The sequence below is a fragment of the Nocardia sp. NPDC127526 genome, from assembly GCF_042672265.1.
Classification (GTDB): domain Bacteria; phylum Actinomycetota; class Actinomycetes; order Mycobacteriales; family Mycobacteriaceae; genus Nocardia.
In genome coordinates this window covers 1-54,612 of sequence record NZ_JBHXVO010000032.1, presented here as the reverse complement: position 1 = coordinate 54,612, position 54,612 = coordinate 1, and the positions used below count along the sequence as shown (strand labels likewise).

The window sequence follows — 54,612 nt, the reverse complement described above, 5'->3', positions numbered from 1 at the left end:
TTGGTGCGGGGCGGGGCGCAGGATCGGCGGGTTGAGCGTGGTCGCGGGCCCGCGCCGGTACAGCTCGGCGGGGCGGCCGCCGCGGGTGGTGGTGACCTGCTCCCCGGTGGGCACCACCAGGCCGGGGGTGCCGCTGATCTTGCGGTGGAAATTGCGCTGGTCCAGCGGGGCGCCCCACACGATCTCGTAGACCCGCCGCAGCTCGGCCAGGGTGAACTGCGGGCCGACGAACGCGGCGGCCAGGGCGGTGGTTTCCAGCCGCGCCCGCGCGCGCTCCACGCCATCGGCCACGATGCGCGCGTGGTCGAACGCCAACTGCTCGTGGCCGTCCAGGATTCCGGCGACCGGTACCCACCGCGCGGCGCGCGCGTCATCGCCGGCCACCAGCTCCGCAGGATCGGGCACGAACGCCACGTAGGCGATGGTGACGTAGCGGCCGCGCGGGTCGCGGCCGGGGTCACCGTAGGCGCCCAGCTCCTCGAGGTGGGCCAGGTCCACGCTCAGCCCGGTCTCCTCTTCCAGCTCGCGGGCGGCGGCCGCGCGCAGGGTCTCGTTTTCCAGGTGGCCGCCGGGCAGCGCCCAGGCGCCCTGGAACGGCGCCTTGCCGCGCTCGATGACCAGCACCTGAAGCGCCTCATCACGCACGGTCAGCGCCACCAGATCCACGGTGACGAACACGGGCTCACGATCGGTGTTCTTACTCGACATATCAAGTCTCCCAAGCAAATTAGGTTTGTGTCGCAATGACATTTACCAGAATAGGCGGGAGGGGTGGTTTGTGTCAATCGGGTGTAAACCGGTGTCCGCGATGGGCTTCGGATGCCGGGAAGGGGCGACATGCGCCAGCCTCCCGGCATCCTCATCGTTTGCGCTGGTCAGTCGCGGTCCAATGGTGGGCGGGGATATGGACCACCAGTGGCTGCGCGGCCGGGGGTATCGGGCTGTCGCACAGCGCGGCGGCCAGCCATCGCGCCGCACGCTCCCGTTGCACGTCGTCCAGGGGTTTCAGGGCCAGATAGGCCGTGCGCATCGCCTCCAGCTCGGCGAAACCGTCTGCGGTATCGGGGTTCTCGTGCGTGGTGCCGATCATTGTGTCCTCCCTTGTAAGCAGCCTCGGTCGGGCTGTAGCCAGGCTCGCATCGCGGTGTCGCGCTTATGTCGCACGCGGAAGTTGTTGATCATCAACGGAATTCGTCATTGCGCGGTCTGTTTTATTGGTCATACACTCGCGTGTATCACTGATGAAACAACCCGTTCAGGGGGAGTTGTGACCTACGAATTCACCGCCACCGGCGGCACCTACACGATCGAATGGCCCCTCAGCGGCGGCATGCCCGCCTGGGAAATGGCCGACTGGACCGACACCCTGGTGCGGTTCATGGTGATGCTGCGCGAGGACGACCCGCGCCTGCTCACCGACTCCAACGTCCTGTACGACGCCATGAACGCCGCCTACAAGCTGGGCCAGGCCGGCGAAGCCCTCCGAGACGCGCTGATCCGTACCGCGCGGCGCAGCGTGGACGGCAAGCCGGTGATGACCTTCGATGAGATCGGCAAGGCGCTGGGAGTCCAGCGCAGCACCGTCAAGGCCCGCCACGACCGCCTGGAGGCCGGAGAGCAGGCCCGCTACGCGCACTGGCTGGCCGGCACCCTCCCCGATTACGGCAACCTCGAGCCCGGCTACGAATGGTCGGCCGACGTGCTGACGCTGGCCGATCCCGCCGGCATGTACGCCATGCTGCTGGACGACACCAGCGAAGCCGCGGCCGTCGCCGCCACGAAAATCCGTGAGCGGCTGCACGATCCGGCCACCGCGCGCACCGACTGGCCCGTGGCCGCCGAAATCAACCTGATCCGCGCCGCCCTGCCCGCCGAGGTGCTGGCCGACCCGGACGCCGATCGCGCCATCGAACTGGCCGCGCGTGGGCTGTACGTGCTGCGCGTGCTCTACCCCGACCCGGCCGAGACCGGCCGCGCCGGACTCATCGTGGGGGAGCTGGAGCGCCCGGAATATCGCGCGCTGGCCACCTACCACCACGCCGGTGGCGCCCTGGCCGCCATCGGCGTGCTGGTGCGGCAGCTGACCGGCGTGGATGCGTCCACCGGTGACATCCTCGATGCCGTGGCGGCGGACATGTGGTCCGATGCCGTCTACGGCAACGGGCGCCGCAGCGACAGCCCCTACGGTCACGACGAACGCCGCAGCGCCGACCTGGTGCAGGCGCACGCCCTGGCCCTGGGGCTTGGGCGCGAGCGGGCCGCGCGGCTGTGGTCGGCGGTCATGGGCACGACCTTCGACGAGACCACCAAGGCCCAGATGGGTGCTACCGATCCGGACATCGTGGTCCAGGCCGTCGCCGGTGCGGACCTGCACGTGCTGGCCACCCCCGAATCCACCGCCGCCGCAATGGATCTGGCCATCGAGAACTTGACCTCCGCGCGCTTCCGCCCGGAGCGCCACCTCGGCCACGTCCTGGCCGCCGCCGGTATCCGCTCCCGCTCGGTGCCCGAGATCCTGGCCTGGGTCGACGCGCACCCCGACACCCGCCCGGTGATCGACGGCGCCGAACAGGACCTGACCGTGCGGGAAATGATCGGCAAGGCCCTGTACTTCAACGCCGCCTTCGTCCGCGATCACCACTACCCCGAGACGTGGCGGCTCGATGACCAGGAACAACGCGAACGCAATGCCGAGCTCCAGGCTCGGCTGGGTTCCCAGCTGATGGCCGGCGAGATCACCGCCACCGAGGCCTACCGCATCGCCCAGGCGGCTGCCCGCGGCGAAAACTGACCGGCCACAACCCGATAGCCGAACGGCCCCGGATCCTCTCATCCGATCCGGGGCCGTTGCCGTGCCCAGGTCTCACCCCGCCCACATGACAGCACTGAAGAAACGGTTTACCGCCGCCTGGCGCTGATCGCCCATCGTGCCTGCTGGACGTGGGCGCCACCGTCCAGATCACCGAAACCACCGCCCCTGGAACCGGTCCCGCCGCCGGAAGACACCCAGCCCGCCGAGCAGCCCCGCACCCGCAGGCCCCGCGGTGTGCTACCCCTTCCAACCCGACTGCTGAGTCCGCAAGTCGCTCCAGCCTTTTTGCATTGCTGATTGCCCGTTTTCGTTCGCCCGCTGGTTCTTGTTGTGAGAGAAATCCTTCGAGGACCACGGAGGTCGATCCGTTATGTCGATACAACAGAGCTTGCCGGTGCTGGTGCCCGGGATCCCGGTCGCCCTGGCCGGCATCGTCGCCGCCGTTCGCAGCAGCGGCGTGCTCGGTGCCATCGAGCGTATTCTGCGCAATAAGAACAGAACTCGGGTGGAAGTTGTCCGAGAACAGGCGCGTATGGCGTCCTTGTCGCTCGCGCCGGGAGTGGAGCTGTCCCACACACTGGCGGACGGGTCCTCGCTCACGGTTCGGCAGACCACCGTGCGTGAGGACTCCGAGGAGACCGAAAAGTGACCATGGACGAAAACCAGCTGGCGCACGGAGAGCCGCCCGAGGATCCCGACGATGAGGATCCGCCCGTACTCCGCGGTGAAAACGCCGCTGTCCTGGAGCGGCCCACCTCACGGCGTATTCGACCCGCCCGCCCCGAATGGAGCGCCGAACACGCGGTTGTCCGATACCCACGCCAACGCGGCCCAGCGCCCGCCGAGGACCGGACCGAGGACGCGGAGCTGTCGACGACGTTCGACATCAACGACCTCCTGATCGCCAACCGGCGGCCACTGCTCCACAAGCTCTTCTGGTTCTGTCACGGCGACCGCGAGCTCGCCGAAGACCTCGTGCAGGAGACTTGTATCGTCGCGTACCGCTATCGAGACCAGCTCGCCCAACATCCCAACCCGGCGGCATGGCTCTACACCGTCGCCACCAGGGCGGCCATCGACTACTTCCACCGCGAGCACCTCGGACGACGAAAACACAGCGAGGCCGCCGAGCTTGCCCCGCCGTCGCCGGGTCGAACCGGGGCTTTCGAGGAACTGGTCGATGCCCTGTCCGATGCGCGGGAGCGGCAGGTGATCACCCTGTTGTTCCTGTTCGGGTATCCACGAATCAGTGTCGCGGAGGCACTGGGAATTTCGGTGCGCACGGTGACGTCGGTGAAAGCAAGTGCATTGCAGAAGTTGAAGTCGCTACTCACGACGGAGGGAGACAAGTCGTGACCGGACATGACCACGGGGAAGAGGACACCATGCGGAAATCCTTCCTCGCGCTGAAGCGGCAACTGACCGATGTGAAACTCGATGCGCTGCTGCGAGAGCCCGAACCCGCCTGCGACATCAACGATTTGGATGCGATCGTCGCCGAGGTGCTCGCCGGTGTCGAAGGCCGTCGGCAAGCGCGATCCGCGAGCAGCCAGCACCATCGCGCGCCTTCCGGTGCGCCCGGAGCGCGGGAGCGTGACCTCAGTGGAGCCCCCGGCCAGCCAGGCTCTGCATGACAGCAGACCCGGCACGACGCCTGAAAGCACGGTTGGATTGTTTTGCGGCCGAACAAGACCCTGCGATCGTGCGGGACAGCCGTGCCGCCGCCGAAGCCGCCGAGATCATGGCGGCTATCGGTGACCAGATAGCCGAGCACGCGGAGGCGGCAGCGCTGGTCGGCCTACTGCGCTGGTACCGGTTCCAGTATCTGCCGGAGCCTGATTGCGAAGTCGAGCTGGACGAGATGATCCGGATATTCGGTGTGCTCGCCGGACACCGGCCCGACCTGATCCCACGCTCGGTTCTTTCCCAGCTGCGTCCACCCGCGGCGGCCGACTCCATCAGCACGTTGATGTTGTTGGCCGCGGAATTCCTCGAGGAGCACCGCCAGACCGGAGCCGTGGACGCCTTGGACGCGGCCGCCACGACGCTGTACCGGGCGCTGTCCTCATGGCCCGAGGACGAACGGCTGGCCGGCCTGGCGGTGGAAGTGTTGCGTTGCTACGAGCAGCTGGTCAGCCGGAATCGGATGCCCGACACCAGACCGGGGCCGAACCCGTCGGGCCGCGAATCACCGCGCCGCGATGTCATGATCGGCCTCGCACAGATGCTGGGCACCTGGGTTGCTGGCGCCACGGTGGCAGGACATCCCAGTGAAATCATCGATGCGGGCCAGTCCGGAATCACCGTCGAATCCCCCGATCAGGACGCCATGCTCACCGTGGGCGGGGTTTCGGCGACCGTGAAGAACCTGCGTGCCAACAGCGCGGTCGCCGAAAACACAAGGGTCCTCCGCGAATCCGTCGACTTGCTACGGCACATGGTGACCTTGATACCGCACGATGAGCGCGCGGTGCCGCATATCCAGTTCAACTTGGCGCTGGCACTGCTCGCTCTGTACAGGCGCACTGGGCAAATGACCATGCTCGAGGAAGCGGTCAGGTTGTCCAGGGAAGCCCTCACCAGCGGGTTGGAAGCCGAGCGCGACCGCGCCGACAGGCTTTTGCTCTTGGCAGTTGCGCTGTTCGCGCAGTATGAGCGCACCCGGATTTTGGGTGTGCTCGAAGAGGCGGTCCGAACGTTCCGCAAAGCGATCGGGGGCTATTCGCATGCTGATGTCCGCCGCGCTGAGGCGCTGACCAACCTCGCGCCAATGTTGCACGAGCTGCATCGGCGCACCGGCGATATGGCCGTGCTCGACGAGGCGATCCTGGTGTCCCGCACCGCAGTGGAGGCGTTGCCGTCGGCCAATGTCCGCCGCGACGAGGCGCTGGCCAACCTCGCCTTGGTGCTGCTCACGCGCGGCGAGCTCATCGGCATGCCGGCTGATCTCGATGAAGCGCTCACGGCGTCACGGGAGGCCTCGAGATTGACCTCCCGCCATCACCCAGAGTTCCCTGAAAGACTGTCCAATCTCGCGTTGGTGTTGCGCGCTCGATTCCGGCGCACTCACGATTCGGCTGATCTCGACGAAGCCATCAGCTGTGCCCGTGAGGCGCTCACATCGATTCCGGCAGACCACCCGAGCCGCAGCCGTCACCTGACCAACCTCGCGCTCATGTTCCAGACCCGGTATGAGGCCGAAGGCGACCCGTCACTGCTCCGGGAGGGCCTGCACTTGGCACGGCTCGCGGTGGAGGGCGAGGCACCCGACCACCCAGACAAAACAGGTCTGCTGATGAATCTCGGTGGAGCCCTGGCACAGTTCGGAGTGCACACCAACAGCGCGGACGCATGCACCGAAGCAATCGCGGTGTTCACGCAGATCCACGAGGCACCCAACGTCAGTTGGTCGATGCAGGCCACCGCCGCGATATCTGTGGGGGAGTTGGCGGCGCATACCGGCGATTGGCATTTGGCGACACAAGGATTCGAACGCGCCATCTACACAGTGAGCACCGTAGCCCGCAGAATCTCCGACGATGACGGAGAGATTCACCTCACCCGATTCTCCGGAGTGTCCGCGGACGCGGTTGCCAGCGCTCTCAATGCCGGTGAAGTCGGCGAGGCAGTAGCTCTGTTCGAGCGCGGCCGCGGTGTGCTGTACAGCCGAGCGATGGACCTGCGGAGCGACCTCGTCGAATTGGCCGGCGTGGCACCAGATCTGGCTAGACGGCTTACCGATCTGCAACAACAGTTGCAAGCCGACGTGAAGAACCGCGCGCTGTTGACCCGAGAGTGGAACTCGTTGATCGACCGGGTTCGCTCGCTTCCCGGGTTCGAGAACTTTCTGACGGCCCCGTCACTGGATGAGATGCTCCAGGCCTCCGCAGAGGGGCCGATCGTGCTACTGAACGTGAGCCGGTATCGCTCGGACGCGATCGCGCTGATAAACAGCACGATCCGGGTCATCCCCCTTCCGCTTCTGACCCCGGAATCGGTGGAAGGGCAGCACTCCCAACTCACCACCGCGTTACATGAGGCGGGTTACGGGCCTACCTCTGCGCGCAGGGCTGCGGCGGGGCATGTGAGCAGGGTTCTGGAGTGGCTCTGGGACTCGGCTGTCGGTCCTGTTCTCGATGAACTCGGCCTGATCGGATCCTTCGGCAAGGCGCAGAGGTTGCCGCGGGTCTGGTGGTGTCCCTCCGGCCTGCTGTCGTTTTTTCCTCTGCATGCCGCGGGATATCAATTGGAGAGAAACAGGAACGCTCTCGACAGAGCCGTCTCCTCCTATACCCCCACCGTGCGGGCCCTGGTCCACGGCCGACGCAACACCGGAAATCCCCCATCTCAGTTGCTCGCCGTGTCCGTGCCCGATGCCACGGGCATGGACAGGCTTCCTTTCGCAACCCGCGAGGTCGAGATACTCGCCGAGCACTTCCCCGGAGCCACACGAGAACTCAGCAGCATGGCTGCGACCCGCAAAGCGGTCCTGGATTCGTTGCCGCAGACCAACATGGTCCACTTCGCATGCCACGGCGTTGCTGATCCCGATGCCCCCGCATCGGGTGGGCTCCAGCTGGCGGATGGGCGTCTCACGGTTCGCGAGATTTCCCGCATCAACATGCGCAGCGCCGACCTCGTTTATCTGTCGGCGTGTAGCACCGCTCAATCAAGTCTGGAGCTGCCCGACGAGGCCATCAATCTCGCCTCCGCCTTTCTGCTCGCCGGCTATCACAATGTTGTCGCCAACTTGTGGGATGTCGTCGATCGCGCGGCCGTGGAGATCGCCATGAGCTTCTACGAGCACCTTTCCCGTGCCTCCATGGTCACGGGCAATGAGGTCGCAGCGGCACTGCACGCTGCAATCCGCAATATGCGGGACAAGCATTCGACAACACCAACGCTATGGGCGGGTACCACCCACATAGGCCCGTGACCTGCTCGGGGTGGGCTGCTCACTCACATATGCCCCATGATTCGCATCTGCACCATCCGCGCCGTGGCGTGCAGACCCAGCGGTTTGCGCATGTTCTACTAGAACGTATGTTCGACCAACGGGAGCAGAAGGGCGGAGCGGCCGCGCTGAAAGCGCTGCCCAAAGCGGAACGCCTCGCGATCCTCCGGGAGCGGATGGCCGCAGTACCCGGACGTGTCGGCGCGACCGCCACGGCACCGGCGGCTGCGCCCGTCGCGGTGCCGGCGCACGAGCTGCTGCCGATGCCGGGAGCGCTCGGGGAACTGCTGCCGCACGGCGGGTTGCCGCGCGGCACCGTCGTCTCGTGCCCGCGCGGCGCGGTGGTGTGCGCGGCGCTGGCGGCCGCGAGCGCGGACGGCCAGCACGCGGCCGTGCTCTGCGGGCCGCACGGCGTGCAGCTGGGGTTGCTCGCAGTGTGGGAGATGGGCGGCAACCTGGCGCGGGTCGCCCAGGTAACCGTGCCCGCCGACCGGGCGGTGGAAGTCGCGTCCGTCCTGGTCGATGGCGTGGCAATCGTTGTCCTGGATATCCCCAGCCTGCGGATGCGCCCCGCCGAGGTCGAAGGCCTGCGCGCCCGGATCCGGAACAAGGGCGCCGTTCTGATCACCACCGGGGGCGAATGGGTGCGGCGCCCGCACCTGGGGTTCGAAGTCCGCCATCTCGGCGCCGGAGGCCTCCTCGGCCAGGGCTGCGGCCGCGTGCGCCAGCTGGACCTCGAGGTCCGAGTGTCGGTGCAGGGGCAGCCCTTTCGGCGCGGCCGGGTGGCACTGACCGGCACCGAGGACGGACATACCCGCTGGGTGGAGGCCAACGACGCGGCGGCCGCGCGGCGGCTGGATATGGTGCGCACCGGGTGACCGAACGAGCCAATCACAACCCGGCCATGATGCGGTGGCTACCCTGCCCCCGGCCCGTCCAGGTCGACCCGCGCGCCGTGCTCGTGCTGCCCCGCGACTGGCCACCCCCGAACCGCCGCGCCCTGGGCGTCCTCGCCGGCGGAGTCGACCTGGGCCTGGACAAGGAATGGATCCCAGCGACTTTGCACCGCTGGCTGCGCGTACGGCTCGGATTCTGGCTCGGCGAACTGGAAATCGAGCTGGTCAGCCCGAACAATCAGCTCCGCGTGCCGATCCGGCAATGGGTCCACCAGCACGCGATCCGGGAGCCCCACCCGTGACGTGAGCGGTGGACTGCGCCATGGCCCGCCGCCACAGTCCATGACAGATCAGAAGATCGTGGATTCGGCGCTGGGTGGCCCACACGCGCGGGTCGTCGGGATCGAGGCCGGCATCCAGCAGGGCCTGGCGGTCGATGAAATCGTCCATGCCGCACTTTGACGCACCACATCGTGCGCACGGTTCCCTCGACAGAGCCTGACCCCGATGTGTCAGCGTTCGATGCCCCGGTCCCGCCGATTACGCAATGCGGCCTCGGAGAACGCATTTCCCGACCGTGCTGGTGAATCGGACCGCGTAGGCGAAGCGGGACGCGATTGCGGTTCGGGGCTGATGACGAGCGGATTGCGGGCGGCATCGACCTGGCGGGCCAGGATTGCGGTGGCCGCTCCGCTCAGCGTGAGCAACTCCCGCCGCTGTGACGGTTCCATGCCGGTATGGCGGAGCTCGTAGTCGAGATTCTCGATCTCTTTGCGGATCTCGAGGATTTCCGACTCCGGGGCGCTGGCGTCGATTCTCTTCGACCGTTCGATGATGTCGGTGTATCTGTCTTTCAGACTGCGCATTTCGCGGACCCCTCCGTGGGTGGACCTGATCGATCCAGGCTAGGCGCGCCCACCGACCACGACCGGATTCAGGAGACGGACCATCCCATAGCCGCACACAAAGGGGGCAGAGTTCCGCGCTTAGACTCCGCCCATGCCCGAGGAGAGCAACCGGCTATCGACACGGCAGCGCACGCTGCTGCTCGTGGTGATCGCGGCGCGCAACGCGGGCATCACCGATGTGACCGGTGCCGTGCTGGCCGCGGTGCGGCACCCACCGCCCTCACCCCAGGACGTGGCCGCCCTGGTCGACCTTCTCGATTCCGAGGCGGTGGCCTACCAGCCGGGCGAACCCGCGCAAGTCGTCATCACGCGCGTGGCCGGCCTACTCGGCGAACACCTTGCCTGACCTACAGCACACCTCCGGGCCGGATGCGCCTGCCCGTCCCATTCGGGAGCCGGCTACAGGTGCGCGGCCGCGAACAGGGCGGCTTCGCTGAGGTGCACGGTGTAGGCGACGTGCGCGGTGGGCAGGAACCCGCCGGGTTCGCAGACGGGATCTCCGGCCGTGCACCAGGATCCGAGGCGGTCACGGTAGGGCTCGGGCAGCTGCTCGCCGCCGAGCAGTCGCAGGGGGTCGCCGAACAGCAGCACCGCCGCGATCCTGCTGGTGATGTCGGTGGGCAGTTGGGTGGCTCCGGGTATCGCGGCCGTGATGTCGGTTCCGGCGGCGGTGTGCACCACCACGGCACCCTGGCTGTAGCCGACGACAACGAAACGTGTTGCGGGACATGCGATGGAGACGCCCACGATGTGGTCCACGAGATCGCGGCTACCGTTGCCGATCGAATCCGGATTCAGCAGATCGGCGGGGTAGTTCACGCGGTAGGCGGACACACTCATCGGCAAGGTGTCACGCAGCGCCCCGACCAGCGGGTCGCCGACCGCAGCACCGAGCAGACCGGGTTCCTCGGTGCCGCGGGCGACCACGACATCGACCTCCGCGCAGCCATAGGCGTGCGCGGTCGGCGCGCCACCGACGGCCAGCCCTCCTCCCACCGCTATCAGCATCGCCGCCGCAGCGGCACCCAGAAGGCGAGCAGGGGCGAACGAGAACGAGGCGGTTCGTACAGTGCTCATGGCCGCTCCCGGTGTGTCGGAACGCTGCGGTTTCAGCGTTTTCCGACATTCGACCGCCGCCGGGGGTGGTGCCAGAACGGACGAATACACGGACGAACACCCGGAAGGTTCGCTGCCCGATACCGTGTCCTCGGGCCTAAGGTCGTGGAATGACCGCTTGGGACGTGGGGTGAAGGCGATGACCGAGAAGGATGCAGCTCAGACCGCGGCGAAGCCGTACACGCCGGCGTTCCTGGCGATCTACGACCTGTGGGTCATCAAGCTCTCGGACCGGTATGCGTGGCGATGCCCGGCCGAGGTGATGCTGGAGCCCTACAACAAGCTGCTCGGCGCGCGCCATCTCGAGGTGGGGCCAGGCTCGGGGTGGTTCCTGGTCAACGCGGCCTTGGCGTCGGATGCGGAGATCACGCTGCTGGATCTCAATCCCACCCCCATGGGGCACACTCGCCGCCGGTTGCACGGCAAGGCGCGCCAGGTGCATACCGTGACCGCGAGCGTGCTCGAACCGCTGCCGGAGGAGACGAGCACAGGAGGCTTCGATTCGGTCGGCATCAATTTCGTGATGCACTGCCTGCCTGGTGATTTCACCGAGAAGGGTGTGGCGTTCACGCATCTGGCGAAGGTGCTCGCCGACGACGGTGTGCTGTTCGGATCGACCATCCTCAATCAGCGCCCGGCCACCCTGTTCGGGCGGGCGCTGACGGCCGCCTACACCCGCGTCGGGGCGTTCAACAACGCCGGCGACGACCACGCCGGGCTGCGGTCGGCGCTCGAGCCCGCCTTCGAGGAAGTCGAACTCACCGATATCGGGGATGTCACGCTGTTCACCGCGCGGCGGCCGCGCCGCTGAATCCTGTTGCCCTGCCCGGCAATTGCCGGGCGGTTCAACTAATGGGCCTGTTTGGCGCGGGGCCAAGCCTTCGCCAGGGCCACGAGCTGACCCAGCTCGCCGGTGAGATCGCGGGTTCCGAGCTGCACGGTGGTGGCGGGCGCGGCTGCGGTGGGCGCGGCGCCGGAGTGCTTGGCGGCGATGGCGGCGGCGACGTGCCGGGCGTAGGTGTCCATATCGGTGCCGGGTGTGGCGGGGATATCGGGACCGTAGCGCCTGAGCTGGCGTAAGGCGTCGCGGATTTCGACGATCATGCGGTGTAGCCGCGTCGCGGGTTCGACCCGGCCGCGCGCGTCACGGGGCAGCTCGAGCACGATTTCCGGGACCGCTGCGGTGAGGTCGCGCCACAGCGGATACAGGGCGCGGCAGTAGCGGCCGATGCGATCCCATCCGGTCACCGTGAGCACGGTGCTGATCAGCGGCAGCGCCACCGCCGCGCTGGCACCGACATTCGCGAGGAAGAAGATCCAGCTTTTCGTCGACATGTCCGGGTCACGAGAGGGCTTGTCGGCCAGCACTTCCGCAGCGGTGATGATCGGTGTGGCGATGCAGTCCAGGCCGATGATCGCGCCGCCCCCGACGATCGCGACGTAGAGGGCGCGCTCGCGCAGCGTCGTATCGGGGGCGCGCAGTTCCTTGTAGGCGACGCGGATGAGCAGGACCGCGGTGGCGCCGATCGGCGCATAGAACGCCACCCATGCGATGACGGCGTTCCAGCCCATGTATTGGTCGATGAGTTGGTCGGCGCGCAGTGCGGGGAAACCGGCGAGCAGGATGACGACCGTGGCACCCGCCGCGACCAAGTTGTAGATCCGCTGGCGCTGCCACGTGGTGGCGGGATCGGCGCCGCCCCACAGCTTCACGATGCCGTAGACGCCCGCGATCGACCACACGATGGACCCGAAACTCAGCTGGCGCAAGAACTGAATGGTGTAGGCGTCATCGATGGGAAGCGCCGCGGCCACCAGCTTTTCGAACCACGCTTCCCGCAGCAGCAAGCCGGAATAGCCGGCCACCAGGGCGTGATTGATCAGCTTGTCCACGGGGGAGTCATTGAGCAGGCGGTAGCGTCCGAGGATGATCAGCGCGGAGACAATGAGCGCGGGCCAGGCGATCACACCTGGGACGGCGGAGGTCATCGGTGCCGGGCCCGGAAGAAGGTGCTGCGCAGCCGTGAGGGTGTGCGCTTGGGCAGGGTCGCGGCGACCATGACCATATCGGCGAAGGTTTCGGCCTCGATCTCACGGTCGGTGCCGTAGTCGCGGCGGCGCAGCACGCTGCGGATGGCATCCAGCGACAGCGACGGCATCAGCGTCGCGAGGGGAAGATCTTCGCCCTGATCTGCGGGCTTGTCGGGGTCGGCGGGGCTGGTGTCGTGGCCGAGCAGCATGTGCCCGACCTCGTGGGCGATGATGTGGTCGGCGTGCAGCTCGGTTTCGGCGCCGAACATGATCACGTCGTCCTCGGCGCGGGCGATCCACAGGCCGCTGCCGGTGCCGCAGCCGGTCCCGGACAGCGCGTCGGGATCGATGGGACACAACACGATTGGCCGCCCGCGGAACTCGGCGACTCGTGCGATGTATTCGCGGGTGTCCCACGGATACGGAATCGGCACGAGTTTGGCCAGCTCCTCGAATCGCCCGGCCACGTCGGTCACTACCGCGGCCCTCCCCTCTAACCCCTTTTTGATCTTTCTCTCTGCTTGGTGGGTAGTCTAATTCGCCTGGTCAGGCGGGGGAGGTGGGTTCTCGGCGAGCTGGGTCAGCTGCTGGGTGAGAACGTCGATGTCGATGTCGTCACCGCGCAGTGCCAGATGCCGGACACCGGCGTCGCGGGCGGCGGCCAGCAGGCGCAGCTCGCGGTGGATATCGGCAGCGGCGGCATCGTCGCCGGTGAGATAGACGGCGGGCACCTGGAAATGCTGGGCGAGCGCCGCCAACAGCTCCGCGTCGGCGGGGGAGCGGTCGTTCTCGGGTGCGCGCAGCGCAGCGATGTCGTCGGCGGAGACAATGCGCTGGGTCAACGCGCTGACCGCACGGGCCACGTCGCCGGCGGACTGCTCGGGCGCCGAGGCAATGTGGAAGGTGGCGAACAGCTGGGCGACCCTGTTGCTGCGCGGCAGTGGGGCCGTGGTGTTGTCGGTCTGCATCGGATTCAGCTCCTCTCCTCTCCTCTCACCGAGTGATTCAGATGAACCACATGCGGGTCACGGGGTCGTCGATTTCATCGAGGTCGAAATCGTCTGCGCGAGAATCGGATCCGGGGACTTCGGGGGTGGGCTCGCTGGGGGCGGAGGCCCTGGCGGCGGTGTAGCGGCGCATCTGCTGTTCGCGGTCGGCGGCGATCGCCACTCGGCGCGCGGCCATCGCCTCGGCGGGGGAGCCGCCGGTGGACAGCGCGGTGAACAGGGCCAGCGCATCCTCGAGGGCTTCACGGGCGCCACGAGCGGCGGCCGGGGAGATGGCGTGGTCGGCGTCCCCGGCGAGAATGACCGGGGCCGTGGGTGCGGCGGCACTGGTGAATTCGACGTTGCGGCAGTTGGAGACGTGCACGGTGTCGGTGGCGGCCAGGATGGCGTCGATCAGGTCGGCGGCGGAGCGGTCGGCGCTGCGGACCGCTTCGGCCCACGTGGCGACAGGGTGAACGCCGATGTCGCCCAGGGGGATCGGGGTACGGGTCAGGCGCGTGAACCAGTACACCGTGCCGTTCTCGCCCTCGGTCCACATGTGCCCGAAGGTGGTCAGCGGGATCGGTCCGGACCCCAGGCGGCCGTGGAAGTGCATCAGGTTCGGTTCGGTGGGCAGGGCCACCGGGCGGGTGGTGGTGCCGTAGAGCACGATCTGCCCGGCGTGCACGGCGTCGCGCTCGGGCTCCAGGCAGGCGCGGGCCAGGGAGTCGATGCCGTCGGCGGCGATGACCAGCCCCGGGCCGCACAGCTCTCCGGAGCGACCGGTCAGCGCCCCGGTCGCGGGGTCGATGCCGGTGACGAGCTGGTCGTAGCGGATATCGGTGCCAGCGGCGCGAGCGAAGTCGGTGAGCACCCGCATCAGGTCGGCACGCTGGTAGAGGCGGTGGCCCTGGCTGGGCACGATCCGGTCCTCGGGCAGGTAGTGGAACCGGAACCCGGGACATGCGTGGGATGCGGTGTGCAGGGCCTCGCTGGGGACGCCGAGACCGGCCAGGGCACGGTGCGCGGCGCCGTCCAAGGTCATGAATGCCCCGGTGGCGGAGGGCGCGGGCGAGCGCTCGAACACGGTGACCGGGTGCCGGTGGTGTGCGAGTGCACCGGCGAGACCGAGACCGGCGATGCCGCCGCCGAGGATGGTGACCACGCGGGGTTTCTCCTTACTGAGGGACGAGTCGGGTTCGGGCATAACTGTGGGCAAGTTCGACCAGGGGATCGGTGCCGGGATCTTCGCTGGTGAGGATGGCAACCGGAGTGGCCGGACGGGCGGGGCTGGTGGGGTCGTGGCGGGCGTGCAGCTGGGCGAGCGCGGCGGCCACCGTGTCGGGGTGCTGGCGCTCCTCGGCGGCGAGCACCTCACCCAGCAGCGGGCTCAGCGTCAGCAGCCGGTCCCGGCATTCGATGCGGGTGCGCAGCAGCATCGCGTGCGGGCGCATCAACAGCGGCGTGTGCCCGGTGCGGGGATAAGCGAGCGTCGGTGGTGACATGGCTTCCAGATCACGCAAAAGCCCTCGCAGCAGACGATTCTCACGTACGGCGCGCCCCCCGGCGGCCAGCTGCCGGGAGCGATGCGCGGCAGCGACCGCGCCGAACGACACGATCCACAACACGGCACCCGCCCAATACAGTCGCCGCTCGCCAACGGCGAGCAGCTGCGGGGGGTGTTGCCCGCCGTACTGGATGAACACATCGGCCAGGAACATGTAGCCCGCGACCGCCAGAAGCGCCAATCCGGCCGCTGCCAGCAGCAGCGCCGCCCGCAGCGCTCCGGTGGCCCGGCCCGCGGTGCGGAGAGCCAGGTAGCTGGACAGGGCTTGCGCCAGCGGGAAAAAGCTGAAAACGGCGACGTAATAACGGAGGACTTCGACGTGCTGGAAGTCGCCGCGGCGGATCGTGTGCGGGATCAGCGCCGCGGCCGTCACGATCAAAACCCCACTCACCGCCGCGAACCCGGTGATGCCCACCGCGATGCGCCACCCGCGGCGGGTGCCATCGGCATGGGCGTAGTACCCGACGGTGGCGCACCAGGCGACCAGCAGGATCAGGACCTGAATCGAGGCCAGCACATACGGACGGCCGTCGGGGTCGTCGGTTTCGGCGTGCACCATGGCCTCCACGACCAGGCTCGCAGCGGTGGCCAGAAAAGCCGTGGTGATCATGGCGGAGGGCAGCGACGGCCGGCGGCCGGTCTGGTAGATCCGCCACACCGCGATGAGTACGAGAATCGCTGTGCGCCACCACCATTGATGTAGCGATAGCCCATTCATGAGGGACTCCTCTCGCCGGTCATGCCCACGCGATCCGATCCTCGAGGCTGCGCATCAGGCGCGCGGCGTGCGCGTCGGCCTGGGTCGGCAGGCGGGCATCGAGATCGGCGCGTATCCAGGTGGTGAGGGTGCGGGCCACGAACTCCGCATCCCGTTCCTCGGGATTGGAATAGTCGCCGGTGCGGTGGGTGCCGTTCACGATGGCCTGCGCCGCGGATTCGGTGGTGCCGCACAAGATGTGCGCGAGCTCGTGCCCGGTGATGTGGGCCTGGTGCTCACGGCTGGTTTCGGACTGCACCAGGACGTGATAGCCGTCGTCGGTGCGGATGGTGGCCGCGAAGAACCCCGGAACCCGGAACGGGTATTCGGCAAGGTCGATCGAGACCCCCAGTCGCTGCGCCACCGCCGCGGCGAGGGTCTCGATGCTGTCGGTGGAATCCACACCGAGCGCGCGCAGCAGCCGCGCCAACCGATGCCGCAGCAGAAAATACCGGCAGGGCATCCGCGCGGGCGGGACGATCAGCAGCGGGGAGTCCTGCATGATCTGAGCCCTTTCTCGTCTCGCGCCCACTGAAGGGGAAGGCCCGCCCCAGGGGGTGTCAGGTGGTGAGGTCGCGCCCGGAGGGCTTGCGACGGCGTTGCGCGATCTTGGCGAAGATGTCGGCCAGCTCGCTCGGATCGACGCTGTCCCCACGCAGCGCCAGTCCGGACACTCCGGCGTCGCGGGCCGCCGCGATCAACCGCAGATTGGCGTCGATCGCCGCCACGCGTTCGCTGTCGGTGCCGACCAAGTAGGCGGCGGGGACCTCGAAATGCGCGGCGATCGCCGCGAGAATCTCGGGATCCACGACCGCCGAGCCGTCGAAATCGCCGGCGGTCATCCGCTCGATGTCGTTGGCCGACACCGGCTTTCCCAGGGCAGCCGAGACCGCGACCGCGACCGCGTCCTCGGGCTGGGTGGGGGTCTCCCGGAGGTGGAAGGCGTCGAACAGTCGATGCAACCGCGCCGACAACGCCAGCGTGCTCGTATCGCTCATCTCCTCGCCTCCTCGTCTCTCCGGAACTCTAGTCCCACCTGGCCCATCAAGGTCGTTTCACAACAGAAGCTGGCACGTTAGAGCGGTCCTCGGCACCGCGGGACCGATAGCGCTGTTCGAACCGCGCCACGGTCTCCTCGTCCAGGTCCTGGGCGCGCCCGATCAGCCAGCGCCGGTACAGCCGTTCCTCGCGCTGTGGGTCGTCGTCGGCCACCGGCGCGGAAAGTGCTTCCCCGAAAGCGATTTCGATCAGCGGCAGCCGCCGTCCGCGGTTGCGTTCCAACATGTCGGTCACGAACGGCCCCACCAACGCGCTGACGGCGGCATCGAGTCGGCTCATCGCCTCGGGCAACTCGGCGACCGAGGCGGCGTGCAGTGCGCGCTGGGCGTCGAGCAGGGGGAGCAACTGGTCCAGGTCCAGCGTGATCGCGGTGGTGCCGGGCGCGAATTCGGTGGGCTCATCGGACAGCGGGATCGGTTCGCGGCCTTCGCGGTACGCGGCCATCGCCGAGCCGGGCACCCACCTCATCGCCGTGTCGTACTTATCGAAGGTGGAGGGCCGCACGTTCTCGCGCAGCCGCTGGCCCTCGGCGTCGATCTGCGTCGGTGCTGCCGGCCCACCCAGCGCGTGGACCTGCTGCATGGACAGTCCCCGGCGTTGGCGGTGTTGCTGTACCACACGCGCGAAGAACTCGTCGTGTGCTCCCATGCCTCAACCGTACGTCAAAAAGTGTCAGAAATGCAGCGGCCTGACGCCGTTTTTTGCCCACGTCAAGGCGCATTGGTAAGAAATCTGAAGTTTTCTTATTGAAATTTGACCGCGAAGATCATAATCTTCATGTGAGACAGGTCACGGCGCAGGATCATCGACCACCGGTCGTGACCAGCAGGGAAAGGCGAACGGGAAGGGGTCCGGCCATGACTACTCCCTCGGTGAATCTGCTGGCCGCCGCGCGTATGGCCCGAGGCTGGACGCAAGCCGAACTGGCCGAGGCGATCGCCCGCTGCATCCAGCACACGTCTCACACCACAACCGGCATCGACGCCGACTACATCAGCCGCCTCGAGCGCGGCCTGATCAGCTGGCCCGCCAAACAGACCCGCATGGCCCTGGAAGAGTTGTTCGACTGCTCGGCCACCGAGCTGGGCCTGGTGAACCGCCGCCTCGGCGGGCCGCAACGGCGTCGCCGGCCCTGCGTCTCCGTCGGCCGCACCTGGCCTGTCGCGTCCGATCACCCCACCGCGATCACCGGACGCGCACGCGGGAGGTGGACGCCGTGACCGTGCAGATCCGAGGCGAGCTCGCCGAGTACGCCCGCGAAATCGCTGCCCGCCGTTCGTCGCTTCTCGAATGTTGGTATCTCACAGCACCTTCCACGCGTTCGGTGATTCTCGCCCATCTCCTGGCCCGAAAGGATGGCACTGCCATGGCCGCCACCCCCACACGCAAGACCGCCCTGACGCTGACCGCGCTTCCGTTGGCGATCGCGCTCGGCACCGGCGCCGCCCACGCCGCCCCGGCCGGGCAGCCCGGCATTGCCGCGCCCGATCCCGGCCACCCCGCCCTCACCGTCGAACCCGCCGCCCCGGCCCCGCCGGCCAATCCGGTGCAGTGGGTGCCCGACGCCGAACAGGTGATCCCGGCCCCGGCGCGGCCGCGCCCGCAGCATCAGCAGCCGCAGATCCAGACCGTCATCGCCCCCGAGGCCTCCCCCGAGGTGGAGACCGCCGCCGACCCCGAACCCGCTCCGCCCGCGCTGTGGGAGCAGGGCAAATTCCGTTTCGGCGAAGCCACGTTCGACGTGCCCGCGGGCACCGACCCGGTGACGGTGCGCAAGGCGCAGGGCTACGTCGACATGATCGAGTGGCAGGTGGCCGCCGCCTACGACGGAATGGGTTTCTCCCGGGAGGAATCCGACCGCCGCGCCGCCTCGGCCATCGCCGGAGCCGTCACCGGCGTAGCCGTCGGAGCCGCCGGTGCCGGAGTCCCCGCCACCGTGGTGGGCGGTATCGGTGGCGCGCTGATCGGCGGCACCATCGGCGGCATCGCGGGCGCGGCGATCGGCACCGTGATTCCCGTCCCGGTCCTGGGCACCGTCACCTCCGGTGTGGTCGGTACCGCGATCGGTGCGGTGGCCGGAGCCGCGATCGGCGCGGCCGTGCTCGGCATCCCCGCCACCGTCGTGGGTGGCGCGGCCGCCGGAACCGCCGGAGGCCTCATCGGCGACGCGGTCGGCTCCGGCCCGCACACCGCCGAAGTGCCCACCCTCGAACCGCTCATCGACACCGCCCCGCTCCCGGCCGCGCCGGTGGCCGCGCCCGCGCCGATGCCCGCCCCGGTCATCGAGGTGGCCGCGCCGGTGATCGGTGAACCGATCGTGACCCAGGTCAGCGCGGCCGTGGACCAGGTGGCCGCCACCAGTCCCGAAGCCGCGCAGGTCATTTCGTCGCTGTCGGACGCCGTGGACGCCATGCCGCCGATGCCACCCGGCCCGCTGTCCGACCTCATGGGCGCCGCCCAAGCCGCCCTCGGCGGGCACTGACACACCCCGGATCCCACGGCAGGAGGTGGAGCACATGGCCGACACCCTCGACTCGCAGCAGCAGCTGCCCGAGTGGCCGGCCCCGCCGGAGCCGGGGCCAGCGCCGCAGCCCGAGAGCGCCGCGCCCGCGGCCGCTCCCGGATGGCGCGGCTGGCTCGGCGCCCCACCTCCGGATACCGACCCGCTTCCGGAGTCCGCTCCGGGTACCGAGACCACCACCGAGGCACCGGAACTCGTGGGATTCGTCGATGACGACCCCATGGCACCGATCACTGCCACGATGCGCGAGCGCGCCCAGGCGGCACGGCGACACCGCCTGATGATGCGCACCGCATGGGCCGCATGCTCGGCAGCTGCATGCGGCGCGGTGGTGGTCGGGGGATGGCTGGCGCTCTCACACAGCGCCAGCACCGCGGGCGTGGCCCCGCCACCACCGTCAACGGTGACGGTGGCCGGGACCACGCCCGCACCTTCCTGGTGCGCCCCCACCACCTCGGCCGCCCAGATCATCGGCAACGGCGCGGGTGACACCACCAGCGCGGCCGGGGTGATCCTGCTCCAGCAACACGCCATGTACGTGCTGCGCGATCCGGAGCTGGTGCGCAGCGTCCTGGCCCCCGACGCGGTGGCCGCCTCCCCGGAGGCGACCCGCGCGGCCGTCGACGCCATCCCCGCCGGCACCCAGTACTGCGTCACCATCACCCCGGCCGGGCCGGACCGCTGGAATGTGCAGGTCGCGCAACGCAATCCGGCCGCCCAGTGGGCGCAGACCGTGCTCACCGCGCGCCAGCCCGACGGCCGTTACCTCATCACGTCCATCACGGCGGGAGGTTCGTAAATGCTGCGCATCGACCCCGACACCCTGACCGGCGCCGCGGAGGCGGCCGTGCTCACCGCGCCGGCCCCGCCCGGCGCGCCGACCGACCTGGTGCCCGTGCGCGGCACCGCGGTCAAATCCCTGGTGCGCACCGAACTGCCGGCCGTTCTGGTGCTCGGCACGTGCGGCGGCGCCGGCACCACCGTCACCACCCTGGGCCTGGCCGCCGCAGCCGCCAACCGCGCCGAGGCCGAGGCCGATCCGGTGTGCGTGGACGCCACCGCGTTCGGTGGGGATCTGGCCATCCGGGGCGCCGACGCGCACGCCCCGATCGCCACCCTGCAATCGTGGCTGAACACCCCGCACCCCGAACTCCCTTCCGCCGTGGCCGATTGCAGCGGCATGACCTCCACCGGCGTCTTCGTGCTGCCGCGCACCGCCGACCCGCTGCCGCGGCGCGAAACCTTTTCTTCGGTGCACACGCACCTCACCCAGGCCGGGGCGTTGCCGCTCTATGACGCCGGCGCCCCGGTCGCCAATCGTGGGATCGCGCCGCTGTTGGCCGATCCGCGTATCGCCCTGCTGCTGGTCACCACCGCCCGCCCCGACGCCATCAACAAACTGAAACCCGCGTTGAGCTGGCTCGATGACCACTTCGGCGAATTCCTGGTCTCGCGGGTGGTCATCGCGATCACCGAGCAGAACCCCGGCACCGGCCAGGCCGCACTCGCGCATGTGCGGGCCTGGATCGGTTCCTGGGTGCGCACCGTGACCTGCGTTCCGTTCGACTCGCACCTGGCCGCCGGGCAACTCGTCACCTGGGACAAGTTGGCCGGGGCGACCCGCACCACATTCCGCCTCTTGTTGGGAGACCTGCAATGAGCACATTCCGCCACCCGCTGCGCGCCGCCACCGTCGCGACCACCGCGGCCGCCACCGTCGCGGTGCTGCTGTCGGTGCCCGCCACCACCGCCACCGCGCAGTCCGCCGATTGCCCGGCACTGTTCACCCTCGGCGTGCAGGGCACCGGCCAGTCCTCACCGAACGCGTCCCCGACCGACGACACCGGTTTCCTCAGCACTGTTTTCACGCCGCTGCTGGCCAAGGCCGACGCCTCCGGCACCCACGTGCAACGCGAATATCTCGCCTACGACGCCTCATTCGGTGGATTCGTGGCGGGAGGCACGTCCGCGACGTATGCCCAGTCGGTGACCAAGGCCGTGGACAAGGCCAAGACCCGACTGAGTGAATTCGTGTCCCAGTGCAAGGACTCGGCGGTGGGCCTGGTCGGCTATTCCCAAGGTGCGCATGTGATTTCGCTGCTGGCTCAGGCCATCGGCGGCGGGAACGGCCCGGTCCCGGTCGACAAGATCGCCGGAGTGGCGCTGTTCGGTGACCCCACCCGCACCGCCGGCGCGACCACCTTCCCCGGCGCGGGGAACGCCAACCGCCCCGAGGCGATGCCCGGCACCTCCGGGGACGCTGTGGCCGCCATCGCCGCAGTGAATCCGATCCCGCCCGCCGGTGCGGGCATCGGTGGATCCACCGAGCAGCCCGCGGATTTCGGCAAGCTGGTCGGGCGCGTCGTGTCGTTCTGCACCGGCGGGGATCTGTCGTGCGACGCCCCCGACAACGCGCCGTTGCTGCGGGCGGTCGCGCAGGTGGCCGCCAGTGTTCAGAATCCCGGCGACCCCATCCAGGCGCTGGCCAATATCGCCACGTCCCTGGCGCAGACCAGCATCAAGACCTTCACCTCGGTGGTGAACAACGATGTCTCCGGCAGCACGTTGTCGGGGCTGAGCTATTCGCCGAAGAAGTCCATCAGCCAGCGCCTGGCCGAGGCCTCGGACCCGAACACCCCGGTGGATGTGTCCGGCGCGCTCAAAGCGGTGCTGAAGATCGGCACCATCGCCCTCAATGCCGTCGGGACCGTGGCCAAGTCGATGCTGACCGCCTCCAATATCGCCGAGATCGGCACCGCCGGACTGGCCAATCCCATTGCGGGCCTGGCCGTCTTCGGCGCCAAGCTGGCCACCGCACTGAGCGAACTGGTGCCCATCTCCACCGGAATCCGGTGGATCACAGAGACATTCCAGGCGTTCATCACCAACATCTCCGACAACCAAGATCTGCTGTCGGCGACGACCTGGGTGAAGTACTCCGACGTGATCACCCGGCACGGGTCCTATCAGTCCGACCCGATCACCCCCACCGGCGAGACCGCCACCACCTGGGTGGCGGACTGGTTCGCCGCGGCCGCCGCCGACATCGCCGGAGTCCAGCCCGCCCCCAGCAGCGCGCCGGTGAGCTCCACCGGCGCGGCCGTGAATCCGGCGCCCGCCACCACGGCCCCCGCGACTTCGGCGCCGGTGACCTCGGTGCCGTCGACCAGTTCGGCGCCGACCAGTTCGGCGCCGACCAGCGCGGTCCCGGTCACCACGACCCCGCAGCCCTACTGAACGCCCCGATCCGGACCCCCGACCTCGAGGAGGTGACAGCCCAATGTTGGTAACGCCTAAGAACACCGAGATCTCGGCGGTGGATCAGGATCTGGCATCGGTTGTCGGCCCCACTGCCCACCGCCTGCGCCCCCGCCGGCGCCGCCGCTCGCTCGAGGCCGCGCGCAAACAGGCGCTGAACTTCACCGCGGTGCCGCCGGACCCGGAGCGCCGCGCCCCGCTGTGGCATCGCCGGGTCACCCACACCAAGGCGGTGGATCCGCTGGTGTGGCTGCTGGGCGCCCACGGCGGCGCCGGCGTCAGCACCCTGGCCCAGGTCCTGGCCCCGGCCGGTGACTGCGCGCGCTCATGGCCGGCGGTGCTCGAAGACGAATCGCCGTTCGTGGTCGTGGTGGCCAAAGAGACCATCGAAGGCCTGACCCGCGCCCACGATCTGCTGCGGCAATGGCATTGCGGCATGGCCGGCAAGCGCGCGCATCTGCTCGGCCTGATCACCGTGGCCCACTCCCCGGGCAAGATCCCGCCCGTCGTGGACCGCTACCTCCAGGTCATCGAGGTGGCCGCCCCCGCCGTGTGGCGGGTGGGCTGGCGCAGCGACTGGCCCACCACCCGCATCGCCGATCTGCCCGTCTGGACCCCCGACGACGAACCCCCGGCCAAAGGACCGGACCCGCACGCGGCCGTGCGCGAGCTCGGGGACGCCCTGATCAGCGCCGCCCGCACCGCTGTCTACGGCGCGGCCGCCGACCCCGAGGACACACCGTGAACCCCGCCACAGCGCTGGCCATCGAATGCATCTGCGCGCCGCCGCCCACTGCGATCGACCTGCGCGAGTTCCTGACCTATGTCGGTGGCGGATTCCTCGTACTGGTCGGTGCCGCACCTGTTTTCGGCCTGATCTATGCGCTTCACCGCAGTAGGACCGGGCGGATCGGTTCCGCCGCAGCACCTTCCGTTCATCCAGAAAGGCCAGAGCAATGATCGCTTACACCCTCTACGACACGGCCACCTCGTGGCTGGCGGTCGACACCCTCACCCCCGAGAACCCCCCGGTCGCTGACCGGTTGTACCGCATCGGCCGCTACGCCATGTGGGCCTTCCTGCTCAGCGCGGCACTGTGCATCGCCTACGCCGGCGGCAAATTCGGGTGGGAGAAATGGAACGGCAGCGGCATGGAATCGCCCAAACACATCGTCGGCGCCATGGCCGGCGCGGTGTTCTGCGTGTCCGCCAGCCAGATCATCAACGCCGTCACCCAATAGGCGGCCGCCATGATCATGCTCGCGCAGAAATCGTTGCCCGATGAGGTGAAAGAGCCCATCGAGCAGCTGCTGCGATGGTTCCTCGGGGGCGCGCTGATCGTGTGCCTGATCTGGCTGCTCGTCGCCTCGGCCCGGTTCTTCATGTACTGGCGCGGCGGGGAAGACCGGCTCACCGATGCCACCGCCTCGGTGGTTCTCAATGTCCTGGGCGCGGCCGTGGCCTCGGGCTGCGCGGGCATCGCCACCGCGATTCTCGGCTGAACCCAGCCCGCCCCATTGCACGCACTCACGAAAGGGGTCCGCGGTGATCCGACATTTCACCCGCGGCGGCCGCATCCTCGCGGTAGCAGCCGCGCTGCTGATCGCCGCCGGATGCAGTTGCAGCCGCGACGACACGACCAGCACCGGCACCACCACCACGCCCGCGCCGGATCCGTCCCGGCCGCCGGCGGCGGTGCGGTGGGAGTCCTGGCAGGGGGTCGTGCTGCCGATCTCGGCCACCGACGGCCCGGCCGAGACCAGCACCGACGCCGCCAGCGGCTACAGCCACACCCCACAGGGCGCGGGGTTGGCCGCCATCCAGCACACCGTGCGGATCTCGATCGCCCCGGACGGCCGCTGGCCGCTGGTCGCCTACACCGTGCTGGTGTCCAACGCCGGCAAGGACGAATTCGTGCTGTCACGGTCCCAGTACTCGATCACCGGCCCCGCCGACCCCCAATACGTACCCACGATCCTCGGCTACAAGATCACCAGCTACGGCGACGACCGCAGCGAGATCACCGTCTACAGCCGCTATCCCGACGATTCGCTCTCGGCCAATTCCGCCGTCGTGGTGTGGCAGTACGGCGATTGGCGCCTGGAATTGCCCGATCCGGCCGCCAAGATCGCTGTAGTGACCGCGATCCCGGAGCTGCCGGGCGACATCGTTCGATTGGAGCCGCCACGATGAGCGAGAATCCCACCCCCGCAACCGAACCCGACACCGAGCCCGGCCGCCGAGGACAGGTGTCCCTGATCCTGGCCCTGGTGGTCGTGGCCCTGGTGCTCATCGCCGGCGCCGTGGTGGTGTTCGGCCGAGATACCGGCGACGAACCCACCGGCGGCGCGCAGACTTCTCAGACCACCGCCGGTGTGGCGCCCTCGGCGAACCCGGAGGCCTCCGGATTCGCCACCCCCGGCGTGGACGACTTCGGGCGCCGCGTGGACATCCCGAACAACCCTGCGGGGCAAGTACTTCCGCAGACCGGCACCCCGCACACCCCGGCGGACGGGGACTGGCTGACCGCCGCCCCGGACGGCACCCAGGGTAAAGGCGGCTGGCAGCGCGTCTACGGCGCCGTGGTGCCGTTCTCCACCTCCGACGGCCCGACCCGGATCGTGGACGGACTGGCCACCGGCTGGTCGCACACCCCGCAGGGCTGCGCACTCGCCGCGGTGTACGTGCTGTATCAGGAGCTCGCGCGCCCGGACAACCGCCTGCTGCGCGAGCGGCTCATGGCCTTGACCCCGGCGCAGATGGCCACCTACGACAAGGCCCTGGCCGCCGGGAAGCTGCCCGCCGTCGCCCCGGAGAACGTCACCCGCTGGATGATCGCCTTCGACGCCTTCAAGATCTCGAGCTACGCCGATGACCTGTGCACGGTGCGCCTGGCCACCCGCGCCCGCGCCGACAAGGTCGGCGCCGCCCAATGGCTGTCCAGCGAGGTGGCGATGGTGTGGGACGGCACCTGGCGCCGCCGCCCGCCGCCGGGGGAAGGGGAGCTGCCGCAGGAGAAAGTGCCGTCGCTGACGGGGTGGACACCATGGTGAGCAGACCCGCCGGCACCCGCACCCGCCGCGCCCTGGCGCTGCTGGTGATGCTGCTGACGCTGGTCCTGGTCGCCGCCCCCTCGGCCGTGGCACAAACCGACGACAGCGGCGGCAATTACGGCTTCGCCGACACCTGCGACGAACTCCAGCAGAGCCTGGACGGCATCAACCTGCCATTCGCGCCGAGCCTGGGCGACATCCTGGGCACCGGCTGCGATCTGGCCAACGTCGGCACCCACCCCGGCGACGCGGTGGCCGCCGCGAAAGACCAGATGTGGGACTCCACATTCGGCAAGGCCGTGGACTCGATCCTGTCGGGCCTGGGCCAAGTGCTGGTGATGTCGATGACGTTCTGGATGAAGATCCCGAACGAGAAGATCGCCGATTCGCCGGGCCTGTTCGCCAAGATCCGGGACTACACCTTCTACATCCAGATCTATCTGCTGATGGCCAGCATCATCTACTGCGCCACCAAACTGGCGATGGCCCGCCGCTCGGCGGCCGCCGAACATGCTGAAGAGTCGTTCTGGGTGCTGGTCCGCACCGTGGTGGCCGCCGGGGGATTCTCGGCGGTGATCGTGGCCGCCACCAAGGCCTCCGACGGGTTCTCCTCCTGGGTGATCTCGGAAGTCACCGACGGGGAGAAACAGAACATCGGCGAACTGATGGTGAAAACCTCAGCGCTGCAAGCATTTGCGCCGGGCCTGATCCTGGTCATTGCCATCCTCGGCATCTTGGGCGCTTTCGCCCAGATCGTTTTCGCGATCATCCGGCAGGGGTTTCTGATCATCGTGGTCGGCATCATGCCGATGGCGGCCGCCGGATCCGGTTTCGAGATGGGCAATGCCTTCTACCGCAGATTGTTGGCCTGGACCATCGCGTTCGTGCTCTGGAAGCCGGTCGCGGCGATCGTGTACCTGATCGCGTTCACCGTCGCCGGAGACGCCGGCACCTCGATGGACGCCGGAACGGTGCCCGACTCCGACACCGCCCAGCGTGCCCTGGTCGGGCTGGTGCTGCTGTGCAGCGTCGCCATGGTGCTGCCCGCGGTGATGCGGCTGGCCTCCCCGGTCGCGTTGGCCGCCTCCAAGTCCGGCGGCGGCCTGGGCAGCGCCATGGTGGCCGGGGCGATGATGGCGCGCGGGCGCCGGCCCTCCGGCGCGGCGGACTCCCGCGGCGGCGGCCGGGTGCGCACCCCGGCAGCACCAGGCGGTTCCGGCGGCGGCACCCCGCCCACCGGGGCCGGCTCGGCCCCGCGGCCCGGCCCGACCGGGCCACGTGGACCCGCCGGTGCTCCGGGCCGCCCCGGTGCTCCCGGCCGGGCGGGCGCGTCCGCAGGCAGCGCCGCGCGTGGTGGGCGGTCGGTCGGTCCGGCCGGTGCCGCGCTCGGCGCGGGCATGGTGGCCGCCCACACCATCGGCAAGGGGGTGCGTGCCGCCCACGCCCAGGTCGACGCGGCCGCCTCCCCGCAGGGCAACGCCCGCACCCCGGCCCCGCGCCCCACCGGCGCCCGCCGTGCGGTGGTGCCGCGATGAAGCCGCCCGTGGTCGCCAGGTCGGTGCTGGCGCTGGGGCAGTTCGGCACCGGCGCCCTGGTACACGAAGTGGTCAGTGCGCGCCTGATCGGCCACCCCGGATTCGATCACGTGCGGTGGTGGCTGCTTGCGCAGCTGCTGGTGCTCTCGGCGGCCGCCGGTGCCGCCATCGCCAGCACGGCAATCTCCAGCCCCGTTGCCGCGCAAGCGGTCTGGCGGTCCTCGCTGGTGCTGGGCGCGGCCGGTCTGGCAGGGATCGCGATGGCGCTCACCATCGCCGCACAGGCAGGAGGCTCGCGATGACCGCACCGACGCCGGCCGAGGACCGCACCTATGGCATGTGGGTCCGCCCGCGCCGAGAAGGCATGTTCGGCATGACCTGGTGGTCCACCGTCGCCGTGTTCACGGCCGTGGTGCTGACCCTGCTGGTGATCGTGGTCGCCGGCACCAAGGCCGGGCTGGTGGTGGCCGGGGTGGCGGCGCTGATGTTGATTCCGGCGGTCTGGCAGACCGGCGGCCAGTCGGGATACGAGAGGGGACTGATCGTGGCGCAATGGTGGCGCGCTGTCTGGAAGCGCGAAAACGTCTACAGGGCAGGGGTGTACAGCTTCCTGGGATCGTGCCGGTTGCCCGGCCTCATGGCCGCCGCACGGTTGCAGGAGTTCATCTCCGCCGATGGCCAGCCCTTCGGCATGGTCCACTTCCGCGACTTCGACCTCTACACCGTGGTGTTGCGGGCCTGGCCCCAGGGCGCCCGCGCCGTCGACCAGGACATGATCAACCTGTGGGTCGCCTCGTGGGGGCAGCTGCTCGCGAGCCTGGGCGGCCAGCCCGACATCGAGGCGCTGTGGGCGGTCAACGACTCGGTGCCCGAAACCGGCAACAGCCTGGCGGCCGAGGCCGCCTACCTGACGCATCCGGATGCGCCGGAGATGGCGCGCGCGGTGATGGACGAACTGGTGGACGAACTCCCGAGCGACACGGTGCGCCAGGAATCTTGGTTCTCGGTCACCTTCCGGGCCGCCACCCCCGAGCGCCGCAAGAATCCGCAGGAGCAGGCGGTGGAGATCGGCCGCCGGCTGCCGGGCATCATCACCGCGCTGGGAGAGGCCGGGGTCAAGGCCCGCCCGATGGACGCGAGCGAAGTGATCGCGCTGGTCCGCCGGGCCTGGGATCCTGCCTCGGAATCGGATCTGGAGGCCGCCGCCGAACGCGGTGAACCGCACGGTATTTCGTGGGCCGACGCGGGCCCGGTGTCGTATGAGGAACACCGGGGCGACTTGTGGCACGACGGGGTCACCAGCGTGACGTGGGAGATGGAGCTCGCCCCGGAAGGCAACGTGCGCGAGCGCGTGCTGCAACGGTTGCTGGAACCGTCGCTGGAGGTGCCACGCAAGCGGGTGGCCTTGGTGTACCGGCCGCACTCGGCAGGGGATGCCACCCAGATCGTGAACGATGACTTCCGCGACGCCCTGACCGCGCAGAACGCCAGCCGTTCCAACCTCGGCAGCGCCCACACCGCCGTGCGCATCGAAGCCGCCGAGGAGGCGCGCGACGAGCAGGCCCGCGGCCACGGCGTGACCCGCTTCGCCGCGCTGATCACCGTGACCGAGCCCGACAACGGCCGCGATGTGCCCAGCCTGGAAGCGATCACCAAGGACCTGGGCCTGCAAAGCCGGCTGAAGATCCGCCGCTGCTACCGCTACCAGGCCGCCGCGTTCGCCTCCGGACTCGGCCTGGGGGTGCTGCTGCCGGAGATGGCGACCATCCCGCGGGCGGTGTCGGCATGACCACCACGACCACCCGCCGCCAACGGCCACTGAGCAGCGGCGGCAAACCCCAACCCAAACCCCGGCCCAAGAAGGCCAAGCGGGACAAGTTCGGCACCGCACTGCTCAGCGAGCACGAGCGCGAACAACTCGAAGCCCGCGCCGCCCACGGCCACCCCTTGGCCGCCGCGCTGGCGCGATTCAAACTCCAAACCGACGACAACCGCCGTCGCGCCCTGCACCGCCGCACCACCGGCGCAATGGCCGCCCCCAAACCCGCAGGCACCCACCGCAAGACGCACGTGCCCACGCTGACCACCGCCGGATACACCGGCCCCGGCGGCGGCCGCGGCGTCGCGGCCCGCCCCGTCGAATACCGGGGCACCACCGCCCAGGTCGCCGGACTGTGGCCCTGGGCCGTGGGCGCCGGCGCCCCCGTGCTGGGCACCCCACTGGGCTGGCATCTCGACACCGGCGAACCGGTGTGTTTCGACCCCATGAACTGGTTCCAGCGCGGCAACTACATCACCGCCCCGAGCCTGTTCGTGCTGGGCCTCAACGGCTTCGGCAAATCCACGTTCGTGCGGCGCCTGGTCCTCGGCGGCATCGCCCAGGGCATCAAACCGCTGGTACTCGCGGACGTGAAACCCGACTACCGCAGCGTGATCGCCGGGTGCGGCGGACAGGTCATCGACCTGGGATACGGGCACGGCAAGCTCAACCCCTTGGATCCGGGAACCATGGGCCGCGCCCTGGCCCAGCTCGAGGACGCCGGCGCTACCACGCACGCCGAGATCCTGCGCACCGAGATCCGTGCCCGCCAAACAAATCTCATCGGCGGACTCATCGAACTGGTGCGCGGTGAACGCATCAAGGACTTCGAAGACACCTTGATCTCCACCGCCCTGCGCATCCTCTACCGGCCGTACACCGAGGGCGGTCGCGGATTCACCCTCGGCGCGCCGCCGATCTTCGATGACCTGGCCGAGGTCATCGCCGCCGGCGGAGAGGAACTGCGCCTGGACGCCGCCGCCCGCGACGACACCGACTATCAGGCCGCGATCGTGCACCTGCTGCGCAGCCTGCGCGCCCTGACCCAAGGCAACTTCGGCAGCGTGTTCAACGGACAGACCACCGTGCAGTTCGACCTGGACCGCATCGGGGTGTGCGTGGACGTGTCCCACATCGCCACCAGCGACAAGAAACTCAAAGCCGCGGTGATGCTGGCCAGCTGGTCCCAAGGCTTCGGCGCCATCGACGCGGCGAACCTGCTGGCCGACGTGGGCCTGGCCAAACAGCAGTATTTCCAGGTAGTCATGGACGAGCTATGGCAGGTTCTGGCCCTGGGGGACTTCATGATCGACCGCGTCGACGAGCTGACCCGCCTCCAGCGCGCCATCGCCACGGCGCTGATCATGATCAGCCACACCATCAAGGACCTGCAATCCCTCGGCTCGGAGGCCGCCATCTCCAAGGCCCTGGGCTTCCTCGAGCGTGCCCGCGCCAAGGTCTTCGGCGCGCTGCCCGCCGAGGAGCTGCGCCGCCTGGACAGCGTGTGCCCGTTCACCGCCGCCGAACAGGCAATGGTCACCGGCTGGTCCGCTCCGCAATCGCTCACCGGCGAACCCGTACGCCGCCGCATCCTCGATGCCGACGCCGAAACCGATGCGGCCCAGGACGATCCGCGCGACAGGGCGGTGGCGCCGGGCACCGGCAAATTCCTGCTGAAGATCGGCGAAGACCGCCAACCCGGCATCCCCTTCTACCTGAAGCAAACCCCCACCGAGGAACGCTCGGGCATCAACGCCACCTCGGCCCGGTTCGCCGAATTCGGTGTCCGGACCACCGCAGACAGGAGGACATCGTGACATCCGAGCGCCGCTACCGCGTGGTCAATGCCGAGGTGCGCAAGGACGCGGTGGACCGAGTCCTTGCCTTGTGCAGCGGCGGCATGTCGCGGTCGAAGGCGGCGCGCGCGGTCGCCGATGACATCGGCGTGCACGCCAATTCGGTGATGAACTGGGTTACCGCGGCTGCCGGGCCGGCCACCGTGACCAATGCCGCGGACCTACACCGCAAGATCGCCGAGCTACAGCAGCAGCTCACCGATTCCCGCACCTACAACCGGACACTGGTCGAACGGCTGCACGACGCCGAACCCGGCCTGGAGGCCGGCGGGTGAACACCAGCGCCCGCACCGGCGCGGTGGCCGCGGTGGCCGCCCTGGTCCTGGCGCTGCCGCTGCTACTGCTCACCATGATGACCGGCGACGACGAAACCAGCTGCCCGCCAACCACATCGACCACCAGCGGCGGCACCGGGGCGTTGCCGCCAGGGTCGAAGGCCTGGCCGATGCGCGAGGGAACCTATACGTTCTCCGACTACTTCGGCACCCGCGGCGGCGCGCACCAAGGTGTGGACATGGCCGCCGCGGACGGCACCCCCATCTACGCCGCCGCTGACGGCCTGGTCACCGAGGCCGGCCCCGCGTCGGGCTTCGGCAGGTGGATCGTCCTCAGCCACAACCTGTCCGGGCACGCCTACACCACGGTGTACGGGCACATGTGGGACGACGGCCTGGTCTACGCCGACGGCACCCCGGTGCAGGTCGGTGACCAGGTCAGCGCCGGCCAGCAGATCGCGCTGGTCGGCAGCAACGGCGGATCCACCGGCCCGCACCTGCATTTCGAGGTGTGGGACGGCGCCTGGGGCACCAGCGTCATCGACCCGCTGCCCTGGCTGGCCGATGCCGTCCAGCCCGGATCCGGCCGTTCGCCCGCCACCACCCCGGCCCCCACGGTGACCACCACACCGGACACCGGGCTGGCCGCCGACGCGGCCACCACCACCTCCGCCCCGCCCGCGACCAGCACCCCCGCCACCACCACGGGCTGCGGCACCACACAGCCGGGGACCTTCGGCGGAGGCGACAACCTGGCCGCGGGGAGCGTGCCGGCCGAGCTCGAGCCGTGGTACCGCAGGGCCGGGCAGCTGTGCCCGCAGATCTCGGCGTCCCTGCTCGCAGCCCAGGGCATGCAGGAATCCGGATTCAACGCCAGCGCCGTGTCTTCCGCCGGTGCCGAGGGCGTGGCCCAGTTCATGCCCGGCACCTGGCCCAGCTACGGCGAAGACTCCGACGGCAATGGGCGGATCAGCCCCTACGACGTGGGCGACGCGATCATGGCCCAAGGCAAGTACATGTGTTCCGCGGCGGCCGCCGTCGACGGGTGGATCGCCGACGGCACCGTGGCCGACGTGCCCGACCGGCGCGAACTGTATCTGGCGGCCTACAACGCGGGCACCGGTGCGGTGCAGCGTTCCGGAGGCTTCCCCACCGGACACTCGGACTATCAAACCCAGACCCGCCCGTACGTGGACAAGATCCTGGCCTACGAACGCGACTTCGCGCGCGTGATGAGCTGAAAGGACCCGCCCGACCATGACCCGCTCCCCGAGAACCCGCCTGGCGCTGGCGGCCGCCGTGGTGATCGCGGTCGCTTCCGCGCTGGTGGTGGCGCTGCTGATCGGCGGCCGCGACACCGGCCCCGAGGATCCACACGGCCACGGGGACGGGGAATTCGGGGTGCTCGGCCCTCAGCCCGAGGGCGCCGACCCCGCCACCGCCGCCCGCGGCGGACTGAAGGCGACGTTCTCCTGGCAACCTGCCACCGATGTGAGCTCGGGCCAGGGCCTGGTGCGTGCCAAACCGTGGCTGGCCGGGCAGATGCTGGCCGACGCCTCGGTCCCGGTCACCGGCAGCGCCGTGCGGCCGCCAGCAGAGTGGGAATCCTGGCGCGCGGCCGGCGACATCGTGACCGCCTTGGTGAACATCGACGGCTCCAGCGCCCCCGAGCGCGGGGAATGCCTGGTCACCGCCACCGTGACCCAGATGGTGCAGCACACCGACGGCACCAGCACCCGCTGGCGCGTGCTGAAGATCGCCGCGTCGATGACCTCCACCGAACACGGCTGGAGACTGGCCAACTACCGGGTGACCGGCTGAATAGAAGGGGGCAGACCCATGGCACTCGGACCGGTATGGATCTGGATCGTATTGCCGGTGGTGTTCGTGCTGGTGTGGCAGATCCACTCACTCGGATTCGGGCTCGACTACTGGCGGACCCGAGACACACAGCGCCGCAAGGCCATCCGGGCCGCTGCCCGCATCCGCCGCACCTGGCCGCGCACCGCGCGCAAGCTGCGCCTGTACGAATTCGACCCGCAGGCCCACTCCCGGAGGAAGGGCGGCGGCCAGGCCCCGGTCCGCATTCCCCCCATCGTCGCGACCACCATCAGGCCGGGGGAGATCCTGCTCGAATTCGACGTGTCCACCGTGATCGGTATCGACAAATCCGATTTCGAACAGCGCGCCGGAAAACTGATCAATGCCTGGCGCACCAGCCGGGTCGACGTGTGGCAAGCCGACCCCGGCCGCATCCAGATCCGCCTCCCACATGGCAGCGCGGCCAAACCCACCGGAACCGCCCGCCCGGCCAGCGACCTGGGCCGCTGAAACACCTGACCTGGGATTCCTGCGGGTAGCCGAGCAAATGCATCTAACCGGGTATGGCTACCTTTTGCTTTCCCGCAGACCAGAATCTTCCTGCCGACCCGGCACCCGAGTCGTGGATCGTGTGCCTGGCGCGGCACGGCCAGATCACGGCCGGCGGCACTATGGCCACCAGCGTGCTCACCCACATGGTGGTGGAGCTGCCCACCGTCACCGTCGCCTCCAACTGGGCGCTGTTCGGCGGCGCCGTGGTGTACACCGCCGCCACCTCGGTGCGCATTGTCCGCGCGGTGTGGACATCGGGATTCTCCGGCGAGATCAGGGTCAAATTCAGCAAGACCCCCCGCGGTGGCAGCGGCCGCGGCAAGCACCACCGATAGCTCCCAGCGTCCAAGGCCTGGACCATCTCCCGCAAGGAGGTGTCCGGGCCGATTCTGTGCCGCGATATACGCCCCTGCCTGCTGTTTCTGCGCTTGCCGGGGCTGCGTGCATCTAGCTGGTATGACAGTCGCATCATCAAGGGCCGGGCACCTGCCGGCCGACATCCCCGAACGGAGGCCCCTGCGCCTGGTGCCGCGCGTCCCCGTCCCCGCCCTCGCGGGTCACGCACGCGGTGTATCCCAGCGCACCTCCTCGATATCCCGACGCGCACGCTGCGGGCGGATCGGTCGGGTGCAGATCACCGAAACCGGCCGTGTTCAGCCCCATTACGGGCCTACGGTCGGATCCGTTCTCGGCCCGCCGCCCTCGAATCCGGCGGCTGATCCGATCTCGGAACTGGATCCGGAGGCGCGCTGACGATGGCCCGCAAACTCGGTCGTGGCAAACCCGCGAAGAAACCGCCCACCGAGCAGGAGACGGTGAACCTCACCCCGGAGCAGTGTGTCCTGGTCGAGGCGATGTTCCGCAAGCACCGTGACCCTGTCCGGCGGGTCGTGCAGGCGCGTACGGGCGCGGACCCGGAGCTGATCACTACCTGCCTCACCGACGCCGTCATCAACTGCGTCAAGACATACGGCGAGGAACTATTGGCCGCCGAGGACCCGCAGATCTTCGGAATCCTGGTGACGGCGGCAACCCGAAACTTCCTCATGCACAAGCGCAAGCGGGTGAACCAGGAGATCGCGTTGGAGGACTACGACCCGGCCGACGTCTCCCTCACGCTGGTGAGGAGCAATCCGGCCGATCACATCGACTTCACCGACCGGGTTCTCGACGGGATTGCGCTGGAACAGTTTTGGACACTGGCCCTGGAGAAACTGGCCCCGGTGTACTTCGACCGCGCGATCTTGTTCTGGGGCAGCGGTATGGACCGTGACGCGGTGGCCGCGTATCTGGGTACGACGCCGCATCGATTGCGGGCCATGGAGCAACACGTGAAAGACCAAATCAAGGCGGCGGGCATCTTGGACAAGCTTCAGGACACCGACCGCACTCCGGCCGAGACGGTGGTTCCGGCCGATTTGCAGGGAGACGGACAGAAATGACCAAGAAGGAGAACGACAACAACCACGAGGAGCGCGCGGCCCTGGACGCTTCGGCGGCCGACGACTTCATCCCGGAGGCGTTCGGCCGGATCGGCGACCACCTCGACGCTCACTACGGCCGGGGAGACGCCGACGCCGAATGGGAGATCATCCGGGCGGCCCTGCTCGGAAAGACCGGTGACGACACCGCCGCGGACCCCGAGCCGGGGATCACCCCGCGTCGCCCGGCCCGCACCCGGCCATCACGCCCGGAAACACCACGCACGTCCGGACACCCGAAACGGCACCGTGAGCGCCGCCGTCGCCGGGAACTGGTGCAATGGGCCTCGGCGACTCGCCTGCACGGTTCCGTCGTGTCGGTGGTGATCAGCGTGCTGGCGGCCTACACGGTGGTGAGCATCGTGAACTGGTCGGCCGTGGCCGACGCCGTCAAGAGCCTTCCCTGGGTGCAGATCGCTGCGTACGGATTCATCGTCCCGGCCGTTCTCATCATGGCGTTGGTGGTGGTCACCGCCGTGGCTCTGCTGCGCACCGGAAGGGCGGATACCCCGCATGTCTTCGAGACCTTCGTGACGAAGGAGGACCGGGACGGCGCGATCGCCGCAACCGAGATCGAGGACGGGCGGTGTGAGATGGCACCAGTGGAGAAAGCTCCTGGTAGAGACCCCTGCCAGGGAGAGGCTGGTGATGATAGTGGTTCTCGCGGCGGCGACGTGCATCGCCGATCCAGACTGGACGGGCTGATCAGCGGAAAGCGCTGGCTGCCGGTGGCATTCACGCGTGGGGCCTCAGGGGTCAAAGGCTGGATCGAACGCAGGGGCGGCAGCATCGGGCAGGTGGCCGCCGTGGCGATCATGTGGATCATCGCCGTCCCCGTCGCCGTCTCCGCCATCGTGTACGGGGTTGTGACCGCGGTGAACACACCGGGTTGGTACATCCCCGATGGCAGGGACTTGGTGACCTACGCCCTGGCCAGCGTCGCAATCCTGGGGAACAAAGGAATACAGCTCTACCAGCGGGCATGCGAGGAGGTGAGATCAGGCAAGTCTTCCTCGGTACCGGAGGTTCTGAAGAAGGCAGCGATCAAGCATCCGGCCACCGCGTGGCTGGCGACGGCCATCATGGCGCACCGCTCACCGGCCGAACTCGAAGAACTCCGAGCGAAATTCAGCCGAAGGCACAAGAGATAGCCCGAGGGTGCAGCACCGGCCGGGATCTGCGGATGGTTCCGGTCGGCGCTTTCCGTCGGACCGCGCACCAGATGCCAGAATGTGCGCGAGGGTGGCACCACAGGCGATCTAATAGACGATCTTTTCCAAGCCCACTAACGCACTACCGAAGACGGAGAGGCCTGCGGCAATCCCCGCGCCCAATGCGTGGACCACCATGACGGTCAGGACGCCGAGCCCCACCCCGAGGAAGACCGCGACCACCACGAGAACGGCCCCGCGGATGCTGAGCAGATTGGGCCAGTTCACGGTGATCACCCACATCAGCGTGGTACCTGCGCAAATGATCCCTGTGAGGGTGGCGGTCGCGGCGTCGGGAATGTCCCAGTAGCCGAGCAGCCCAGCGGTGAGGCCGGCGGCCACCATCACGCACAGGAATACCAGCGCCCGCAGAGGCAGCCACGGTCCGGTCGGCGCGGTCATGTCGACGCTCGCACTGCTTGGCTGAGCGCCTGGCCCGACCAGTTGGCGGGCTCAGGGGGCAGCGGTGGACCATTCGGCAGTACTACAGTCATTGCCGAGACCTCTTTCTACGAATGCACGGGGAAGGTGGGCTCGCTCCGCCTCCGGCTGTTCCAGCAGACCGGGGGCGGACTTTTGTTCGGCCTGACACGAAACCTAGCGCGCTTTTCGTCAAGTGAGTAGCTCGTACGTATGTGAAAACCTGCTAGGAATCAGCGCCGTTTCGCTATAGTTGCTAACGCCTCTGACCTGCGATAACGTCTGTGCGGCAATGATATTGGCTAATTACTTGAGATAATCGGGTCGCGTTACTCGCGGGTATTTCCGGAATCTGTAGAAGTGAAGGCGATTTCGAGCCTTCGTGGGCCGCGCTGTTCGTGCCTACCGTGGCGCCTCAGCGCGGAAACGCTACTTCCCGACCTGATCTCTCGGGGTCACGTGCAGTCGAAGTCCGTGCGATTCCAGGCTGATCTGCTCGGCCACCTTGAGCCTGTGGCCGGGCTCGGGCGCCAGGTCGAATTCGTGCGCGATGTGCGCCAGCGCTGCGGTGAACTGGGTTCCGCGTGCCGAGGGTTGCGGCACGTTTGCGGCCTGGAGCCCTATCGCCAAGCTGAAGGCGCTCGGTGTCGTTTGGATTGACGGTGTTGTCCGGCAGGGGGGAAGTTGCGGGCGTGGTCTGGCTGCCGCCATTTGGCGGGGTGGGTGTATCCGCCAGGCCACGCCCTTGGTGCTGGCGCTGTGAGGGCGCCAGCCTCCCCCGACCGCCACCACGCCGCACACAGCTGCCAAGCAGTGCGGTGACCGATTTCGGTGCGCATCCTCGGGCGGTGTCGCCGTGCCGCAACGGTGGATACCGCGGCAGTTTCCAAGCAGCAGAAACGTGGGCGGCGGAAAAAGCCGGGCGCCACCGGGTGCAGCCGCAGCACCTCATCGACCACGCGGCGCAGATACCGCAGCCGCGCCACGTCCTCGAACTCCAACCGCAGCGGCCCGCCCACCGAATCGGGGCAGCGCGCCGCGATCTCGGCACGCACCCGCTCGGCGATCTCTGGATGACGCGCCAGCTCCCACAGCTCGAAAGCCGTTGCCCCCGATGAGGTTTCGTGCCCAGCGACCAGGAATGTCGGGCATTCGGCGCGCACCGCCCGCCGATCCAGCCGCCCGCCGGTGGCCGGATCGGTCGCGGTCAGCATCAACTCCAGCATGTCGGCATGCCCGCCGCCGGTGCCGTCGCGGTCGCGGGCGGCGATCACCTCATCCACCACCTGGTCCAGGTAGAGGAGAAGGTCCGGCCCGGTCGCGCAGGCAAACGCGAAGGGCCGAACCTTCGGGAATCCCGCCCCCGCACAGGAGGAAGATTCCGAGCCGCCGGGCCGATGAGGGCCGGTGGCGAAGCCCGTTGGGTTGCATATGTAACCCAATCGAACCTGCACCCAGTATCACTGTCCGGCTCCATGGTGCAGGGACAGACAGGACGGTGCAGGACGGGCCGTCGATCCGAAAACGAAACAGTAATACGGCGTACAGGCCGTGTCCGATGGGCGCAGCCTGGTGCAATGTCTCTTCACTGACAGCGTGTGCCAGTTGTTCCAAGAGCCGCTGAACGGTTAACAACCCTGTCGAATGGGCGTGTCGCGGACTCCGCGAAAGGTGTTCGCTCACTGAGCTTTTCGCCGCCGAAGTTGTACCAAGCGGGCATGGCACTTTGGTGGACAGGACCCGTCACGAGCATCAAGACTTGAGGCGAGTGTGGCTGTGTCGTCCGGCCTTAGCGCGAGGCAACGCGCGAGGACATCACCCGAATGGCATGGCGCACGGCACCACACCCGCCCCCGCACAGGCGCGCCACTTCGTGGTGGCCATCCACAGGAAGATCGTTCATGAATCACGCGCTTTTGCCGCACAGCGTCAACCCGCTGGCGGTGCCGAGCGGTACCCCGCCATCGCGAAACGAATTGCAGCACTACATCCGAGAGCTGTCGCTGAGCGTTGACTTCGGCGAAGCCGAGGACCAACCCGCCCCGCGGCTGTGCGTGCGGTTGGGCGCCGATCTGAGGCGCCTTCGCGTGTCGGCGGACCTCACCCAGCGCCAGCTGGCCAAGGCCATCAACTACTCCCACGTCATGATTCACCGCGTGGAAACCGGACAGTGGCCGTTCTCACAGGAAGTGGTGATGGCCATTGCGACCGCGCTCGCAGCACCGGAAACGAAGGACCTGTGGCGGCAGCGGTGGGCCGAGGTGTGGGCCGAGGAACGAGGAGGCCGACGGTTTCGCCGGATGGTCCGCCGCCGTCTCAATGCCCTTCTCACGAACCACGTCAAACCCAATGACGTTGCGCGGATCCGCTTGTATGAACCCACCGAAGCCGATGCTGAGAGCGTCGAGACATTCCAGCGGGCGCTGCGCAACCTGCGCGAGTCGGGCGGAACACCCTCCTTCGAGCGCATCCGGGCCCTCGCCGCTGCGCGCGGGTACTTCCCCAGTACCCGATCGGCGCTGCACGCCCTGCTTCAGCCCGGCCGGACAGTGCTGCGTGAGGAGATCGTGCAGGCGTTCGTGGTCGGCTGCGGCGTTCGGATTCGCGACTTCGACACGTGGATGGGAATCTTCCGCCTGCTGCCGGCCTACGTCCCGCCGGTCAGGGCGCCGCGGCAGGTGGAGACCAAGTCACCACCGCCGGTGATCGATCTGACCGAGGTGTCCTCGGTGGTAGAGCTCATCGAGGCGGTCAAGCGACTCATGGCCGCCAGCGGCCGCAGCATGGACAAGGTGATCGCGCAGGCCCGTCAGCATCCCGGCCGCCGGGTTCCGGTCCGGTCCGCGCTGCACGCCCGATTCCGCCGCGGCCTGCTGCACGGCGAACCGCTGCCGCGTGATCTCTTCGTCGCCGTCGTGCGCGGATGCTATTGCCGCACCGTCCCGGGGCACCGTTGCGTGGCCGATTGCAGCGCCGATCTGATCGTGCCTTGGGAACGCGCCTACGACCGCAGCACCGTATCGGTCGCCATCGCATGATCGGGGGACAAACCGATATGGCACAGCTCGACCCTCAGCAGGCCGCGGAACTCGCTGCGGCCGCCGTGACGGTTGCGGGCATCCGCACCGCCGCGCCCGCAGCCAAACCCGCTGTGGTGCATCATGATTGCGAATCCGCAGGCCAGGCTCCTCCCAGTTCCGTCATCCCCCGTGAGGCCGTGCACGTGCTGCTCGGCGTCATGGGCATCTGCGCGGTGATCGCGCTGCTACTCGTGCTGAGCGACAAGGCCAGCATGGGCGGTGCGGTGCGTTTCTGCATGGAGATCACCGGCATCGGCGTGGCCGCGGTCCTCGCAGTGCTGGGTGTGCTGGCGCTGGCGAAAAACGGCCTGGCGCTGTCGATCTTGGGCAACTTGCTCAAGATGCTGATCCCGATCGGGGTATACACGCTGCTGGGCATCCGGCTCCCGCTCCTGGGCCTAAGCCTGTTCGGCAGCCTGCTCCACCGTGGCTTCGGGAAGCTCTCGCGCAAGCTGGATCTGCGTAAGGTCGATGTGGGCAAGCTCGATCTGAGCAAGACGGACTCATGACTGTTGAACCGAGTTCCGCACCCGGCCATGGGATGGTCACCGCGGATTTCCTGGCCGCCGTGCCCCCGCTGACGCCGGGCAGTCCGAGATCCGGGTGCCGACCAACTGACCGTTCGTGCCAATGCCTCCGGCGTCCAACCGATTCGATCGCTGCGGCGTAGCCTGACCTTCGAGTCGCCCACCCTTCGACTCGGTTTGCACCCCTTCGAGAGCGCCGGCCGGACCCGAGTCCGGCCGGCGCTCTCGTATGTCCGGGGCTCACGCCCAGGTCCAGTTACCTCCGGGGCCGGTGGGTAGCCATCGGTCGGTGACTTCCTGCGCCCAAGCGCCGGCGGGACGGGTTCCTAGCCGGACCTGGCCGGAATTGGTGGGCACTTCGATGATCTCCAAGCACAGTGCGACCAAGCCCGACACGGTGGATACCAGGGGCACGAATCCGTCGGTGGTGATCCGGTCGCGCATGGCGGCGCGAGTCTGCTCGCTGACGCTGTACCAGCGGTCGGCGGCGGCCACCTGCTCGGCCATCGGGGCGAAGACATCCACTCCCAGCCACTGGCGTGTGGGGTCGTCGGTGACCGGCGTCCGGCAGGTCTGGCGCGTCACGAACACCGCCCCCATCTGGGCGTGTAGTCGCTCCATGTCCACCTCGGGTAGGCCTATGGCGCGTTCGACATTGTCCTGGGCGACCAGCAGCGCTGCGCCGTGTCGGTAGCGGGTGCCCAGTAGTCCGGTCGCGAGCAGGGCGGGCACCTTGCGTTGCGGCACATGCTCTTTCAACAGTTCCACGGCACCGGCCGGTCCCACCAGCGGCACGTCCGGCCGCAGATTCGCGTTCACATCAGCCTCCTGAGTCGGGACCAGTTAAGCACAGTGGGGTCAATCCACCCCCTGTGTCGGCCCAAGGTGTTACAGTGGGTTGCAGCGCCCCACTGTATAGAAATCGGTGGGGCGGAGCGGCCGGACATCTCATCCATGCCCGGCCCGAGTCCCAACACGACGAGTTGTCCAGAAAGGCATGGAGATGACGAACCACATCGACCCCCAGGACCTCGGGGCACGCATCACCGCCTCCGCCACCGCCCTGACCGAGCTGGTGGTGGACCTGGCACTGGGCGCCACCAGCTTCGGCACGGCCGATTTCTGGGTCATGTCCGACAAGGCCGAAGCGGCGAAAGCCCACGTGGCCCAACTGTTCGACGCGCTCGAGATCCAACTCCAGGGCGGGGGCGGACCGGCCGCCGACGGGTTCGTGCCCGCCGACCCCGCCGCCGTCGCCGCAGCCGTCCGAGAGGCCGCGCTGCGGAAACTGGTGGCCCGGCTCGCATTCCGCGACCCCGTGACGGGCGGGCTGCGCATCCACGGTGAGCACTACCTGGCCGCCTAACCGCAGCAGCCCCGAGGGGCGCGGACAGGCACACCGACGTGCCGAGTGGAGGACAACGACGTTCCCGCGACCCGCGCCCCACCCCCGAGCGAGAGGACATCCGAATGGACCGCGCCGACTTCGATCACGACACCCTGGGCGACGCGCAGGGCAAGCTGTACGCCACCATGCTGGAACCGCTGGGCGGGGATCGTGTACGTCTGTCGGTGGTACCGACCACCATCGACAACAACGAGGAGAGGTGAACGTGATGCAGCGATCCCCGGCCGACGACCGTGCGGTGGTGTGCAGTTGGGCGGGCACGTTCATCCCGTCCGGCAAGCGCATCGGCCCGGCCTTGGACAGTGTGGAGCGGTTGGGCGGCATGCTGACCTACGTCGCCGACAACGGCGGCCTGCGCACCGACGGCACCCTGGCTCAGGTCTGGATCGTGGGCGCGGAGGCCCTGGAGCTGCTGGGCTGGCGCGTGGATGAGGGCGAAGTCGACGACGACACCTCGATGGATGTGCTGCGCGCGCAATGCCGCGAACGGATCACCGAAGCTGTCGCCCGCGACCAGACGGCCCTGGAACGCAAGGGCTGGCGGCTGCGGGAGGGCTGGGAGACCGGCGGTGCCTGGGTCCGTCTCGAACGCATCGACGCCAACGAGCGCCGCGGCCGCGCCCGCACCGCCGGAAAAAGCAAGCCTGCCAGCAAGTTCCGGGTGGATGTGATCCTCGAGCCGTACGCCTGGACCACCCCGTCTCCCTCGGGGGAGGAGAACCTCGGCATTTTGGGCGACGACGCGGCCGGGTGGGGTCTGGTGGAGATGCCCGAGTCCGAGCCCACCGACGAGCAGATGCGCGAGCTCGAGGAAGCCGCGCGGGTGGAGCTCGGCCGCCGGTTGTGCGCGGTGGTGGAGCATCTGGGCGTGCTGCCCGCGGTGACCGCGACCCGCACCGGCGCCGCGATTGCTGGGAAGATCTGGCGGCAGGGCACCCGCCGCAACAACGAGATCGAGGCCAACGACTTCGAGGTGGCCCGCTCGCACGTGCTGACCGGGCCGGTGGCGATGCCGCCGGTGATGTATCCGCCGCGCGGGGAGCTCGAGCCCGCGACCGTGTGGGCGGTCGACGCGATCGACCCCGCCGAGCTGGACGAGTCGGATCGCTTGGTGATCGTGGACCAGTTCGGTTCGTTCCTCGGCTCGTTCAGTGTCTCGCTGCCCATCGGTGAACCCGACCTTCTGAGCATGGCCGACCTGGACAAGGCGCTGTGGTTCTCGGACCTCCCGCCGGAGAAGTGGCCGGTCGGGCTGTGGGGGATCAGCGTGCCTCCGGCGCACACACTGCCCGACGCCGGGCTGCTGCCGCCGCCGCATCCGGAATGGGGACACCAGTCACGGGTCGCCCCCGAGGTCCATCCGATGTTCACGGTGACCACCGAGACCCTGAAGGGCCTGGCCCAGACCTGGACCAGCGGTTACGGCCTGGACTGGTGCATAGAGAACGTCGCCGTGGCCGAGGGCTGGGTGTGGCCGGCCTCGGCCCCGGCGCTGAAGAAGTTCCAGACGGTGGTCGGCGACGGCTACAAGCATTTCGTGGCGACCGGGGACCGGCCCATGCGCAAGTTCACCAACCGCGTCTATCAGGGCTATCAGGGCGCGCTGGCCAATGCGCCCGAGCAATGGGGGCAATACCGGGCAATGCATTCGAATCCGGTGGCGCAGGCCAACATTCACGCCGAAGCACGCTGGCGCATCCGCCGCCAGGCCCGCAACACGCACCAGCGCACCGGCCGCCACGCCAAGATGTTCCGCACCGACGCGGCCACCTTCCTGGTGCCGCCGGGCATGGACGTGGCCATGTTCGCCGACCCGATGCCCAAGCACGGCCCGGCGCTGGGGCAGTTGATGGTGGAACGCTGGTGCACCCTCACCGACCAGTCCCGTGAGGCCCTGGCCGCCGCCCGCGGCCGCGAGCAGGTGGCTACCGCCATCGCGGGCGCGTTCGCCGATTCCTCGCATGTGGAGGTGTGCAAGTAATGCCGCAGCTGCGACCGCGCCGCAAGGGCGGCACCCCGGCCTCCGGCCCCGCCTCGGGCGCCGGTGCCGGGGCGGGTCAGCCGGTCACGATGGGCGGCTGGCACTACACCGTGGACCCGCACGCGGTCAGCACCCTGAAATCCGCGGCCGACCAATCCGATTCGGCGGGCCTGGACGCGGTGCGCAGCATGTCCGACACCGTGGCGGTGGCCGAGGCCCGCGCCACCATCGGCCGCGAAGGCATCCAGCGCGCCGCCAAGGACGCCGGCATGCCCCGCTCGGCATCGACGGCCAACCGGTGGGCGCGCGAGAACCGCATCCCGGATCCGCGCGTGGCCGAGCTGGTGCAGCGCCGCGCCTTCGTGCAACGCCGCGGCGGGGTGCAGTCGCTGGCCCACGATCTGGGGGTATCGGTGACCGTGGTGCGGCGCTGGCAGTCCGGGCGCACCGACTCCATGCGCGGTGCCTCCGGCGAAGCCCTGCGCAAGGCCCGCCTGGACGACGCCCGCGAGCGGGCCGGGGTGGGCGATATCGCCGGCGCCCGGCTGAAGGTGCGTGCCCAGGTGCAGTATCGGGCGCACGGCTCCACCAGCGACGAATACCGCGGTGCCCGCGAAATCGACATCGACATGTCCCAGGACGAGGCCCTGGCCCTGTTCGACGCCCTGGCCGCCGACGACTACGCCACCGCGAACGCCCTGTGCGAGTCGTCCTGGTCGGCGTGGTTCGGCCACGCCTACAGCGACAACTCCGGCGTGCACATGCTCGATGTCGAAGACTTCGGCATCGACTGGTACTAAACGCTATTGCGCTGTGCTGATCTGCGCTGTCCTCCCAGCACCCGCGCAGCTCGATAGCGCCTGATACCAGGCCAGCCACCGAACAGTGATCGAGTCATTTTTGCCGATGTCGGGCTTGATCGCTCAGCTGAATGTCGGGGGAGATCCCGAGTTGCTTTGCCGCGGTGCGCAATTCCTTGCGTCGCCGCAGCTTGTCCTTTCCTAGGTAGCGGACGGCAGAGCCGGCCCAGATCAGGCAGCACCCGGTCAGGAAGGCTATTGCGCCGGGCGGGATCGGTTCTTTCGGTTCCAAACAGAGCGCCACGGGAGCCGTAGTGCTCTCATCGGTTTCTACGAGGTATTGGTCGATGAGTGTGCCCCGTGCGTGGCTGTAGCCGCACAGTAAGCGGTAGTAGGCGTATGCGTCGCGGCCGGCGGCGCCGTCGAAGTCCTTGAACATCTGCTCGATGCTTTTGGCCTGCGCCTGGGAGGCCGTGGTGTTGGGCAGGACCGGATCGTCGGCGTGTGCTACGCGGTCGGCGAAGTTCTGCAATGAGGCCGATTCCCGCAGGGTTCGCTGTAGGTTGCGCCGTTGTCGCAGGTCCTCGTTGAGCAGTGCGGCGGCTGCGTCGGTGGATTGAGCGACCCAATGCGCGGTGAGGGCTGCTTCGTAGCAGGTCCGCAGGTTGGGCAGGACCAGGACCACCGGGGTCTCGCGCTCGAGAAGATCGAGAATCATCGCGCCGAGCTGGTGCGTGTGAACGGCCAGAGCCAGAACCACACCGGCATTGATGAACGCGTCTCGAGATCGGCTCTTTAGTTCGAGTTTTTCCTGGGCCAGTCCTTCGTTGAAGCCAGCGATCAAGCTCCGGCCGATATCCAGGTGCTCGCGACCTTCATTGGACAGCATTTCGGCATCCGATCTAACTCACGAGGCGTTGGAACGCGGCTTTGATGGCTTCGACGCCGTGCTTCCCGATGCCGTCGATGTCGAGGAGTTGCTGGTCCGACAGTGCTAGGACTTCTTCTGTGGTGAGCACGCCGCGCAGGTATAGCGCTCGGCGGTATCTGTCGGGCAGCCAGTCCAGGTCCTGTGTGCTGTCGGCGGGGGTCTGGGTCATGCGGGCGGGGTGTTCGTAGAGTGCGGCCTGGACCAGTTGCTCGACTGCGGGGAAGTCCTCGGTGGTGATCGGGTTGCCGGTCGAGCGGACGGTCACCTCCGCCAGCATCCATGCCTGGACTCCGTGCCCTATCGGGCGGACCAGGGTCACCGAGTATTCGACGCCGGGATGATCTGGAAGCTGGACGATTCGTTCCCGAGTCTCGATATCTGGCGGGTTGCCGGTAAAGCTCACGATCGTGATGCTGCCACCGGCGCGCAGCAATTTCCGGCCTTTCGGTCATTTGCTCTATGCCATCTACCTGCGCCCCATGGAATGGTGCCGGATGGTGTCATCCGGAGCGGGTTCGTCGACGGCATCCCGGTATCTCTGCTGGTGAGGGGTGGGTCTGCGTGTCGTTGTGCGACATGTCGTGTCACCCCGGGTGCGATAATTCGAGGGAGAGGATTTTCGGGATTTGCCCGCGCGGCCGGGTGGTGCCGCCCCGGCGCAGAGGGCATGTGGCGCATGTGATGGGGATCACAGAAATTCGATTGCTGTTTTTCGCTTCTCAGTCGCCTATAGGTAGGGCCGCCAACCGGTGAGCCCACCAGATCGACTGAGAGGTTTACGTACTTCGATGGTGGAGTTGTCTACCGGTTCGACCGGGCCGGGTTCGTCCGGGTCGGATTCGGATCATGATGTGCAGGAGTTGCCGGCCGCTGAGGCGGGTAGCGGCGGGGACGAGGACGACGAGGGCTGGGCGTCGATCAGTGCTGAGCAGGCCAGGCGGGCGTTGCCGCCGGGCACGTTCGATTTCGCGATCAAGTCGGTGGGGTTGAACAATTCGCCGGCCGCGTTGCTCGAGCAGGCGGTGCGCCTGCATCAGCCGGCGGCGAACACGGTGCGGAGTGTGTTCCAGCGGTCGGCGGTCGCCTCGCTGGATCGCGCGTTCGCGACCTGGACGCCACCGCCGACGGTGGTGACCGCGAGCCTGGAGTCCTTGGAGTTGCAGTCCCAGCGGCTGGTGAAGGATTTGGCGCCGGTGGCGGCCGCGGCCTGGGACATGGCGGGGATGTTGCGGTCGGAGATGGTGGTGCCGGCGGCGCTCCCGAGGCTAGAGGACTTCCGGTTCCCGGTGGCCGACTACCCAGTGGTCGATGTGGTGACGGGGTTGGCGTCATCGCGGTCGTTGGATGTGATGGTGCCGCGGATCGATCTGGGTGCGGTGTGGCAGGTCGCGAACGTCGCGCGTCAGCTGGCGCCGCTGGATCTGCTGCCGGGCCTTCGGACCTGGGATTGGTTTCCGCGGAGCGTGCACGAGGAGATCGTGGGCCTGCTCGGATCCTGGGAGATACTGCGCAAGGCCGGGCACCGCCGCGCCGCGCGTGGACTGCGAGCAGCGCGCCGGGCACGTGCCGCGGTACTGAACTTCCTTGGTGCCGAAGCCGATGCCGTAGTGGCCGACTTCGCGGTGCACTGGCTGGGATACGCGAAGGCGAAAGCCTATGTGGTTGAGGCGGTCGCGGCTGCCCTGCTCGATGATCAATGGCTCGGCGGCGATGATCCGCTGGCGTCGCTGGATACGCTCAAGGGCCTGACCGAGGACCACCACCGGGTGCAGAAGCCGCTGTTCAAGCAGAAGCTGCGGGGTGGGCGGGTGCTGTATCTGTCCGAGCCGCTGGGCGACGGCGACGATTCGACCACGGTGGGGGACTTCCTGGTGTTCGGGCAGGACGCCCGGATCGACGGGTACGAGGACTCGCGGGTGGTGGAGGTGCTCAATCGGCTCGAGCCCGAGGAGCGCCGGATTGCGTATGCGCACAGCGAATACCGCACGTGGGAGGAAGCGGCCCGGCATTGCGGCTTCCCGCCGGCGGCGGGGGAGGCGGTGCGCCGCAAGATCAAGCGGGTGGGGCAGAAGGTTGACCAGCTGCGGCAGGAACGCCTCGGTTCGCGTGAGGACGGCGCGCGATGACCGTGGACCTGCACCCCGTCGGTGGGGAAATGAGTCCTCGGGGTCCGGCGGGCCGGGGCGTCCGCGCTGGATCACGTGGGTCGTCAGGACGGTGGCCGCGGCCGCGGGGGCGTTCGTGCTGGGGGCGGCCGGCCAGGCTGGTTCGCAGCTGGTGGAGTCGCTATTCAGCTGAGCGAGGGCTAGGGCCCTGCGACAGGGCCGGGCTCGGTGGTCGACGGCTTCACCTATACGGTCCGGCCCGCTCCACTACCGGGATGGCTATTCCTGTAGGTATTCCTGTAAAGCCGCGGGCGACGCGGGGAGCACCCGCCCGTCTGAGCGGCACGGGGGGAGCCGACGGGAGAGTGGAGGGCCTGGTCCCCCCAGCAGTAGGAGCCACGGGCGCGCCGGCGGTGGACCTGGCCGGGTCCCCTTGGCGCCGGTGCCCGGCAGGTCAGGGATACCGAGGACGCCCGCGAAGTAGATGCCCTCGCGAACGCGCTGTGTGAGTCATTCTGGTCCGCGTGGCCACGCCTACAACTCCGGCGTGCGCATGCTCGATACCGCCCGGCCGTAGGCACTTCGGCGGTTCTGTCCGGCCGGGGGGAATTGTTTGAGGGGATTACGCATACGGACGTTTCGGGCCCCCTGGCGTTGCCTGTGGTCAGACGCGCGCTGGAGGTGGAACGCGTTTCAGGCTGGGTGTTTTGGCCGATTTCCGGGGGTAGAGGGGCTCGTGTGTGGGATGTGACACTAGAGGAGCCGTCGGTGCAGCCGTCGGCCGCGCGCAGATAGCTGATCGCTTGCGTGCCGGAGGAGTGCCGAGTCGGGGCTGCGCCTGATGACTGGGGGGTGCTCACGAGGCATGGGAGCGAGTTGGCTCTGAACTCCACGTGAAGATGTCTGGTGAGGGCCGGACCGGGGAGTGTCGAGTCGGGAGCCGACCATCTGCGGCCTGCGAACTCCTGAGTTGCCGTGGAGGAATAGGAACGTGCCCGGCCCTGCATTCGTCATGGTTGCTGCGCTGTCGCGCGAAAGCCGCAGTTTGTTCGGCTCACCGGCTCTGACCGGCGGGATGTCCCATCGTGGCCTGATCGGGGGCCGCCTGATCAGGGTGATCCGATAATGGGCGACGACCGTGTCGGGCCGCGCCTCGAGCAGCCGCGTGCGGGGCGGGGGCTCCGCGTGCCGCCGACAGCCGCCGAGATCGGCTCCCGGCTCATGCTCAACGTCCACACCGACAACCCCGCCGCGGTGCGTGATGAACTTCTGGCCTTCAATGCCTGGTTGCTGGCGTCGTCGGGGTTTACCCGCCGCCATGCGGCCACCAGGGCCGGCATCAACAAGAGCACGGTCTCCAACTACTGCGGGGCTGGCAGTTATAAGAACGTGCCGGAGTCGGAGCCGTACACGAAGTTCCTGCGGATCTTCATGATCGACCCCGGACACATCTCGGTTCTGGTCCGCCGCTGCGAGATACTCAAACTGCGGTGGGATCGTTACCAGAAGCAACCACCACCACCGCCACTGCCGCGGCGTCGTCCTGCGGTCGAATGGAACGCGGTCGACTGCGGGATCACGATTCCGGCACCGGGACAGCTGGCCCTGAAGGCGGCGGCCCAGCTGCGCCCCCGGGGCGGCAAGCAGGTGGGCAAATACACCGGCGCGGAGCTCGTCAGCTCGGCCTATTACTTCGGCTGCGGTATCGATGTGCCCACCGACAGTCATAAGCAGTGCGAACTCGGTGCGTTGATACACGTCAGTGACCTGCGACCGGGCGACATCGTCATGCTGCACAGCGGGCAGGACACCGGGCTGTACGACGGCGCGGGCAACATCCTGACCGCCAGCGTGCTCGGCACCGAGATCCTGCCGGTGCCGGTGATGCAGTTCCAGCGCTTCAGCAACGAGCACTTCCCGTATTGCGGACAGCGCCTGGACTGGCCCTCGGAGCCGCTGAACCGAGTCGACTGTGCGCTGCCCGCGAGGCTCGACCGAGGCCTGGACAAGCTGGCAGGGCAGTTCCTCGACCTCGTCACGGACACAGGTCACTCGCCTGGGCGTTTCGCGCTCGCGCAACTCGAACGAATGTCGCCGCACGCGACATTCGACGGCTCGCAAATCGATCTTGTCCGCGCGGCGTTCGAGGCCGCAGGTTACACACTGCCCGCGTTCGCTTTCGCAACCCCGCTGCTCGGCGGACCGCTCAAGGACCTGGCCGTGCAGGTAGGCGACATCGTGTTCACCCACGGCAGCGGAGAGGTCGGGCTTTACGCCGGCGGCGGCGACGTCATGTTCCGCCGGACTGATGGCCGATTGGCGATGGCCGTGCTGACCGGAGACAGCGACATCGCTGTCCGCCGCGCCGGGCGGCCCCGTGACGACTCGGCGACCCTGGACGTCACCGATGTGAGGGGCGACGATGTGCGGATCGTCATCCCCGACCTGCCCGGCGCGCGCGTACGGGGACCCGCCACGGAGTTCCCGGTGCTGGACGGTGATCCGGTGAGAGCCGCCGAGACGGTGGCGATGATGGAGCACACGGTCAAGCAGGTCACCGACAAGATATCGGCACCGCGTCCCGTCGCCGACGATGACCCGGGACCGGCCAAGGACCCCGCCGCGGTGGGGACGGCGGTCCGGGCGCCGGACGTTCTCGCGGAGGGCCGGGTGATCTCCTGGTCCAAAAAGCCCGGTGACAAGGTGTCCATCAACGAGAAGCTGCTGGTGATATCGACGTTCACCCGCGGTGCCATCATCCTCCGGGCCCACCTCGCGGGCACGATCACCACGATCGCCGCGACTCCGGGACAGACCGTGGCCGCTGGTGACGTGTTGTGCTGGATCGACCAGACTCGCCCGCCGCTCCGGCGGTTCAAACGGCTCTTCTTCCGCTGACCGCCCGCGGCGGGTGCGGCGGGGGCCTGCGCGCAGCGGGCCGTCGTGCGCTCCCGCCTGTGAACCTGTGCGCGACCCGCCGTCGGTGGCCGCAGCAGCGAAAGCGCCGGCTGTCTCTCTTCGGAGAAGCCAGGTGATCGCCTGGCATATAACCGTCAGCAGGGCACCGGTAACGGAAGAACGCCGGAGCGGGCTATGCGGTGATTTCGAAATTGTCGGCTTTATCATCTGCGGACTATCCGGTCGGTTCGGCAACTTCCAGGTGCCTGCGGTTTCCATCTGCCGGTCTTTCGAATGTCGTAGGTGGACCCGCCGTTTGCCGTCGGGAGGTCCACCGGTTCGCCCCGATTCTCGGTCACACTTCCAATTTGCGATGAGCCCGGGGTGAGCGACGGAGTCGCGTCGATGCGCGGCGAAATCGCTCGAAAGGATTTAAGCACGCCTGCCAATAGGCGGTCTACCCCCTGTCCATTTCGCATGACTGTCCTACGGGTGCGCCGCTTGGCCGTCCAACTGTCCATATCCCCAGCTCACGACGCTTGGACGATGTGCTTGAGAAATAGTAGCCGCCGGTGGACATCTGGAAATGGACGAAAAACTTCGTCCATTTGGACAATCGGGTCCGCCTCTGGTCGAATCTGTCCATTTCGCCAATTGGACTCCTTGAGATAAATGGACACCGAGGGGTATGTCCAAGCGAAAGAGGAGGTCGGAGCCGTTCTGCGGCCCGAAATTCGAGCGCTATTACATGGCGAAAAGGGTCTTGCCACAGAAGCGTTCATATGGTGCTGTTATGAAAAGGGAGTCGATGGAGAACTTGCCACTCTCCATGCAACGGCTCCCGGTAGTGCTCGAAGAAATTCCCCACGCGAAAGCGTCGGTCACACTTCCCCCGCCCCTGAGCGGTCCGCGATCCGATAGCCGATATCGGATGTGGCATCGCCGCGATCAAGGAAGATTTGCGATTCCGATGAGCAGTAACCACCACTGCGATCTGTCTCTCCGGTTCGGTCCGCGCCGCCGGATCAGGCTCCACCTGCAAGCGAGTGCCGGCACGGTCATGGCTGCCGCCGCGCTCGCCGAGCGCTGGTACCCGGACGCTCCTCACCAACCAGTCCACTGGGCGCTGAGCGGTGCCGCCCTGGCCTTCCTCGCCTGCAAAGCCGGGCACCTGGCGCAGGAATGCTGGCGCCGCCGCCCGAAGTCCATCACCCTGCGCTACGAGCGCTCATGACCAGCGGAACGGCACACCGCACGGCCGCCGGGGAGGCCGCCCTGCCGGCCCAGCCCGGAGACGGCGGTGGTGGCCTGCTGCGCCGCCGGATGGCAACGAAGGAGTTCACCATGATCAGTAACAAGCTCGCCCGCGACAAGAACCTCAGCAACGCCGCCAAGGGCCTGTTCGTGCAGATGGCCTCCCACACCGAGGGGTTCCGTATCACCCTCGATGGGCTGGCCCGCAACTGCGCCGACGGCGTCACCGCCGTGCGCAGCGCGCTGAAGGAGCTCGAATTGCACGGTTACGTCCGGCGGTTGCCCCGCGTGCGGGACGCCAAAGGGCATCTCGGCCCCTACGGGTACGAGATCACCGACATCCCGGAACCTCCTCGTCTCGCGGTGGTACTCGACCCCGCCCGGCGCCACTCCTCCCCGGGCCTCGGCACCGAGACGGAGGAAACACCCAGGTCGCACCCTGCGTCAGGTTCCCCCACGTTGGTCGAACCTACCGAGGTGGACCTGACCACAAAGAAGACCAAGATGAAGAAAACAGATCAGGTGCCGTGCGTTCCGCCCCCCGACACCCCCGGCGCGCGGCTGCTGCGCGGCCTGGGGCTGCGGCACCCGATCACGGAATCCACCGTGGCCCGATATGCGGCACGGGTCGACAATCTGCTGATCACCTGGACCGCCGAAGCGCTGACGGAGTACCTGGAGATGGAGTGCAACGCGCCCACGGTCCGCAAGCCGATCGGTCGCCTGGTCGACGTGCTGCGCGACATCCGGCCGCGCGCGCCCCGGACAAGGGCAGCTAGAGGCACCAGCAGCTCGAGCCGGACACCGTGCGGCACGTGTGTCGATCCCAAGATCCCCGGGTGGATCGCAATCTCCCCGGATAGCACCACGGTTCGGCGCTGCCCGAAATGCAATCCGACCGCACAAGCTGGCTGAATGTGATGCAGGCCACACAATATCGTTCGCCGGTTTGCCCCTCCGGGCCGCCTATAGATAGGGCCGCCGGACAGGCGGTCCCACTACGAGCGCAGGAGGGATCGGACCTCGGTGAAGTCGATGCAAGTGGAGGTTCTCAAACAGCCGGTGCTGTCATTGCGGACGGCCGGCGCGCTGGCGAGCATGGCGATCGCGGAAACGGCGTTGCGTGCGCTGGCCGACCGAGCGGCGGCGGAGCCCACAGCGGCGTGGGTGAATGCGGTCCTGCCGCGAATCGATCTGGGCGTCGCGTCAGAGGTCGCGGAGATCTCGCGGATGCTGTGCGGCCCCGGGACGACACGGCAGGCCGCGATCATGAGCGCAGCGGTAGCCGACGCGCTCAAGGGCGTCGAACTGGGCGGCGCTCCGGACCCGCTGTGGGTTCGCGGGGTCGTGCAGCTGCTCGGCAACTGGGAGATTCTGCACCGCGCAGGACACCGTGGCGCCGGGAACGGGTTGCGGGCAGCACGGCAGGCGCGCTGGGCGGTGCTGAATCGGCTGGCCGACCGCGCGGACAAGGTCGTGGCCGACTTCGCGGCGCGATGGCTCAAGGTCAAATGGGTGGGGCCGGACGTGATCGAAGCGGTGTCGGCGGCGCTGCTGGATGACGACTGGATGGTGGCCGCGGATCCACTAGGAACGCTGCTCAAGGGCATGAAGAACCACCGCCGGGTGCTGAAGATGCTGGGGCACCAGGTCCTGCGCGGCGGCCGGATCCGGCATCTGAGCGAGCCGGTGGCTGGCACCATGGGCGGCACGCTCGCCGACAGCGTGGCGGCGCCGGATACGTGGCTGGGCACGGTCAAGGACGCGCGGGTCATGGCGGTGCTGGACAGCCTCACCCCCGAGGACCGCGAAATCGCCTGGGCGTATGGCCATCACCGCACATGGGAAGAGGCGGCCCGCCATTGCGGGTATCCGCCGGAGCGGGGGGAATCGGTCCGGCGCAAGTTGAAGTACGCGGGCCGCAAGCTCCTCGAGCAGCAAGGCACCCAGGGCGCGCTGATCGCAATCGAGGCTCGGCGATGACCGGCCAGCAGCACGACCGGACCGAACCGCCCGCAGATCCCCAGCCACAGCCGGACGTCTCCCCGCCGGTGCCCGGCGGCGGGGATTCACCGTGGCGGGCGTGGCTACGCAGAACGGTGTACGCCCTCCTGGGTGCCGTAGTTCTCGGTGTGGCCGGCGAGCTCGGAGCCCAGCTGGTGGATTGGTGGCTGTCCACCCGCTAGATCGTGCGGGTGCCCCACGCCAGCACCGAGAGGATCAGTAGGGGAAATTGCCACCCTCACCGTCGCCGGGAGGTTGTCCTATGGGACCAAAACCTCTCGGCGGCAACGTCTTAGAACACACTGGTGACCAAAGTGGCTGTACTACAGTAAGTTTCAACAGTCACTTGTTTTGATTAGTCGAAAAGAGTTTTACAGCAACGTGATTGAGTGTCAATGTAAACTTCATACGTTGCCCCACAATAGATTTGGATGGGTTAGCAAGGATTCGTATCTTGCACTGGTCATAGACGGAGTCTATGATAGAGGCTGTGTCCAGCAAGGAACTCCGCCTCCATTCGAACCCGGATCGTCGGCCAAGCTGGCCGAGCCCGGAGGGCCGGCTGGAGCCGCGAAGCGGATCCCTTCACAAAGACACTGGTTATAGCCCCCCGCGAAGCGGGGGCGGTTATGGGGCATCAAAAATCCGTACGGCATAGCCGCCGCGGAGCGGTGGCGAATTTCCTAGCCGGGCCGGAGGCCCGGCGTTCCCGCCGAGCCGCGCCGAAGGCGCGGCG

62 protein-coding genes (1 of these 62 only partly in view) are annotated in these 54,612 nt (G+C 68.2%); 44 read left to right on the top strand and 18 right to left on the bottom strand.

Going from position 1 to position 54,612, the window contains the following annotated elements; genetic code table 11:
• On the bottom strand, nt 1–708 hold the 5' portion of the coding sequence (locus ACFVIV_RS33330) for an NUDIX domain-containing protein (protein ID WP_379203309.1). The gene continues 330 nt to the left of window position 1, outside the view; 708 of the gene's 1,038 nt are visible here — the first part of the coding sequence; the start codon lies at nt 706–708; its stop codon lies off the left edge, out of view.
• 151 nt (nt 709–859) lie between these two features.
• Entirely contained in the window at nt 860–1,090 is a 231-nt protein-coding gene (locus tag ACFVIV_RS33325; protein WP_379203307.1) for a hypothetical protein, read from the bottom strand.
• A 177-nt stretch (nt 1,091–1,267) separates the two neighbouring features.
• Between ACFVIV_RS33325 and ACFVIV_RS33320 the strand changes: the two genes are divergently transcribed.
• The 8 genes from ACFVIV_RS33320 to ACFVIV_RS33285 all read left to right on the top strand — a co-directional run bounded on the left by ACFVIV_RS33320 (nt 1,268) and on the right by ACFVIV_RS33285 (nt 9,124).
• Nucleotides 1,268–2,791 carry a hypothetical protein gene (locus ACFVIV_RS33320; protein WP_379203305.1) on the top strand — a complete coding sequence of 508 codons (1,524 nt, stop codon included), beginning with the start codon at nt 1,268–1,270 and terminating at the stop codon, nt 2,789–2,791.
• Nucleotides 2,792–3,182: 391 nt separating this feature from the next.
• A complete protein-coding gene (locus ACFVIV_RS33315; RefSeq protein ID WP_379203304.1) occupies nt 3,183–3,461 on the top strand; it encodes a hypothetical protein in 279 nt (92 codons plus the stop codon).
• Between the two features lie 2 nt (nt 3,462–3,463).
• Nucleotides 3,464–4,168 (top strand): RNA polymerase sigma factor, encoded by a 705-nt coding sequence (locus ACFVIV_RS33310; protein WP_379203379.1) that lies wholly within the window; start codon nt 3,464–3,466, stop codon nt 4,166–4,168.
• Nucleotides 4,165–4,446, top strand: a complete 282-nt coding sequence (locus tag ACFVIV_RS33305) for a hypothetical protein (RefSeq protein WP_379203302.1) — start codon at nt 4,165–4,167, stop codon at nt 4,444–4,446. The genes ACFVIV_RS33310 and ACFVIV_RS33305 overlap by 4 nt, the downstream gene beginning before the upstream one ends.
• A complete protein-coding gene (locus ACFVIV_RS33300; RefSeq protein ID WP_379203300.1) occupies nt 4,443–7,748 on the top strand; it encodes a CHAT domain-containing protein in 3,306 nt (1,101 codons plus the stop codon). The genes ACFVIV_RS33305 and ACFVIV_RS33300 overlap by 4 nt, the downstream gene beginning before the upstream one ends.
• Before the next feature lie 107 nt (nt 7,749–7,855).
• The gene (locus ACFVIV_RS33295) at nt 7,856–8,644 is read left to right on the top strand and encodes a hypothetical protein (protein ID WP_379203298.1); all 789 of its coding nucleotides are present in this window, start codon (nt 7,856–7,858) and stop codon (nt 8,642–8,644) included.
• Nucleotides 8,641–8,964 carry a hypothetical protein gene (locus ACFVIV_RS33290; RefSeq protein WP_379203296.1) on the top strand — a complete coding sequence of 108 codons (324 nt, stop codon included), beginning with the start codon at nt 8,641–8,643 and terminating at the stop codon, nt 8,962–8,964. The genes ACFVIV_RS33295 and ACFVIV_RS33290 overlap by 4 nt, the downstream gene beginning before the upstream one ends.
• A gap of 1 nt (nt 8,965) precedes the next feature.
• Entirely contained in the window at nt 8,966–9,124 is a 159-nt protein-coding gene (locus ACFVIV_RS33285) for a hypothetical protein (RefSeq protein ID WP_379203294.1), read from the top strand.
• A gap of 50 nt (nt 9,125–9,174) precedes the next feature.
• Here ACFVIV_RS33285 and ACFVIV_RS33280 read toward each other — a convergent pair whose 3' ends face one another.
• Nucleotides 9,175–9,528 (bottom strand): hypothetical protein, encoded by a 354-nt coding sequence (locus ACFVIV_RS33280; RefSeq protein ID WP_379203292.1) that lies wholly within the window; start codon nt 9,526–9,528, stop codon nt 9,175–9,177.
• Nucleotides 9,529–9,661: 133 nt separating this feature from the next.
• On the opposite strand from ACFVIV_RS33280, the gene ACFVIV_RS33275 reads away from it, so the two are divergent.
• Nucleotides 9,662–9,916, top strand: coding sequence for a hypothetical protein (locus ACFVIV_RS33275; RefSeq protein ID WP_379203291.1), 255 nt, complete (start codon nt 9,662–9,664; stop codon nt 9,914–9,916).
• A gap of 53 nt (nt 9,917–9,969) precedes the next feature.
• Here the strand turns inward: ACFVIV_RS33275 and ACFVIV_RS33270 are convergent, their stop codons facing one another.
• On the bottom strand, nt 9,970–10,647 hold the full coding sequence (locus ACFVIV_RS33270; protein ID WP_379203288.1) for a cutinase family protein: 678 nt from the start codon (nt 10,645–10,647) through the stop codon (nt 9,970–9,972).
• On the opposite strand from ACFVIV_RS33270, the gene ACFVIV_RS33265 reads away from it, so the two are divergent.
• The gene (locus ACFVIV_RS33265; RefSeq protein WP_379203286.1) at nt 10,646–11,497 is read left to right on the top strand and encodes a class I SAM-dependent methyltransferase; all 852 of its coding nucleotides are present in this window, start codon (nt 10,646–10,648) and stop codon (nt 11,495–11,497) included. The two genes, ACFVIV_RS33270 and ACFVIV_RS33265, sit on opposite strands and share 2 nt — an antisense overlap.
• Before the next feature lie 38 nt (nt 11,498–11,535).
• On the opposite strand, the gene ACFVIV_RS33260 is transcribed toward ACFVIV_RS33265, so the two are convergent.
• The 8 genes from ACFVIV_RS33260 to ACFVIV_RS33225 are packed head-to-tail and all read right to left on the bottom strand — an operon-like array spanning nt 11,536 to nt 17,734.
• Complete coding sequence (locus tag ACFVIV_RS33260; protein ID WP_379203285.1) at nt 11,536–12,675, bottom strand: MAB_1171c family putative transporter; 1,140 nt, start codon at nt 12,673–12,675, stop codon at nt 11,536–11,538.
• Complete coding sequence (locus ACFVIV_RS33255) at nt 12,672–13,193, bottom strand: hypothetical protein (RefSeq protein WP_379203283.1); 522 nt, start codon at nt 13,191–13,193, stop codon at nt 12,672–12,674. Before ACFVIV_RS33255 ends, ACFVIV_RS33260 begins: the two co-directional genes overlap by 4 nt.
• Before the next feature lie 57 nt (nt 13,194–13,250).
• On the bottom strand, nt 13,251–13,685 hold the full coding sequence (locus tag ACFVIV_RS33250; protein ID WP_379203281.1) for a hypothetical protein: 435 nt from the start codon (nt 13,683–13,685) through the stop codon (nt 13,251–13,253).
• Nucleotides 13,686–13,722: 37 nt separating this feature from the next.
• Nucleotides 13,723–14,868, bottom strand: a complete 1,146-nt coding sequence (locus tag ACFVIV_RS33245; protein ID WP_379203279.1) for an FAD-dependent oxidoreductase — start codon at nt 14,866–14,868, stop codon at nt 13,723–13,725.
• A gap of 13 nt (nt 14,869–14,881) precedes the next feature.
• Nucleotides 14,882–15,988 (bottom strand): hypothetical protein, encoded by a 1,107-nt coding sequence (locus ACFVIV_RS33240; RefSeq protein ID WP_379203277.1) that lies wholly within the window; start codon nt 15,986–15,988, stop codon nt 14,882–14,884.
• Between the two features lie 19 nt (nt 15,989–16,007).
• Complete coding sequence (locus ACFVIV_RS33235) at nt 16,008–16,529, bottom strand: hypothetical protein (protein WP_379203275.1); 522 nt, start codon at nt 16,527–16,529, stop codon at nt 16,008–16,010.
• A gap of 58 nt (nt 16,530–16,587) precedes the next feature.
• Nucleotides 16,588–17,025, bottom strand: coding sequence for a hypothetical protein (locus ACFVIV_RS33230; RefSeq protein WP_379203273.1), 438 nt, complete (start codon nt 17,023–17,025; stop codon nt 16,588–16,590).
• Between the two features lie 46 nt (nt 17,026–17,071).
• Entirely contained in the window at nt 17,072–17,734 is a 663-nt protein-coding gene (locus ACFVIV_RS33225; RefSeq protein WP_379203272.1) for a hypothetical protein, read from the bottom strand.
• Nucleotides 17,735–17,943: 209 nt separating this feature from the next.
• Here ACFVIV_RS33225 and ACFVIV_RS33220 point away from each other — a divergent pair, with 209 nt between their 5' ends.
• The 22 genes from ACFVIV_RS33220 to ACFVIV_RS33115 all read left to right on the top strand — a co-directional run bounded on the left by ACFVIV_RS33220 (nt 17,944) and on the right by ACFVIV_RS33115 (nt 36,408).
• A complete protein-coding gene (locus ACFVIV_RS33220) occupies nt 17,944–18,306 on the top strand; it encodes a multiprotein-bridging factor 1 family protein (RefSeq protein WP_379203270.1) in 363 nt (120 codons plus the stop codon).
• Nucleotides 18,307–18,452: 146 nt separating this feature from the next.
• A complete protein-coding gene (locus tag ACFVIV_RS33215; RefSeq protein ID WP_379203268.1) occupies nt 18,453–19,568 on the top strand; it encodes a hypothetical protein in 1,116 nt (371 codons plus the stop codon).
• Between the two features lie 34 nt (nt 19,569–19,602).
• Nucleotides 19,603–20,406, top strand: coding sequence for a hypothetical protein (locus tag ACFVIV_RS33210; protein WP_379203266.1), 804 nt, complete (start codon nt 19,603–19,605; stop codon nt 20,404–20,406).
• The gene (locus tag ACFVIV_RS33205) at nt 20,407–21,267 is read left to right on the top strand and encodes a hypothetical protein (protein WP_379203264.1); all 861 of its coding nucleotides are present in this window, start codon (nt 20,407–20,409) and stop codon (nt 21,265–21,267) included. It begins immediately after the preceding gene.
• Entirely contained in the window at nt 21,264–22,844 is a 1,581-nt protein-coding gene (locus ACFVIV_RS33200; protein ID WP_379203262.1) for a cutinase family protein, read from the top strand. Before ACFVIV_RS33205 ends, ACFVIV_RS33200 begins: the two co-directional genes overlap by 4 nt.
• Nucleotides 22,845–22,887: 43 nt before the next feature.
• Nucleotides 22,888–23,610, top strand: a complete 723-nt coding sequence (locus ACFVIV_RS33195) for a hypothetical protein (RefSeq protein WP_379203260.1) — start codon at nt 22,888–22,890, stop codon at nt 23,608–23,610.
• Nucleotides 23,607–23,825: a hypothetical protein gene (locus tag ACFVIV_RS33190; protein WP_379203258.1), complete on the top strand. Its 219-nt coding sequence runs from the start codon at nt 23,607–23,609 to the stop codon at nt 23,823–23,825. Before ACFVIV_RS33195 ends, ACFVIV_RS33190 begins: the two co-directional genes overlap by 4 nt.
• Entirely contained in the window at nt 23,822–24,106 is a 285-nt protein-coding gene (locus ACFVIV_RS33185; RefSeq protein ID WP_379203256.1) for a hypothetical protein, read from the top strand. Before ACFVIV_RS33190 ends, ACFVIV_RS33185 begins: the two co-directional genes overlap by 4 nt.
• Before the next feature lie 9 nt (nt 24,107–24,115).
• On the top strand, nt 24,116–24,367 hold the full coding sequence (locus ACFVIV_RS33180) for a hypothetical protein (protein WP_379203254.1): 252 nt from the start codon (nt 24,116–24,118) through the stop codon (nt 24,365–24,367).
• 43 nt (nt 24,368–24,410) lie between these two features.
• Nucleotides 24,411–25,058 (top strand): hypothetical protein, encoded by a 648-nt coding sequence (locus ACFVIV_RS33175; protein ID WP_379203252.1) that lies wholly within the window; start codon nt 24,411–24,413, stop codon nt 25,056–25,058.
• The gene (locus tag ACFVIV_RS33170) at nt 25,055–25,918 is read left to right on the top strand and encodes a hypothetical protein (protein WP_379203250.1); all 864 of its coding nucleotides are present in this window, start codon (nt 25,055–25,057) and stop codon (nt 25,916–25,918) included. Before ACFVIV_RS33175 ends, ACFVIV_RS33170 begins: the two co-directional genes overlap by 4 nt.
• The gene (locus ACFVIV_RS33165) at nt 25,912–27,453 is read left to right on the top strand and encodes a hypothetical protein (protein WP_379203248.1); all 1,542 of its coding nucleotides are present in this window, start codon (nt 25,912–25,914) and stop codon (nt 27,451–27,453) included. Before ACFVIV_RS33170 ends, ACFVIV_RS33165 begins: the two co-directional genes overlap by 7 nt.
• Nucleotides 27,450–27,755, top strand: coding sequence for a hypothetical protein (locus ACFVIV_RS33160; RefSeq protein ID WP_379203246.1), 306 nt, complete (start codon nt 27,450–27,452; stop codon nt 27,753–27,755). The genes ACFVIV_RS33165 and ACFVIV_RS33160 overlap by 4 nt, the downstream gene beginning before the upstream one ends.
• Nucleotides 27,752–29,242, top strand: a complete 1,491-nt coding sequence (locus tag ACFVIV_RS33155) for an SCO6880 family protein (RefSeq protein WP_379203244.1) — start codon at nt 27,752–27,754, stop codon at nt 29,240–29,242. The genes ACFVIV_RS33160 and ACFVIV_RS33155 overlap by 4 nt, the downstream gene beginning before the upstream one ends.
• A complete protein-coding gene (locus ACFVIV_RS33150; protein ID WP_379203242.1) occupies nt 29,239–31,089 on the top strand; it encodes a hypothetical protein in 1,851 nt (616 codons plus the stop codon). The genes ACFVIV_RS33155 and ACFVIV_RS33150 overlap by 4 nt, the downstream gene beginning before the upstream one ends.
• Nucleotides 31,086–31,403: a transposase gene (locus ACFVIV_RS33145; protein ID WP_379203240.1), complete on the top strand. Its 318-nt coding sequence runs from the start codon at nt 31,086–31,088 to the stop codon at nt 31,401–31,403. The genes ACFVIV_RS33150 and ACFVIV_RS33145 overlap by 4 nt, the downstream gene beginning before the upstream one ends.
• Nucleotides 31,400–32,644, top strand: coding sequence for a peptidoglycan DD-metalloendopeptidase family protein (locus ACFVIV_RS33140; RefSeq protein ID WP_379203238.1), 1,245 nt, complete (start codon nt 31,400–31,402; stop codon nt 32,642–32,644). The genes ACFVIV_RS33145 and ACFVIV_RS33140 overlap by 4 nt, the downstream gene beginning before the upstream one ends.
• A 16-nt stretch (nt 32,645–32,660) precedes the next feature.
• Nucleotides 32,661–33,224: a hypothetical protein gene (locus ACFVIV_RS33135; RefSeq protein ID WP_379203236.1), complete on the top strand. Its 564-nt coding sequence runs from the start codon at nt 32,661–32,663 to the stop codon at nt 33,222–33,224.
• 18 nt (nt 33,225–33,242) lie between these two features.
• Nucleotides 33,243–33,734 (top strand): hypothetical protein, encoded by a 492-nt coding sequence (locus tag ACFVIV_RS33130; protein WP_379203234.1) that lies wholly within the window; start codon nt 33,243–33,245, stop codon nt 33,732–33,734.
• 53 nt (nt 33,735–33,787) lie between these two features.
• On the top strand, nt 33,788–34,111 hold the full coding sequence (locus tag ACFVIV_RS33125; RefSeq protein ID WP_379203232.1) for a hypothetical protein: 324 nt from the start codon (nt 33,788–33,790) through the stop codon (nt 34,109–34,111).
• Nucleotides 34,112–34,591: 480 nt separating this feature from the next.
• Entirely contained in the window at nt 34,592–35,218 is a 627-nt protein-coding gene (locus ACFVIV_RS33120; RefSeq protein WP_379203230.1) for a hypothetical protein, read from the top strand.
• A complete protein-coding gene (locus ACFVIV_RS33115; RefSeq protein ID WP_379203228.1) occupies nt 35,215–36,408 on the top strand; it encodes a hypothetical protein in 1,194 nt (397 codons plus the stop codon). Before ACFVIV_RS33120 ends, ACFVIV_RS33115 begins: the two co-directional genes overlap by 4 nt.
• Before the next feature lie 108 nt (nt 36,409–36,516).
• Here the strand turns inward: ACFVIV_RS33115 and ACFVIV_RS33110 are convergent, their stop codons facing one another.
• From ACFVIV_RS33110 to ACFVIV_RS33100, 3 genes are all read right to left on the bottom strand, one after another.
• Entirely contained in the window at nt 36,517–36,870 is a 354-nt protein-coding gene (locus ACFVIV_RS33110; protein ID WP_379203226.1) for a hypothetical protein, read from the bottom strand.
• 447 nt (nt 36,871–37,317) lie between these two features.
• Nucleotides 37,318–37,491, bottom strand: a complete 174-nt coding sequence (locus ACFVIV_RS33105) for a hypothetical protein (protein WP_379203224.1) — start codon at nt 37,489–37,491, stop codon at nt 37,318–37,320.
• A gap of 17 nt (nt 37,492–37,508) precedes the next feature.
• On the bottom strand, nt 37,509–38,174 hold the full coding sequence (locus ACFVIV_RS33100; protein ID WP_379203222.1) for a cytochrome P450: 666 nt from the start codon (nt 38,172–38,174) through the stop codon (nt 37,509–37,511).
• A gap of 615 nt (nt 38,175–38,789) precedes the next feature.
• On the opposite strand from ACFVIV_RS33100, the gene ACFVIV_RS33095 reads away from it, so the two are divergent.
• Nucleotides 38,790–39,926 (top strand): helix-turn-helix domain-containing protein, encoded by a 1,137-nt coding sequence (locus ACFVIV_RS33095; RefSeq protein ID WP_379203220.1) that lies wholly within the window; start codon nt 38,790–38,792, stop codon nt 39,924–39,926.
• A 17-nt stretch (nt 39,927–39,943) separates the two neighbouring features.
• Nucleotides 39,944–40,477, top strand: a complete 534-nt coding sequence (locus tag ACFVIV_RS33090; RefSeq protein ID WP_379203218.1) for a hypothetical protein — start codon at nt 39,944–39,946, stop codon at nt 40,475–40,477.
• Between the two features lie 258 nt (nt 40,478–40,735).
• Here ACFVIV_RS33090 and ACFVIV_RS33085 read toward each other — a convergent pair whose 3' ends face one another.
• On the bottom strand, nt 40,736–41,314 hold the full coding sequence (locus ACFVIV_RS33085) for a hypothetical protein (RefSeq protein ID WP_379203216.1): 579 nt from the start codon (nt 41,312–41,314) through the stop codon (nt 40,736–40,738).
• Between the two features lie 184 nt (nt 41,315–41,498).
• Here ACFVIV_RS33085 and ACFVIV_RS33080 point away from each other — a divergent pair, with 184 nt between their 5' ends.
• The 4 genes from ACFVIV_RS33080 to ACFVIV_RS33065 all read left to right on the top strand — a co-directional run bounded on the left by ACFVIV_RS33080 (nt 41,499) and on the right by ACFVIV_RS33065 (nt 44,684).
• Complete coding sequence (locus ACFVIV_RS33080) at nt 41,499–41,861, top strand: hypothetical protein (protein WP_379203214.1); 363 nt, start codon at nt 41,499–41,501, stop codon at nt 41,859–41,861.
• A gap of 104 nt (nt 41,862–41,965) precedes the next feature.
• Complete coding sequence (locus tag ACFVIV_RS33075; protein WP_379203212.1) at nt 41,966–42,106, top strand: hypothetical protein; 141 nt, start codon at nt 41,966–41,968, stop codon at nt 42,104–42,106.
• A gap of 5 nt (nt 42,107–42,111) precedes the next feature.
• Complete coding sequence (locus ACFVIV_RS33070; RefSeq protein ID WP_379203210.1) at nt 42,112–43,884, top strand: hypothetical protein; 1,773 nt, start codon at nt 42,112–42,114, stop codon at nt 43,882–43,884.
• On the top strand, nt 43,884–44,684 hold the full coding sequence (locus ACFVIV_RS33065; protein ID WP_379203209.1) for a hypothetical protein: 801 nt from the start codon (nt 43,884–43,886) through the stop codon (nt 44,682–44,684). Before ACFVIV_RS33070 ends, ACFVIV_RS33065 begins: the two co-directional genes overlap by 1 nt.
• Before the next feature lie 94 nt (nt 44,685–44,778).
• On the opposite strand, the gene ACFVIV_RS33060 is transcribed toward ACFVIV_RS33065, so the two are convergent.
• Nucleotides 44,779–45,573, bottom strand: a complete 795-nt coding sequence (locus ACFVIV_RS33060; protein WP_379203208.1) for a DUF5677 domain-containing protein — start codon at nt 45,571–45,573, stop codon at nt 44,779–44,781.
• 13 nt (nt 45,574–45,586) lie between these two features.
• The gene (locus ACFVIV_RS33055; protein ID WP_379203207.1) at nt 45,587–46,018 is read right to left on the bottom strand and encodes a hypothetical protein; all 432 of its coding nucleotides are present in this window, start codon (nt 46,016–46,018) and stop codon (nt 45,587–45,589) included.
• 385 nt (nt 46,019–46,403) lie between these two features.
• Here ACFVIV_RS33055 and ACFVIV_RS33050 point away from each other — a divergent pair, with 385 nt between their 5' ends.
• The 6 genes from ACFVIV_RS33050 to ACFVIV_RS33025 all read left to right on the top strand — a co-directional run bounded on the left by ACFVIV_RS33050 (nt 46,404) and on the right by ACFVIV_RS33025 (nt 54,058).
• Nucleotides 46,404–47,741 (top strand): hypothetical protein, encoded by a 1,338-nt coding sequence (locus tag ACFVIV_RS33050; RefSeq protein ID WP_379203206.1) that lies wholly within the window; start codon nt 46,404–46,406, stop codon nt 47,739–47,741.
• A 1,104-nt stretch (nt 47,742–48,845) separates the two neighbouring features.
• Entirely contained in the window at nt 48,846–50,618 is a 1,773-nt protein-coding gene (locus ACFVIV_RS33045; protein ID WP_379203204.1) for a biotin/lipoyl-containing protein, read from the top strand.
• Nucleotides 50,619–51,588: 970 nt separating this feature from the next.
• Nucleotides 51,589–51,852, top strand: a complete 264-nt coding sequence (locus ACFVIV_RS33040; RefSeq protein WP_379203202.1) for a hypothetical protein — start codon at nt 51,589–51,591, stop codon at nt 51,850–51,852.
• Nucleotides 51,849–52,787, top strand: a complete 939-nt coding sequence (locus tag ACFVIV_RS33035) for a helix-turn-helix domain-containing protein (protein ID WP_379203200.1) — start codon at nt 51,849–51,851, stop codon at nt 52,785–52,787. The genes ACFVIV_RS33040 and ACFVIV_RS33035 overlap by 4 nt, the downstream gene beginning before the upstream one ends.
• Before the next feature lie 111 nt (nt 52,788–52,898).
• Nucleotides 52,899–53,855 carry a hypothetical protein gene (locus ACFVIV_RS33030; protein WP_379203198.1) on the top strand — a complete coding sequence of 319 codons (957 nt, stop codon included), beginning with the start codon at nt 52,899–52,901 and terminating at the stop codon, nt 53,853–53,855.
• On the top strand, nt 53,852–54,058 hold the full coding sequence (locus ACFVIV_RS33025) for a hypothetical protein (protein WP_379203197.1): 207 nt from the start codon (nt 53,852–53,854) through the stop codon (nt 54,056–54,058). The genes ACFVIV_RS33030 and ACFVIV_RS33025 overlap by 4 nt, the downstream gene beginning before the upstream one ends.
• The last annotated feature ends 554 nt before the right edge of the window (nt 54,059–54,612 follow it).

Bases quoted from the DNA above. Each gene is read 5' to 3' on its own strand.
- ACFVIV_RS33325 (WP_379203307.1), bottom strand. From the start codon at position 1,090: ATGATCGGCACCACGCACGAGAACCCCGATACCGCAGACGGTTTCGCC.
- ACFVIV_RS33315 (WP_379203304.1), top strand. From the start codon at position 3,183: ATGTCGATACAACAGAGCTTGCCGGTGCTGGTGCCCGGGATCCCGGTC.
- ACFVIV_RS33310 (WP_379203379.1), top strand. From the start codon at position 3,464: ATGGACGAAAACCAGCTGGCGCACGGAGAGCCGCCCGAGGATCCCGAC.
- ACFVIV_RS33300 (WP_379203300.1), top strand. From the start codon at position 4,443: ATGACAGCAGACCCGGCACGACGCCTGAAAGCACGGTTGGATTGTTTT.
- ACFVIV_RS33295 (WP_379203298.1), top strand. From the start codon at position 7,856: ATGTTCGACCAACGGGAGCAGAAGGGCGGAGCGGCCGCGCTGAAAGCG.
- ACFVIV_RS33280 (WP_379203292.1), bottom strand. From the start codon at position 9,528: ATGCGCAGTCTGAAAGACAGATACACCGACATCATCGAACGGTCGAAG.
- ACFVIV_RS33275 (WP_379203291.1), top strand. From the start codon at position 9,662: ATGCCCGAGGAGAGCAACCGGCTATCGACACGGCAGCGCACGCTGCTG.
- ACFVIV_RS33265 (WP_379203286.1), top strand. From the start codon at position 10,646: ATGGCCGCTCCCGGTGTGTCGGAACGCTGCGGTTTCAGCGTTTTCCGA.
- ACFVIV_RS33270 (WP_379203288.1), bottom strand. From the start codon at position 10,647: ATGAGCACTGTACGAACCGCCTCGTTCTCGTTCGCCCCTGCTCGCCTT.
- ACFVIV_RS33260 (WP_379203285.1), bottom strand. From the start codon at position 12,675: ATGACCTCCGCCGTCCCAGGTGTGATCGCCTGGCCCGCGCTCATTGTC.
- ACFVIV_RS33250 (WP_379203281.1), bottom strand. From the start codon at position 13,685: ATGCAGACCGACAACACCACGGCCCCACTGCCGCGCAGCAACAGGGTC.
- ACFVIV_RS33240 (WP_379203277.1), bottom strand. From the start codon at position 15,988: ATGAATGGGCTATCGCTACATCAATGGTGGTGGCGCACAGCGATTCTC.
- ACFVIV_RS33235 (WP_379203275.1), bottom strand. From the start codon at position 16,529: ATGCAGGACTCCCCGCTGCTGATCGTCCCGCCCGCGCGGATGCCCTGC.
- ACFVIV_RS33230 (WP_379203273.1), bottom strand. From the start codon at position 17,025: ATGAGCGATACGAGCACGCTGGCGTTGTCGGCGCGGTTGCATCGACTG.
- ACFVIV_RS33225 (WP_379203272.1), bottom strand. From the start codon at position 17,734: ATGGGAGCACACGACGAGTTCTTCGCGCGTGTGGTACAGCAACACCGC.
- ACFVIV_RS33220 (WP_379203270.1), top strand. From the start codon at position 17,944: ATGACTACTCCCTCGGTGAATCTGCTGGCCGCCGCGCGTATGGCCCGA.
- ACFVIV_RS33215 (WP_379203268.1), top strand. From the start codon at position 18,453: ATGGCCGCCACCCCCACACGCAAGACCGCCCTGACGCTGACCGCGCTT.
- ACFVIV_RS33210 (WP_379203266.1), top strand. From the start codon at position 19,603: ATGGCCGACACCCTCGACTCGCAGCAGCAGCTGCCCGAGTGGCCGGCC.
- ACFVIV_RS33205 (WP_379203264.1), top strand. From the start codon at position 20,407: ATGCTGCGCATCGACCCCGACACCCTGACCGGCGCCGCGGAGGCGGCC.
- ACFVIV_RS33200 (WP_379203262.1), top strand. From the start codon at position 21,264: ATGAGCACATTCCGCCACCCGCTGCGCGCCGCCACCGTCGCGACCACC.
- ACFVIV_RS33195 (WP_379203260.1), top strand. From the start codon at position 22,888: ATGTTGGTAACGCCTAAGAACACCGAGATCTCGGCGGTGGATCAGGAT.
- ACFVIV_RS33185 (WP_379203256.1), top strand. From the start codon at position 23,822: ATGATCGCTTACACCCTCTACGACACGGCCACCTCGTGGCTGGCGGTC.
- ACFVIV_RS33180 (WP_379203254.1), top strand. From the start codon at position 24,116: ATGATCATGCTCGCGCAGAAATCGTTGCCCGATGAGGTGAAAGAGCCC.
- ACFVIV_RS33170 (WP_379203250.1), top strand. From the start codon at position 25,055: ATGAGCGAGAATCCCACCCCCGCAACCGAACCCGACACCGAGCCCGGC.
- ACFVIV_RS33165 (WP_379203248.1), top strand. From the start codon at position 25,912: ATGGTGAGCAGACCCGCCGGCACCCGCACCCGCCGCGCCCTGGCGCTG.
- ACFVIV_RS33160 (WP_379203246.1), top strand. From the start codon at position 27,450: ATGAAGCCGCCCGTGGTCGCCAGGTCGGTGCTGGCGCTGGGGCAGTTC.
- ACFVIV_RS33155 (WP_379203244.1), top strand. From the start codon at position 27,752: ATGACCGCACCGACGCCGGCCGAGGACCGCACCTATGGCATGTGGGTC.
- ACFVIV_RS33150 (WP_379203242.1), top strand. From the start codon at position 29,239: ATGACCACCACGACCACCCGCCGCCAACGGCCACTGAGCAGCGGCGGC.
- ACFVIV_RS33135 (WP_379203236.1), top strand. From the start codon at position 32,661: ATGACCCGCTCCCCGAGAACCCGCCTGGCGCTGGCGGCCGCCGTGGTG.
- ACFVIV_RS33130 (WP_379203234.1), top strand. From the start codon at position 33,243: ATGGCACTCGGACCGGTATGGATCTGGATCGTATTGCCGGTGGTGTTC.
- ACFVIV_RS33125 (WP_379203232.1), top strand. From the start codon at position 33,788: ATGGCTACCTTTTGCTTTCCCGCAGACCAGAATCTTCCTGCCGACCCG.
- ACFVIV_RS33115 (WP_379203228.1), top strand. From the start codon at position 35,215: ATGACCAAGAAGGAGAACGACAACAACCACGAGGAGCGCGCGGCCCTG.
- ACFVIV_RS33110 (WP_379203226.1), bottom strand. From the start codon at position 36,870: ATGACCGCGCCGACCGGACCGTGGCTGCCTCTGCGGGCGCTGGTATTC.
- ACFVIV_RS33095 (WP_379203220.1), top strand. From the start codon at position 38,790: ATGAATCACGCGCTTTTGCCGCACAGCGTCAACCCGCTGGCGGTGCCG.
- ACFVIV_RS33090 (WP_379203218.1), top strand. From the start codon at position 39,944: ATGGCACAGCTCGACCCTCAGCAGGCCGCGGAACTCGCTGCGGCCGCC.
- ACFVIV_RS33080 (WP_379203214.1), top strand. From the start codon at position 41,499: ATGACGAACCACATCGACCCCCAGGACCTCGGGGCACGCATCACCGCC.
- ACFVIV_RS33075 (WP_379203212.1), top strand. From the start codon at position 41,966: ATGGACCGCGCCGACTTCGATCACGACACCCTGGGCGACGCGCAGGGC.
- ACFVIV_RS33070 (WP_379203210.1), top strand. From the start codon at position 42,112: ATGCAGCGATCCCCGGCCGACGACCGTGCGGTGGTGTGCAGTTGGGCG.
- ACFVIV_RS33065 (WP_379203209.1), top strand. From the start codon at position 43,884: ATGCCGCAGCTGCGACCGCGCCGCAAGGGCGGCACCCCGGCCTCCGGC.
- ACFVIV_RS33060 (WP_379203208.1), bottom strand. From the start codon at position 45,573: ATGCTGTCCAATGAAGGTCGCGAGCACCTGGATATCGGCCGGAGCTTG.
- ACFVIV_RS33050 (WP_379203206.1), top strand. From the start codon at position 46,404: ATGGTGGAGTTGTCTACCGGTTCGACCGGGCCGGGTTCGTCCGGGTCG.
- ACFVIV_RS33045 (WP_379203204.1), top strand. From the start codon at position 48,846: ATGGGCGACGACCGTGTCGGGCCGCGCCTCGAGCAGCCGCGTGCGGGG.
- ACFVIV_RS33040 (WP_379203202.1), top strand. From the start codon at position 51,589: ATGAGCAGTAACCACCACTGCGATCTGTCTCTCCGGTTCGGTCCGCGC.
- ACFVIV_RS33035 (WP_379203200.1), top strand. From the start codon at position 51,849: ATGACCAGCGGAACGGCACACCGCACGGCCGCCGGGGAGGCCGCCCTG.
- ACFVIV_RS33025 (WP_379203197.1), top strand. From the start codon at position 53,852: ATGACCGGCCAGCAGCACGACCGGACCGAACCGCCCGCAGATCCCCAG.